Raw genomic sequence first — 57671 nt, forward strand, 5'->3', positions numbered from 1 at the left:
TCTGGTTTGCTGGTTATGGAGTGTGGTTAAATGGTTTCAAAGAAAAATGATTGCTAGACGACTTATCGTACATGTCGGAAAGCAGGGGAAGGGCACTGATGAACATAGCTACCGACCAGAACACACCACAACCTGAGAATACTGTTCCACCAGTACCGGTAGAGCCTGTGTATGGTGCACCACGGTTAGGTGATGTGCCCGAAGAATACCAAGTACCAGAACAATACCGGCGCCCCTACGGTGCGCACCCTGCGGACAAGCGCGGAATCTCATACTTTCCGGCCGTAGTATCGCTCACCAGTGGTGTTTTTGCGCTGGTGCTAACCTTTATGTTTCTTGGTGCAAGCGGTCTATCTTATATTCCGTGCATCGTTGCAACTATCTATGCGACGATTGCGTTTAAACGGTTTAAGCAGCGTCCGCAAACAGCATATTATCGAAGCAAATCAAAACTTTACGCGAACCTTGGGTTAGGGTTCGCTATCCTTTCAGCGATTTGTACGACCATCTTTTTGATTGTCTTCCCAGAGCTAGGAAACCTCGACCCAGACTGCGATAACGTTGAGCCTGGTAGCGTGGACGAAATTATTTGTGAAAGCTATGACGACTCGTCACAAGACTTATAACCTCATATACATAAAAGAACACCTGCTGTTATTCCCTATCAATGAGAGGGTAACAGCAGGTGTTCTTTTTGCCCATGGTGTACATGTGTTAGAACGTATTGTCTAAAGACTATTGTGTACCTAAATATTTCAATGCCTCATCATGTAAGAGAGAGTTCGTCGCCATCGCATTACCGCCAAACGGGCCATCGACACCTTCTAAAGAGGTAAACCGCCCACCAGCTTCTTGCACAATAGGCACAAGTGCCGCCATATCATAGAGGTTGAGTTCTGGTTCGGCAGCAATATCGACAGCGCCCTCGGCAACCATACAATACGACCAAAAATCACCATAGGCGCGGGTACGCCACACCGTATCAGTGAGTTCAAGGAACTTTTCGCGTTTGCCGGCTTCTTTCCACCCCGTCATTGAAGAATACGAGAAGGACGCATCGGCAAGAGTCGATACTCGCGACACTTTAATCGGGGTAGCCTTCGCCAACGAACGCCCCGTATAAGCACCTGTACCGCGTGCAGCCCACCAACGTCGTTGCAATGCAGGCGCAGAAACAACACCAACCACCGGTTCACCCTGATCAATCAGAGCAATCAGTGTCGCCCATACCGGCACCCCACGCACAAAGTTCTTTGTCCCATCAATAGGGTCAATAACCCACTGGCGAGGGGACGAACCGCTCTGACCAAATTCTTCACCCAGAACAGCATCACGAGTGCGCACACGAGAAAGCTGAGAACGAATCAGCTGCTCTGCTTCACGGTCTGCGTCGGTTACCGGTGTAAGGTCAGGTTTTGTCTCAACGGTAAAATCATGAGCCTGAAAACGTGACAGCGTCAACCTATCGACACTATCGGCGAGGATATGCGCTAAACGCAAATCGTCAGTATAAGAAATATTAGCCATAAAAATTCTGTCTTTCTGAGAAGAGACTGTTAGTACACAACGCCAAGTTCTTTATCGGCGTTTGCAGAAGAATCTTCTGCAACACCAAGAAGCTTCCGAAGAGACTCAAGGCGAGCCTCACCCGCTTCACCAGCATGCCCCTGTTGGACGTATTCTGCTATAGCGCACTCTGTAGCATCATAACCGTGGGTGCAACCTTTAGGGCAGTGGGCGCTCGCTGGCGATAAGTCTTCAAAGGCTGACACAATATTTTCGGCGGGAATATGTGCCAACCCGAAAGAGCGAATACCGGGGGTATCAATAATCCACGTACCTTCTGAAGAGTGTGAAGGTCGTAACGCTAAAGCTGAGGATGAGGTATGTCGCCCTCGCCCTGTTACCGCGTTAACATGCCCAGTGTCTCGCTGGGCGCCGGTGAGAGCATTAACAAGTGTAGATTTACCGACACCAGAATGCCCTAAAAGCACGGAGACATGTTCGTCTAAAACCTGTGTGAGAGGTTCAATCAACGTTGTATCGAGCCCTTGGGCGTTTTCTTCGCTAGGTGCTAGACCATCAGAAGAACCTGAAAGCATAATCTTTAATGAGGTGTGAGCGTAGTAGTCAAGAATTTCTTGCGGATGCTTCACATCAGTTTTTGTGATGCACAGGATGGGTGTGATACCTGCATCGAATGCGGCAACAATAGAACGGTCAATAAAGCCTGTGCGAGGTTCGGGGTTTGCTGCTGCAACAACAATAATGAGTTGGGTGGCATTTGCGACCACAACTCGCTCATAGGGGTCTGTGTCGTCTGCGCTACGACGTAGTACGGTGTCGCGTTCTTCAATGCGAACAAGACGTGCAAGCGTCCCTTCACGGCCGGAGGTATCACCGACGAGGGCAACCCTGTCGCCTACAACGATCGCTTGACGGTGTAATTGTTTAGCTCGTACTGCAAGTACTGAACGTTCTTGTGTGGTGCCTTCATCAACTATGGCGGTGTACCGTCCACGGTCTACGGTGATGATACGACCAATCATCGCGTCCTCATATTTGGGGCGTTCTTTGGTGCGTGGGCGGGAACCCTTTTTATTGGGGCGGATACGTACCGCGTGTTCGTCCCAGCTTGTGCGGTATTCTTTAGCCATTGCGTTTCACCTCTTGGGCAAATTCTTCAAGCATGTTGTGCCACATGGACGCAAAGTCGGGGAGTGTTTTTGCTGTGGTTTGGATATTGTGCACTTGTGTACCTTTAACCGCTAACCCAAAGATTGCGCCGGTTGTTGCCATACGGTGGTCGTCATAGCTGTGGATGAGCGCAGGTTCATGGACGGGTGCGTGGATGCGTATTCCGTCGGGTAGTTCTGTTGCAGAACCGCCAGCACGGTTAATTTCGGTGACGAGAGCTGCTAACCGGTCGGTTTCATGACCTCTTAGGTGTGTAATACCGTGTAGTGTGCTTGTTCCTGGGCGAAGTGCACACAGCGCGGCAACTGTGGGTGCTAGTTCACCGGCATGTGATAGGTCAATCGTTAGTTCAGAGTGATCGTTGGCCATAAATTGTGGTGTGCCTTGGGCGATGAGGGTGCCTTCCTGCAGTCTTGTTTTTGCACCAAAGAGGGGAAGAATTTCTTGCCAATGCGCCCCCACTTGGGTGGTTTTGTCAGGCCAATGCGGGATAGAAACCTGTGTTCCGAGAACTGCTGCTGCGGCGAGGAAAGGCCCAGCATTAGAAAGGTCTGGTTCGATGAGAACATCAAAACCTGCAAATGATCCTGCTTTAACAATCCATGTTGCTGGTTCTTGGTATTCGACGTTAACACCAACATTTTTGAGGGTTTCAACGGTCATTTGAATATGAGGTATTGATGGAAGTGAAGCACCGGAGTGTTCAAGACGTAACCCGTGAGCGAAACGGCATGCGACAAGGAGTAATGCGGAGACAAATTGTGAAGAGGAGGAGGCGTCGATACGGAGGTCTTGTTCGTAAATATTTCCGGTAGCGTGCACGGTAAAAGGTAACGCGTTAGTGCCGTTGTCTTCTACTCTGACGCCAAGAGAGCGTAACGCTTCGATAACAGGTGCCATGGGGCGTTTGCGTGCATGCGGGTCACCGTCAAAAGAGAAAGAGCCAGATAGTAGCGCAGCTAATGGTGGAACAAAACGCATGACGGTGCCGGCTAAACCGACATCAATATTTTTGTGGCAGGGTGTAAGGCAAGAAAAGTTGATGGGGGTGACGTGCAAGTCTGGGCCGAAAGGGGATTCTGTTGCAATTTCTTCGAATTTGGCGCCTAATTGTTCGAGTGCCGCAATCATCAGTGCGGAGTCACGAGAATGAAGGGGCGCTCGAAGAGTGCTGGGGGAGTCTGCTATTGCTGCTAGAAGGAGGTAACGGTTGGTGAGAGATTTAGAACCGGGGATGGCAACGGTTGCTTGGGCGTGCGGATGAGAACCACCGTAGGGGGCGTTCCAGATATGAGGAGATTCTGAAGACGTACCGGGGATGTTTTTCTCAGTCACAGACGCACTTTCGTTCACAATTGTTGATAGAAGAATAGCTCATGCTATGGATGGGGCTGGTGATATTCTTCAAACCTGTCTTCACCATTCTACGCAGGTTCATGCTAAATACCACTGCCTGTTGAACGGGGCGGATGTTCGTTTAACGGAATGTACCTCGCCTACGGTGAGGCGAGGTACATTTTATGAAAAAGTTTAGAGTTTAGTTGTTGAGGAATTCTTCGGTGCGTTCACGAACATCAGCAGAAATCTTTTCAGATTTCTTTGCCATTTTTTCGCTGAGCTGGTTGGCGCGCCATGCGAGGGAGGGGTTACCATCGCGGTCTACTGCTGCAATAGCGATAGCGCCAAGAAGAGAACCATTGGTGAGTGCGTGGCGCCGGCGAGAAGCACGTTCTTCTGAAGAGTTTGCTTCTGTTGCTTGGTATTCAACGTATGCGTTAAGGATGCCGGTGCCCAGAAGAGTCACGGAGGATAGGCGAGGGAACTTGCCGAGAGCGAAAAGAGTTCCAGCAACAACCTGTGTTCCTGCAATGACCTGTCCAACTAGTTTTTCTTGACCTTTGAATGACTCTAGCTGAGGGACAGCTTTGGAGCTGAGCTCAAGAGCACGGTTGAGGTGTACGGTTGAGTCTGCATCACGTAAACGCTCAACACCGGAGATGATGAAGCTTGATGCCAAAAGTGGGCGTGCAAGGCGACGTACAAAAGACATTTTTCCTCCTTGGAGCGGAATTATTTCCGAGTTTTGCTAAAAGTCTGTCATAACGATACTAAGCACACGAAGTGATATACCTGCTAAATGACGCGCATAAAAATAATGTTCCGTCATAAAGTGACTCGATATGCTAGAAAAGAGACAAAAGAGCAACACACTCAGAAAGTCATTGATGAACACGCCCATAACACCAGAAGCGACAGCTTCTCCACCTCCTCCTAGCGAGGGGAATCTTCAAGAGCATAAGGTACGCTTTGAACGAGAAGCCATGATGTATGTGGACCAGCTGTATGCTGCCGCTTTACGAATGTCACGAAATCCTGCTGACGCTGAAGACCTCGTACAAGAAACGTATGCTAAAGCTTTCTCTTCTTTCCATCAATACGCTGATGGCACCAATCTAAAAGCCTGGTTATATCGTATTCTGACCAATACGTATATTAACTTGTACCGCAAACGCCAGCGTGAACCGTATCAGACGCATAGTGACACTATTGAAGACTGGCAGCTTGCAAAGGCTAGCTCTCACCAGTCAACGGGTCTGCTCTCTGCAGAAGCACAAGCTCTAGAACACCTGCCAGATAGTGCCGTGATTACCGCATTACAAAACCTGCCAGAAGATTTTCGTATGGCGGTGTACTACTCCGATGTGGAGGGTTTCTCCTACAAAGAGATATCGGAGATTATGAATACTCCCGTGGGAACAGTGATGTCTCGTTTGCACCGTGGACGTAAACTCCTGCGAGACTCTCTCGCCGAATATGCCCATAGCCAAGGTTTAAAGACCCCCACTCAAAAGGAAGCATAAGATGTCTCACTCTTCTTGTTCCGAAAAACTCACTAGAATTTACGAATACCTTGATGGCGCTCTTTCCTGTGAAGATTTGCAAGAACTGCAAAATCATTTAGCAGAATGCCACGATTGTGCACAAGAATACGATCTTGAGTGCGTGATTCGTTCTGTGGTGAAACGTTCTTGCCGGCAGAGCGCACCGTCTGATTTAAAAGCTCGTATTCTAGGGACTATCAATAACCTCAAACAGGGGCATATCCTTGAATGCTCCGAAAAATCTGAATAGAATCCGCGCGAAAGTGGTATCTGCTGTGTCAGCTTAAACGACAGCTCCTCAGCTTGTAATAAGCTGAGGAGCTGAAAAGTATCAAGGTACCTTATGCGTTGGGGCGCTTACCGTGGTTTGCGCCGCCCTTACGACGGTCCTTGCGCTTACGACCGCGCTTGCTCATGAGAGCCTCCTTATAAAAGTTCAACACAAATGATTTAAGAAAATCTTGTGTTTATGTCCTGTCTCAACAAGAGACACCGTTTTCTATTTTGGCATACTCCACCGCTAAATGCACCTCAGACGAAGAATGTTCTTAAGGAAAAGAACATCACATATTCTCTCAAGAGGCAAAAGCGGGGGTATAACGTGGTTTAGATAGGTTCTGGTAGTTGCAACCAGTTATACCAGCCACGATGGAGGACAAGCCACGCAATAAGACCGTAACCAGACTGCCCGGGGCGCCCGTCATTAGCCGCTAAGTCATTACGCCACTGCTCATGGTGCAAAAGTGGGTTAAAAGTATCAACGTAGACGTGATTGCGGCGGGTCACAACATCAGCATACGCAGCGTTGAGGTCGGCGATACGACGGTTACGTTCAGTATCTAAGGATGGAGGAGGGCCTACAACCAAAACCTTCACATTGTTTTGGGAAGCCATATCTACCATATTTGCCAAGTTCAAACGGCTTCGCGCACTTGTAATATCAAGGTCGATATCGTGGGTAGAAGGTGCAATCACCAAACGGTTATCTGCACCTTGAGCAAAACGACGGCTAGCTTCATCAAACCAACGTGCGTTAAGCAGTTCAGAACCTTCCCCAGGGGCAGCAAGGTTATATGCAGAAACCTTTGCAGTGTGCTGAGGTGTGCGGGCAAGAACACGACCAAACCAGCCCAGCGCACGCGGATCGCCTACGCCAGCTAAGAGGTCGTCACCAACGGCAACTAATCGAATATTTCGCTGATCCACAAGAATCTTTCTGTCAAAACTATGGGCGTAAACCTCTTTAGAGGTTCACTCTCTTGTTACTAAGAATAAACTCTATACGCACTTCTGTGTTCTAAATAGAGGTGAGTTGAGAAAAAGAACCTGAAAAAGAACAAAAATGCCACCAGAAAATACTATTCTGATGGCATTTTCGCTACTTATCCGCAGGCTTCAGAACACACCTTGAGGACGTGTCTCATCGACTGACAGATCTGTTTAGCTGTCAAAAACATCTTCGATGAGGCTATCAAGCTCTGCCGTATGGCGTTTACCTGTACCAGCAGCAGGAGCCGCAGCAGCTGGACGAGAAGCCAACCGCATACGATACCCAATCTCTGGCAACAGGTATAACGCTATAAACGGCCATTGACCCTGATTAGCTGGTTCATCTTGAGCCCACACAATATCTTCTGCCTGAGAATACTGAGCTAATTGAGCCTGAATCTCTTCTAACGGCAAAGGATAGAGCTGTTCTACACGAATAATTGCAGTGGTACGGTCTGCCCGTCGGGCACGTTCTGCTTCAAGATCGTAATAGAGACGTCCGCTGACAAACACCACACGCTTAACATCCTGAGGACTCAACCCTGCAGTATCTGCTAAGACCGGATGGAAACTACCCTGCGTGAAATCTTCCACCGAAGAGTTCGCTGCCTTGAGACGCAATAGCTGTTTTGGCGTGAAGACAACAAGCGGTTTATGCGGGCGAGATAGTGCATGACGCCGTAATAGGTGGAAGTACGAAGCAGGTGTTGAAGGAATAGCCACCGTCATATTGTTCTCTGCACAAAGTTGCAAATAACGTTCTTGACGTGCCGAAGAATGATCTGGGCCTTGACCTTCAAAACCATGCGGTAGAAGTAATACGAGTGAAGAACGCTGCGCCCACTTCTGCTCTGCAGAGCTAACAAACTCATCAATAATGGTTTGTGCACCATTAGCAAAGTCACCAAATTGGGCTTCCCAGACTACTAAGGAATCAGGGCGTTCTACCGAATAGCCGTACTCAAAACCAAGAACTCCGTATTCGGAGAGCAGAGAATTATAGATGCTAAAACGTCCTTGTGTACTGGACAGATGCTGTAGTGGGTTCCATTCACTATCGTTGTGCACATCATGTAAGACAGTGTGTCGTTGTACGAAAGTGCCGCGCTGAACATCTTGACCAGACATGCGCACATCAACGCCATCTAACAACAATGAACCAAAAGCTGCCAGCTCACCAAAGCCCCAGTTAATACCACCGTCTGTAGCCATCGCTTGACGCTGTTCCATCAGCTTTTTGAGCTTCTTATGAGGTGTGAAACCTTCAGGGAAAGCGACAAAAGACGCACCAATACGTTCAATGACTTCAGTGCTAACAGCGGTTGAGCCCGGTACACGAACATCATCTTCACTTTGTTGAGCGGCGGGGCGTTCAATATTAGATACTGCTGCCGCATCAGCAGTGACCAAAGGCGTTGTGGACGCTAACGCTGCGTGAGTTTCCGTGAAAATTTGTTCGAGAAGGTCTTGATAATCTTTACGTACTCGTTCGGCTTCGTCATGGGAGATATCTCCACGTCCAACAAGAGCTTCTGTGTAGAGTTTACGGGTCGACTCATGAGAATTAATCTCGTGGTAGAGCTTAGGCTGAGTCATTGACGGGTCATCAGCTTCGTTATGTCCACGACGACGGTAACAGATGAGGTCGATAACAACATCTTTATGGAACATCTGGCGGTATTCAAAAGCCATTTGTCCGGCACGAACTACCGCTTCAGGGTCGTCTGCATTGACGTGGAAAATAGGTGCTTGGACCATGCGGGCAATATCCGTTGAGTAGGTGGCAGTACGTCCATCATCAGGCGAGGTGGTAAAACCAATCTGATTATTAACAACGATATGAACCGTGCCGCCTGTGGTATACCCCTGAAGCTGGGACATCTGTAGTGTCTCCATCACAACACCTTGACCAGCAAATGCAGCGTCACCGTGCACGAGAATAGGTAGCACCGGGAAACCTGTGATGCCGTGTTCTTCAAGAACATCTTGTTTTGCTCGGACGATGCCTTCAAGTACCGTATTTGCGGCTTCAAGGTGTGAAGGGTTGGCTGCTAAATAGACTTGCGTTTGGTTACCGTCGTCAGAGCTGAAAATACCTTCGGTGCCGAGGTGATATTTGACGTCACCGGAGCTGCCGCTGAGACGAGGATCAAGCTCCCCATCAAACTCACGGAAAATTTGTGCGTAGGACTTTCCAGCAATATTTGCGAGAACGTTGAGGCGTCCACGGTGTGCCATGCCGATACCAACACCAGAGAGTCCGGCGTTGGCGGCTTCGGAGATGACAGAATCTAGCAGAGGAATGAGTGACTCTCCACCTTCGAGAGAGAAACGCTTCTGCCCAAGGTATTTGGTTTGAAGGAACGTTTCGAATGCTTCTGCTGCGTTGAGCTTCGCAAGAACACGGAACTGTTCTTCTCGTGATGGTTTGGTGTACCCGTGCTCAAGGTGGTCTTGGAACCAATGACGCTCTTGTGGGTTCTCGATGTGCATATACTCGACCGCCATCGTGGAGCAATACGCTTCGCGGAGGAGGTGGAGAATGGTTCGTAGAGTGAGCGAATCCTTGTCGCCAAAACCGCCTGTTGGCCAGATGCGGTCAAGATCCCAAAGAGTGAGGCCGTAATTTTCGATGCGTAGGTCGGGGTGTGAGAGCATCTCATAGCCGAGGGGGTTAGTTTGGGCGATGAGGTGTCCGCGTACACGGTATGCGTGGATGAGTTGCTGAATACGAGCAACTTTAGATACTTCCGCTGAAGGGTCTACTTGGTTATCTACTGCCCAACGAACTGGTTCAAAGGGGATGCGGAGGTCTTCAAAGATTTGGTCGTAGAATCCGTCTCCGCCGAGCAGATAGTGTTCAATCTGTCGTAGGAATTCACCCGAGCCGGCACCTTGAATAACGCGGTGATCATAGGTGGAGGTAAGGGTCAAAATTTTAGAGACACCGTGTTGGGCGATAGTTTTTTCTGATGAACCGCGGTACTCGGCAGGGTAATCGAGTGCACCAGCTGCAATAATGCATGCTTGGCCCTTGGAAAGACGTGGCACAGAATGGACTGTTCCAATACCGCCGGGGTTCGTCAATGAGATGGTTGTGCCTTGAAAATCTTGGACGCTTAGTTGCCCGTCACGACCTCGTTTGACGATGTCGTCATAGGCTTCCCAAAATTCGCTGAAGCTAAGTTCTTCGGCGCCTTTGACGTTGGGTACGACGAGGTTTCGTGAGCCGTCAGGGCGAGGAATATCGATGGCTAAACCAAAATTAATATGTGCTGGGTGGATAGCAACAGGCTTACCTTTATCGTTCGTTCCGTAGAGGACGTTCATTGAAGGTAACGCAACAGCGGCTCGGATAACGGCATAACCGATGATGTGCGTGAAAGAAATTTTTCCGCCACGAGTTCTTTTAAGGTACTCGTTAATGGCCAGACGGTTATCAATCAGGAGCTTTGCTGGCACTGCTCGAACCGTCGTTGCAGTTGGGACGCTTAGCGATTCTTCCATCGTGGTGACAACTGCTTTTGCTGGTCCTCGCAAAGGAACTTCTTTGTCCTCTTTGGGGGTATTGTTCTTTGGTTCAGTTGTTGTCTTATGGGGGAGTTTTTTAGCTGCTTGAGGTGTGGGACGGGAAGTAGCTGGTGCTGGTGTTGTAGCACGTTGTGTGGGGTGAGATGGTGTAGCGGCAGGAGCTTGTGCTACTGGTTTTTGAGTTGTTTGAGCTGGGGTGGTGTTCGTTTGTTCAGCCTGCATTGCCTGAAAAATAGGCCACCAGCTTTGTGATACTGAGTTTTTATCGTGCTGGTATTGTTCAAACAACTCTTCTACGAGCCATTCGTTGCCAGCAAATTCTTCGGGCACGTGGTGCTCTGGCAGTGTGGGCACAGTCTCTACGCCTCTTCCATAAGTGTCATGTTTCATACAGAGCAGCGAGAGCCTCGCGCTAAAACCTCAAAGGTTTTGAAGTGTCAGTGGTGGTTTCTCACTGTTGTATTGTGGGATGCTTGCACCACCAAAACCTTGGCGGTGTGTGCTTCAACTCAGTTTAGTAATTTTTTACCTGAACTTTCCACCTTGACGCTAATCATTTCGCAATAAAATGTGAACTGGTGCATATTGAACGTGTATGTATGCTCTGTTTCCTCAAGTAGATAGCTACCTCTCACTTTGAAACAGAATGGATGTTCTCAACAATCTTAAGACAACTGCTTTGGTAGAATCTTGTGTCATGGACGAACCTTCTAGTTATCGCCATAGATATATGACCGACGTTTTCACGCTGGAATATAACACTATGAGCGACCAATATTTTAAAGCCCATCATCTGGCCCTACTATCTCAAAGCGCCCGTGCAATGAAGCCGGTGGTGCGTTAGAGATGGAGTGGATATTACTCTTACTAGGGCTTCTACTAATCCTTGGTACAGGTTTCTTTGTTGCCGTAGAATTTTCCCTCGTTGCGCTGGACCAATCCACCGTACAAAAAGAAATCGATAGCGGTGATTCTGGAGGCGAAAAAGTACTCCGTTGCCTCAAATCGCTTTCTACACAGCTTTCAAGCTGTCAGATTGGTATCACCATCACGACACTGCTTACTGGCTACACACTTGACTACGCGATGAAGAGCCTCGTTGTTGGCACCATTTCATCATGGGGATTACCTGATAGCCTGGCAAATATTCTCACACTCATTTTTGCGATGGCCATTGCCACCTTACTTTCGATGATTCTCGGCGAACTCATCCCCAAAAACCTCGCCATCGCCGAAGCCTACAAAGTGGCTCGCGCATTAGCGCCCGCACAACTAGTTTTCACCAAAATCATCTCGCCTTTCGTGCGGTTGATGAACGGCTCTGCCAATAAAATTCTTCACCTCTTTGGGATGGAAGCGAAAGAAGAACTTTCTGGCGCTCGCTCACCTGAAGAACTTTCTTCTATGGTGCGACGTTCAGCTGAACAAGGCGTATTGGATTCTGACACTGCGCGATTTGTTGATAAAACTCTTTCATTTGCTGAACTCACCGCTGCAGACGTGATGACACCACGACGTAAAGTCGTCATGCTAGAAGACGTTGCTAGTGTTGCTGACGTCGTCAAAGCTGCACGCGAAACAGGATACTCGCGTTTTCCTCTCTATCGAGGAGACCAAGATAATGTTGTGGGTGTTGTTCACATTAAACGTGCGGTAAGTGTTCCTCTTGAAATTCGTGAAACTCTGCAAGCGGGAACTTTGATGGAAGATATACTTCAAGTTCCTGAGACTGTTCATCTAGATTCTTTACTGTTACAGCTACGCAATGGTGCACTCCAGTTAGCTATCGTCTTAGACGAATATGGGGGAACCGCTGGCATGGCTACCTTAGAAGACCTCATCGAAGAAATCGTTGGAGAAGTATCTGACGAACATGAGCTTCTTGAAACCGAAGACAGGCCGCTCATGCTCAGTAACGGAGACTGGTTGTTCTCGGGGCTACTTCGACCGGACGAACTCAACGAGTATATTAACATTCTCCATATCGAGGACGACGCCTCCTACGAAACGATGGGTGGATATGTGATGGATCGTCTGGGGCGTATCCCCAAAGTGGGAGATACTCTTGCTGTCGAACAGGGCTCTTTTAAAATTGAGGCGATGGAACAGCGGCGAGTAGACCGGATTCGTTTTATCCCGCAAGATTCCTACCGTGAAACTACTTTGGCAGCTGCTAACGAGGGTAAAAAATAATGAATGATATTACCGCAATGTTGCTTTTAGTACTGCTTCTAGCTGGTAACGCTTTCTTTGTTGCCGGTGAATTTGCGATTATGTCTACCCGTCGTTCTCAGGTAGAGCCCTTAGCGCAAGCTGGTAATAAGCGAGCGCAAACGGTCCTTTATGCGTTAGAAAACGTTTCCTTGATGTTGGCAACCTGTCAGCTGGGTATTACTGTTTGTTCGTTGTTGATTCTTAACGTTTCTGAGCCTGCTTTGCACCATATGGTTGCTGGCCCGTTGGAGCATTGGGGTGTTCCTCTTGCTGTGGCGGATACTTTAGGGTTTTTGCTTGCTTTGGTGTTGGTGACGTTTTTGCATGTGATTCTTGGTGAAATGGTTCCTAAGAATGCTGCGGTGTCGTTGGCGGCTGAGGGGGTAGCTTTGTGGATTGCTCCACCTTTGGTATGGTTTTCAAAGCTTTTTGGGCCTATTGTCTGGTTTTTAAATAGCATTGCAGACCGTGCGCTTAAGGCGATGAAGGTTGAGCCGAAGGACGAGGTATCTTCTACTTTTACGTTGGATGAGTTGCAGAATATTGTTGCAGAGTCGACGGCTGAAGGAACTGTTGCTGACGGTTCGGGTGTGCTTTCTGGGGCGTTAGAGTTTTCTGAGAAGAAGGTTTCGGAGATTATGATTCTGCCTTCTGCTGTTGTGACGTTACCTCGTTCGAGTACTCCTGAAGATATTGAGCGCGCTGTTGCTCATACTGGTTATTCTCGGTTTTTGATTGAATCGTCAGAGGGTGGCCCGTATCTGGGGTATGTGCATGTTAAAGATGCGTTGTCAGTGGTGGGGGAGCGCCGTAAGGAGGCCATACCGTGGGGGTCTATTCGGCCGATGTCGGTTGTTCCTCCGTCGATGGAAATTGATGATGCTCTTGCTGTGATGCAACGTAAGAGCTGTCATGTGGCACATGTTGCGACTCCAGATAGGGAGTCGTGTGGTGTGTTGTTCTTGGAAGATGTTTTAGAACAGCTTGTAGGTGAGATTAGAGATACGACTCAGGAACATGTGCGTAAGCGTGATATGTCTTCGCGTCGTTCGTAAGTTGGTATAAAAGTTTAAGGGGTAGACCAGTAGTGGTTTACCCCTTTTGCTATATGTTGGTGAGGGTGTGGGAGTAAAAGTGATGTAGTACTCGTTGTGATGAGCAATGTTTAGCTGATAATAGAGTATGCTAAATGAGAACCATTTTCAGAGGTTTATAGAGTTTGGAGCTTTCACTATGAAAAAGTTTTTGACAGGAATGGCATTTCTTTCTATTGCGTCACTTAGTTTGAGCGCGTGCTCAAACACCGTCGAAAAGAATGAAGAGTCGGCGAAGAACTCCGAAAAAGGCGTTATTAAAGTTGTGACGAGCACTGATGTGTATGCAAATATTGTTGAGAGTATTGGTGGGGATACTGTCGAGGTAACTCCTCTTATTAACTCAACGAGCGAGGATCCTCATTCTTATGAGGCAACTAGTGCTGACCGTTTGAGTGTTAAAGATGCGCAGTTGGTGGTGCTCAACGGTGGCGGCTACGATCAGTTCCTTGAAAATATGGCTGGTCAAGATGATAAAGATCAGAAAGTGCTGAATGCTGTTGAGATTTCTGGTCTTCATAAAGATGATGAACACGGCGACGACCACGACCATGAACACGGCGACGAGCACGACCATGAACACGGCGACGAGCACGGACACCATCACCACCATCACGGGGACTTTAACGAGCACGTCTGGTATGACTTTGTGGCCATGCAAAAACTTGCGGGAGCTATCGCAGAAGACCTCGCAGAAGAAGCACCCGAGCACGCTGAACAATACCGCCAAGCAGCCGGAAAATTTAAATCAGAGTTGGGAGAACTCATCTCACAAACTCGAGGAATTAACGCTGACGGCAAAAAATATATTGCAACAGAACCTGTCCCCGGATACCTACTCACCATGGCAGGATTCTCTGACGCAACACCTTCAGAACTAACCTCAGCTGTAGAATCCGGTAGCGACATTGCACCATTAATCATGAACCAGGTTAAAGAAGAACTCCAAGAAAAACAGGTTGGATTCTTCGCCTATAATGAACAGACCTCTTCACCACAAACAGAAGAACTGCTCAAAGACGCTCAGGAAGCACAGATTCCTCATGTATCATTCACCGAAACCCTACCTGAGGGGAAAGACTACCTAGGCTGGATGAAAGAAAACATTGAGAACATCAAAGAATCGCTAACTTCCTAAAAACATGCACAACAACATCACAAAGTCCGCCTCTAAGACTGCTATCACCATTCGCGGAGGCGGACTTTCCTACGGGCAAAGAACTCTCTGGAAAGACCTTGACCTCACAGTTGAACAAGGAGAATACTTTGCAGTACTTGGACCCAACGGCTCCGGAAAATCAACATTCCTCAAAGTTGTTTTGGGACTAGAAATCCTCAGCCAAGGAAAAATCAGCATCCTTGGTTCCCCAGCACGCACCGGACACCCCGGCGTCGGATATATTCCACAACAAAAAATGATGCCGGCACACACCCCGTTACGTGCCCGTGACGTTGTTCGTTTAGGTATCGACGGGCACCGTTGGGGAATACTGACCCACGGGCGGCGAAAAGTACAAGCACGAGTCGAAGAACTTTTAGAAGCTGTCGGCGCAGAAGAATACGCAAACGTTCCCGTAGGATTACTCTCTGGCGGTGAGCAACAACGTATCCGCATAGCCCAAGCACTCGCACATAACCCAAAAATTCTTCTCGCCGATGAAGCCCTACTTTCTCTTGACTTAAACCATCAATACGCTGTTGCTGAACTCATCCACCAATATAATCGCCAACAGCAAGGGACTGTCATCTTCGTAACCCACGAAATAAACCCCATTATTGATCATGTTGATAGAGTCCTCTACCTTGCTAACGGGCGTTTTACGATTGGAACAGTCGAAGAAGTCATGCGCAGTGAAGTGCTGACCAACCTCTATCAGACTCCGGTGAGCGTCATCAAAACAAATGGACGATATATCGTCGTTGGTGGAGAAAACCATGCGCCAGGGGCAACCGTTGAAGAACACACCCATTGCACTAACTCGGGAGAACTTTCATGATCACCACTCTTGCATATAGTTCCTCCCTGTTCTCACAAATCTTTGTTTTCGACAGATATGGAGAACTGATTGAACTGCTCATGCCTTCTATTCTGGCAGGTGCAGTACTAGGACTCATTGGAGGGTTTGTTGGCACCTTCGTCATGATGCGTGACCACGCATTCGCCGTTCACGGTATCGCTGAAATGTCATTCGCCGGTGCAGCGCTGTTTCTCCTGCTGGGATATAACGTCGTCACCGGATCTCTTGTTGGCTCAGTGCTCTCTGCCTTATTGATGGGCGTACTCGGTTCGAAAACACATAGTACAAACTCCGTTATTGGTGCATTGATGCCATTTGGGTTAGGAATGGGCATCTTATTTTTGTCCTTATACCCTGGACGTTCTGGTAACAAGTTTTCTCTTCTGACCGGACAAATTGTTTCTGTTGATGAGTCACAACTGAACTACATGATAGTGGGCGCCATCTTTATTATCGGTATTCTTATCGCTATCTGGAGGCCTCTCACCTTTGCTTCTTTAGACCCTGACGTTGCTCGTGCTAAAGGCGTACCACTGCAATTTTTGTCCATGGTTTTTATGCTAGTTTTAGGAGTCGCAGTTGCTCTATCTGTGCAGATTGTAGGGTCTCTACTGGTGCTAGCGCTACTGATTACTCCTGCTGCTGCAGCTTTGCAACTAAGCGCTAACCCGTTAAAAGCGTTAGCATTATCTATTCTTTTTGCCGAGATATCTATTGTTGGTGGCATTATGCTTGCGCTTGCTGGCTCTTTACCGATTAGCCCATACGTTACAAGCATTTCCTTCATCTTGTATCTCGTCAGCCGTGCTATCAGCGCAGTACGCCGCCGTTATAGTGGCTCTGGACGTCGAACCGTGAGCGTACCATCACAGGTATAAATATCGTATAAAACGAGAACTCTGCTAGGGGAGGTCTTTCTTCTGGCATGAGGAACAAACACCGGTTACCTCAATAACATGGTCGATATCTGTATAACCGTATTGTGCACCGACAGCTGTGGCCCAATCCTCAATAGAAGGCGCTTCTAACTCAACTGCAGCACCACAACGGCGGCAGAGTAAATGATGATGGTGATGCTCTACTTCGCATTTACGGTAGATAGATTCTCCATCTTCGGTTTTGAGTACGTCCACCTCACCGTATTCTGCTAAAGATTGCAAAATACGGTACGTTGTTGCTAAAGAAACAGACTCTTGACGTGAGACCATGAGCATATGTAATTCTTGGGCTGAGATAAAATCGTCTAAGCCCTCTAACGTTGCTTTAACAATGCGACGCTGCTTTGTATTACGCACCTCAGGTTTAGCGGTCTGAGATTCAGCCATCATGCTCTAGCCCTTCATATCACCGAAAATATACTTTCAACACCTTACACTAGGGGATATAGATACGCTATATTACGATATTTATTCCCATCTCTAGAATAATCTGAGAGACTATAAAGCACACTCATATTAGGGTGGATACATGAAACTTACGAAATACACTCATTCTTGTGTTCGTCTTGAACACGAAGGAAAAACACTAGTTCTTGACCCCGGAAACTTCTCGGAAGTATCTGAAGCTCTCGAGGGCGCCGACTATTTATTGATTACCCACGGGCATCCTGACCATTATGACCCTGAACGTGTTGACCCTTATCTTCAAGAACATCCTGAGGTGCGTATCTACGCGCCGGCGCCTGTTGCAGAACAGATGTCTCGCACCCTACCTAACTCCCAGATACAGGCCGTAGCTGGTGCAGAAAGCATCACTCTTGACGGTTTTAACATCAAAACATTTGGTGGTCAGCATGCGTTGATTCATCCGCTCATCCCAATGATTCCCAACGTTGGGTACTTTATCAACGATAACTTATACCACCCCGGTGACAATTTTGTTGTTCCTGATGGAGTCAACGTTAAAACGCTCCTTGTTCCAATCCACGCACCGTGGAATAAAATTGGTGAGGTTATTGACTTTGTGGCTTCAGTACGTGCTCCACGTGCCTACCAAATTCATGATTCTTTGTTAGCAGATTCTGGTCGAACGATGATTGGCACACACACGAAGAACTTTGCCGCACGGTATGGAACAGAATTTTCGTTACTTGAACCCAAAGAGAGTGTAGAAATCTCCTAAAGTTTTGACGAACTGCTCAAAGAAAGGCAGAACACCTGATGACCACCATCTTTACAAAAATTATGACCGGCGAACTACCTGGACACATCGTCTATGAAGATGACCAATGCGCAGCATTTTTGACGATTGAACCAGTGAACCCTGGACATACGCTGGTCGTTCCTCGAGAAGAAATAGACCATTGGGTCGACTTGCCCGATGGTCTACGTAACCACCTTTTTGCTGTGGCACAGAAAATTGCACAAGCTCAACGTACAGTATTTGACTCAGAACGTAGCGCCTTGATGATTGCTGGTTTTGAAGTTCCGCATACTCACCTTCACGTATACCCTGCCAATAGCATGGCAGACTTCTCACCCGAAGCTATCCAACGTGACGTTCCGCCAGAAGAACTAGCACAACATGCACAGTCCTTACGTGAGGCCTTAGCAGAATAACTCGCGTCCATATATGCTGTGGGGTGTGGGTAAAACTGACACGAGTTTTACCCACACCCCACAGCATTGAACAGCACGAACCGGTACAACCGTGGATGAGCTAGTTTCGAGAGGATTTTTCTAACGCCTCACGTAAAGCTTTTTTGATACGTTTTTCGGAGACCGTATATGCTGTGCCCAAATTTTGTGCAAAGAAACTGATGCGTAGCTCTTCGGTCATCCAACCAACATCTTTTAACTCTTGGGTAACGTGCGTACCAGCTGGTAAAGATTTAACTGCCTCATCATAGGCATCTTCGAGTTCTTGTACAATGAGCATCTGCTGATGATCTCGATGTAGCTGAGACCCCAACTTTTCAAGACGGCGTGAAATACCTTGAAGATAGCGCGGAATATGCGCTAAATGCTGATACCCCGTTTGAGCGACAAACCCCGGGTAAACAAGATTCTCCTGCTGAGATTTCATATCGCTCACAGCATGGATGACCGATAAAGAGGTAGCCTTCTTTAACATTTTCTGTACAGCAGTAGACTCACGAAGAATATCCGCAACAAGCTTCGTAACCTCAAAGACAGTATCTATTAAATCGGCTCGTACACGATCATAAAGTATCTGATACTCAGCTTTCGTCCATGGCGGGTTTTCTGGGGTGAGATAATCGATAGCAGCTGCTAAACAATCTTGAACCAACTGATCTACCGAACCATGCGGATTCTGGGTAAAAATCAGTTTCTCCTGATGCGAAAGATGATCGCTAACATAACGAACTACCGACGGTAACTCAAGACTTAGAAGCCGTGTGACCGCTTGACGTTGTGAGGAGCAGGCCTCCACCTCCTGTGAAAAAATCTGCAAACCAACGCTCTTGTGCTGATCGGTAAGAGCCGGATACCCCGTAACCTGTTGGGTTGCAATAGTGCGAGTTATTGTTCGCGGAAAATCTTCTTCTGGCCAGTGCAACAGACCTGAACGTTCACGAACTGAACTATCAGAAGCTGTCGAATCTCCTTGGCTCTCAGCGCCAGCTTTCTTCTGTGATGATGGCTTGGGCACTGAAGACTGTGCAACCGTATGAGCCGTTTTGCCTAGAGCAGTAAGTGCCGAAATATCCTCAACACTAGCTCCTAATGACTGGGCTAACGCGTTTCGTACCTGTTCATGAAGAGAGCTTTGCAAAGCAAGAAGGTCTTTTCCTTCTCCTACGATAAGGTTCTGATGATTACGCACCTGGAACGTGAAACGTAGATGTTCAGGTATCTTCTGCTGATCAAAGTCTTCGGGCTGCACAGGCACTGAACGCAACTGTTTAAGACACCGCGCCACGGACTGGTCAAAAACATCTTCTATCGGAGAAAATTCTTCGTCTAAAAGTTTTATGACCTGGCGAGCAACGTCTGGTGCTGGAACAAAATTCTTGCGAATCTGTTTTGGTAATGAACGAATTAATGCTGTGACGAGTTCTTCACGAAGACCGGGAATAAGCCATTGGAAAGGTTCTTGGGTGAGCTGGTTCAAAAAGAGTAACGGTATCTGCACCGCAATACCATCAGTATGCGCAGATGATGCTGTATCGACGGGGTGAGGGGCGTACTCATATCGTAAATCGAGGTGTAGCTCACCACCGCCTGTGGTGACGGTCCACGTTCGGGGGAACTGGCTTTCATCGTAATCGGCTGCTTCGTGGTCGATGAGGTGGTCCGTCGAAAAATCGAGAAGGTGTTCGTTGCGAGTACGTTCTTCTTTCCACCACCGATCAAAATGTCGTGCTGAGACCACATGGGCGGGAATACGCTGGTTGTAGAAGTCAAAGAGAGCTTGGTCATCGACACGTAAATCTCGTCGTCGAAGACGCGTCTCTAATTCTTCAATATCGGCTAAAGCGCGCTGATTACGTTTGAAGAAACGATGTCGTGTCTTCCAGTCGCCTTCAACAAGTGCTGAGCGAATAAATATCTCGCGACATAATTCTGGGTCAATACGAGAGTATTGAACTTTACGGTCAGCAATAATAGGCAACCCCAGTAATGTTACTTTCTCGTGAGCGAGGACGGCACCAGCAGCAGCCGACCAATGAGGGTCATCATATTGTCGTTTAACGAGGTGCGAGCCGACTTCTTCCACCCATTCTGGGGATATTTTGGCGTTGGTTCGAGCCCATAGTTTTGATGTTTCTACAAGTTCTGCACCAACCACCCATTCTGGTTTTTTTGAGAATAGTGACGAAGCAGGGAAAATATGGAAACGTGTTCCTCTGACTCCACGATATTCTCCGCGTGTGCGCTCATCTTTTAACCCGATATGAGAGAGCAAACCCGAAAGAACACTCTTGTGCAAATTCTCTTCATGCGCTGCCGGCTCAATGATGCGCCCAGCGCTGACCTTAATCTTTGCTTCTTGGGCAATATCGCGTAGCTGCGCAAAGAGATCTTGCCATTCTCGAACTCTCAAAAAGTTGATATGTTCGCGGTGACAAAGCTTTCTAAACTGTGATGAGGAAAGTTCTTCTTGCTGCTCATGCAGATACTGCCATAACAGTAAGAAACTGGAAAAATCAGAGTTATCGTCGACAAAACGGCGGTGGAAAGTATCTGCTTGTGCGCGTTGTTCGTAGGGACGTTCTCGAGGGTCTTGAATGGTCAATGCAGCAGCAAGAACCATCATCTCTTTAGCACATCCACGTTTTTGAGCTTCAACTATCATACGGCTCAAACGCGGGTCTAAAGGAAGCTTAGACATGGCACGCCCAATAGCGGTCAGTGGTGAGGAACCGCGACGTCGGCTATGAGAATGTTTCATACTTAACGCGCCGAGCTCTCTCAATAAGGCGACGCCGTCGTTGATGGCTCGATTCTCAGGTTTCTGCACAAATGGGAAACGCTCAATATCCCCAATGGACTGAACTACACCCATAGCGCTCATGTTGAGGATGACGGCGGCGAGGTTAGTGCGTAGAATCTCGGGGTCTGTGAATTCTGGGCGTGAAAGAAAATCCTCTTCAGAGTAGAGCCGTATCGCAATACCGGCACTGGTACGGCCACTACGACCAGAACGCTGCCGTGCACTTGCCTGAGAGATTCTTTCAATCGGTAGACGCTGAACTTTGGTGCGTGCTGAGTATCGTGAGATTCTTGCCGTGCCCGTATCAATCACATAGGTGATACCCGGTACTGTTAGCGATGTCTCTGCTACGTTTGTTGCCAGTACAATACGAGGTTTTGAACCGGTACGGAAAATACGATTTTGCTCTGTTAAAGAGAGCCGAGCATATAACGGTAAAACTTCGTAGCGGGGCAGTTGAGGGGTGTTACGGATAAGCTGTTCAATAGCTTCTTGAGCATCTCGAATCTCTCGTTCTCCGGCGAAAAAGATGAGGATATCCCCGTTCCCTTCACGTGATAGCTCAACGATGCCGTCGAGAATACCGTCGATAGGGTCTCTATCTTCTGTTGCTAGGTCTTCGGAGTCTTCGTCAGGGTGTTCTGCCTCTTCTGATAACGGGCGATACCTGATTTCAACAGGGTAGGTTCTTCCCGAGACTTCGATAATTGGTGGCGCATGAGGGGGTAGCTCGTCGTCGGCGCTGAGTTCTTCTGCACAAAAGTGTCGGCTAAAACGTTCTGGGTCAATAGTTGCCGAGGTGATAATCACCTTCAAATCTGGCCGTTTGGGAAGAATCTGTTTGAGATACCCGAGGATAAAGTCGATGTTAAGGCTACGTTCGTGTGCCTCGTCGATGATGATAACAGAATACTTTGTTAGCAGCTTATCGTGATGTATCTCTGCAAGGAGGATACCGTCAGTCATTAATTTGATGGCAGAAGTATCGCTCACCTGTGAGGTGAAACGTACCTGATAACCGACGGTGTGACCGAGCTCTTCACCTAACTCTTCGGCGATACGCTCTGCTACCGAGCGCGCTGCAATACGTCGTGGTTGGGTATGACCGACCATGCCATATTCTGCTAATCCCATTTCTAAACAAATTTTAGGTAGCTGAGTTGTTTTACCTGAACCAGTTTCACCAGCAACAATCACAACTTGGTGAGAGCGAATGGCATCGATGATTTCTTGTCGTTGCGTACAAACTGGAAGGTCTGCAGGGTAGGTGATACTTTCTGGTGCAATAACTCGCCGCGGCTTTGGCGGCTGCTTTGCCCCCTGCGATGATGAACGGCGGGAACGCCGTGTATTCTTTGGGGCACCAGATTTACTTGTACCGCGAGATGAACGATGAACGTTCTTGTGTGACTCTTGTGTTGATGAGCTGCTCATACGGGTCGGGGCGTGATGAATAGTAGCGGCAAGAGCGCTTAAAGAAGGAGATTGATGTGAAGTTTTTTTCTCAGACATGGGGTACGCAACTTTAGGTGATGTTCAAAGTGGGGGCGGTAGAAGCCGTAATGGCTTTGTTCTTTGTAACCTTGATTCTTTGTAACGATGAATCACGTCGAATAGTTTTTGTGGTGGCGAGGTATCTTTGGGGAAGAAAAAAGTGCCCCCGAAAGGATTCGAACCTTCGACACCCAGCTCCGGAAACTGGTGCTCTATCCACTGAGCTACGGGGGCACGGTGCTACATCGTCTACAGATGATGGATGCAACGACTATCCACGATACCAGAAGCACCCGAGGAAGACGATATTTGCGATGAACAATTTAGGTGCAATATCAACAACACAAAACATCTAAAAGTGGGGAGGAGACGCCGAATCTACGATTTACCCTATAGAGAAACTTGGCTCACCGATACTTTTAGGTAAACTTATCAGCATGACACCTGAAGAACTCTCAACGGCAATTGCACAAATCCTCTCTAACACCGTTAACGCTGGTGAACTAACCCTCAACGGTGAAGAACAACTTCCCACCGTTAAAGTGGAACGACCAAAGAACCGTGAACACGGCGATTGGGCGACCAATATCGCTCTGCAACTTGCTAAAAAAGTGGGTAAAAATCCTCGAGAAGTTGCACAGATTCTTGCTCAACCCATATCAGATATTTCAGGTGTCGCATCGGTAGACATCGCAGGCCCCGGATTCTTAAACATTGTCCTCGAAGCAGGCGCAGCAGGAGAACTTGCACGCACCATCGTCACAGCTGGAGAAGCCTTCGGACACAACGACACCCTCGCCGGAAAAACCATTAACCTCGAATATGTTTCCGCTAACCCCACTGGACCTATCCACCTTGGTGGTACCCGTTGGGCTGCGGTAGGAGATTCTCTCGCACGTATTCTTGAAGCTCAAGGCGCAAACGTTGTACGAGAATACTACTTCAACGATCACGGCAACCAGATTAACCGTTTCGCACGTTCCCTTCTTGCTTCCGCACGAAACGAACCTGCACCCGAAGACGGTTACGGTGGAAACTACATCTCTGAAATTGCTCAGGACATTCTCAAAACTCACCCTCATGCTCTTGAGAGTGAAGACCCCCAAGAAGTGTTCCGCGCTGAAGGCGTCGAACTCATGTTCTCCCAAATCAAACGCTCTCTGAAAGAGTTTGGTGTGGAATTTGATGTGTTCTTCCACGAGAACTCCCTCTTCGAATCTGGAAAAGTCGATGAGCTCCTCGAAAAACTCAAAGAATCGTCAAACCTTTACTTCGCTGATGGTGCATGGTGGCTCAAATCTACCAGTTACGGTGACGATAAAGATCGAGTCGTCATCAAATCTGACGGGAACGCCGCCTATATCGCCGGAGACATCGCCTACTTCCAAGATAAGATTCACCGTGCACAAAACCCCGCAGACATCGCCATTTACATGCTTGGTGCAGACCATCACGGGTACACTGCACGTCTTAAAGCTGCTGCCGCCGCACTTGGCGATGATCCACATCGCGTCGAAGTGATGATTGGCCAGCTCGTCAATCTCGTTAAAGATGGAAAACCTGTACGTATGTCTAAACGTGCCGGAACCATCGTCACCCTTGAAGACCTCGTCGAAGCAGTTGGAGTAGACGCCGCACGCTACACCCTGACACGATACTCTGTAGATTCAAACATTGATATTGACCTTGATCTACTCACCAAGCAGAGCAACGAAAACCCCGTATTCTACGTTCAATACGCACACGCTCGTACCTGCGCTGTTGCTCGCAACGCAGAACTTGCTGGAGTGAATACCGACCTATTCGACCCACAAGCACTCGATTCAGAGCTAGACGCTCAGCTCCTTGGTGTGCTCGGAGAATATGCTAACGCGGTCAAAGAAGCAGCGCTTTTCCGTGAACCTCACCGTGTAGCACGTTACGTTGAAACATTGGCTGGAACATACCATCGCTGGTACGGTGCTTCACGTGTCGCACCACGTGGTGACGAAGAAATTACCGCCGTACATAGCAGTCGCTTGCTCCTTAACAACGCCACCGCACAGGTGCTTCACAATGCGTTATACCTGCTGGGTGTAACCGCACCAGAAAGAATGTAACGTGAGCGACCAAACACCTCTCTACGCGCCGTCGTGGCTACAAGTGCCCGAACACCCAGAAGTTCTTGAACCTACCATTTGGGAGCAAAACTTTTCACGGGCAGAATCTGGCGAACTACTCGTCGACGGAACACCGGTTGAACAGCTGCGTGAGCGTTTTGGCACCCCACAATACGTTTTTTCGGAGTCTGTTTTTCGTCGGCGCGCTCGCACCTTTAGAGTTGCTTTTGAGCAAGCTTTTGAAGCAGTCGGGGCGCCGGTATCTATCTACTATGCTGGTAAGTCTTTTCTGTGTAGCGCTGTTGCTCACTGGGCAGATGACGAAGGGCTTTACCTTGATACTGCTTCGGGTGGGGAACTTGCTTTAGCTATCCGTGCCGGTGTGCCGGCACATAAAGTTGCTTTACACGGTAATAACAAGTCTGACGCTGAGATTCGTCGTGCTTTAGAGTACGGTGTTGGTCGTATCGTCGCTGATTCTGTGCCTGAAGTTCAGCAGATTGCTCGGATTGCTGAGGCGATGGGTGTTGTTGCGCCGGTACTTTTACGTTTGACTCCTGGTGTTCATGCCTCAACTCATGATTTCATTGCAACCGCACACGAAGATCAAAAATTTGGTCAGTCGTTGGTGTCTGGGACAGCTGAACTGAGCGGGTTAGATTCGCAGACGTTAACTGGTTTGGGTATCGGTCAAGAAGATTCTTATGCCACGGTTGCAGCGGTGTTAGCTCATCAAAGCCAACACCTTGATTTTCGTGGTGTGCATTGCCATATTGGGTCGCAAATTTTTGAGGCAGATGGTTTTATCGCTGCTGCCACAAAGGTGCTTGAATATATGCAATATCTGAATCAGCGTCTAGGCATCAACCTTGCTGAGCTTGACTTAGGTGGCGGTTACGGTATTGGGTACACCTGCTCAGATACTCCGCGTGAAGCTGCACATATTGCTCAAGAACTAGCAGATTCTATTGCGCAAACGTGTGAGCGTCTGTCGATGGCTATTCCTCATATGAGTTTTGAACCGGGACGTTCTATTTCTGGTCCTTCTGGAATGACTTTATACACGGTAGGAACGGTCAAAGACGTTGCTGTTGAAGACGAGAATGGTCAGACGCGTGTCCGTCGGTATGTGTCGGTGGACGGCGGTATGAGTGATAACGCTCGTCCAGTCTTGTATGAAGCAGACTATACGGCAGTTTTAGCGAATCGTGCTCCCATGGGGGAGCAGGTGCTTTCTCGTGTGGTCGGTAAGCATTGCGAATCGGGAGATGTTGTGGTGCGTTATGTTTATCTTCCGCAAGATATCCGTGCCGGCGACATGTTGGCTGTTCCGGCAACTGGCGCGTATTGCTATGCGTTGAGCTCAAACTACAACTATTTGACGCGTCCGCCGGTGGTTTCTACAGCGACTGATCGAGAGCCTTCTGTGATTGTTCGCGGTCAAAGCGAAGATGAGATGCTTTCTTATGATGTAGGAATAACACAATAGTTGATGTTGATTCATATAACGACATAAAAGAACGCACTGCCGTAACGCTTGGATATCTCTAAGCTAAGGCGTGCGTTCTTTTGTAGAACCTGCAAGAATAACGATAGTTGATGAGCGCTTCTCTCCTGTGATGGGGAAGGAGACGATACACCCCTTATCCATAGAAAGATTGGTGAGTTGTACCCGATGAAAAAGATTAAGGTAGCCCTTTTAGGAGCGGGTACTGTTGGTTCTCAAGTTGCTCGTATTCTTTTAGAGGACGCTGTTTCCTTAGGACAGCGTATCGGTGCTGATATTGAGCTTATTGGTATTGCTGTACGTGATGTAACGAGTTCTCGTGATTGGAATGCTCCTGCATCGTTGTATACAACTGATGCGGAATCATTGATTGACGCTGCGGATGTTGTGATTGAGCTTACCGGCGGTATTGAGCCGGCGCGTACTCGTATTCTTCGTGCTCTTAACGCTGGTAAGTCTGTGGTCTCTGGCAACAAGGCTTTATTGGCGCAGCATGGTGCTGAGCTTCAAGCAGCAGCGAAGGCTAGCGGTGCTCAGCTTTCGTATGAGGCAGCTGTTGCTGGTGCTATCCCTATTCTGCGTCCGTTACGTGATTCTCTTGCGGGGGATCAGATTCAACGTGTTTTGGGCATTATGAATGGGACGACTAACTATATTCTTGACCAGATGGATACCACTGGGGCGCAATTTTCTGATGCTTTAGCGCAGGCGCAAAAGCTTGGTTATGCAGAGGCTGATCCGACGGCTGATGTTGAAGGTCTTGATGCTGCTGCTAAGGCTGCAATTGTGGCGTCGTTGGCGTTTCATTCTGAGTTTACGCTGGCAGATGTACATTGTGAGGGTATTAGTGCTATCACTGCGGAGGACGTTCAGGCTGCCGCATTAGATGGGTATGTTATTAAACTTTTGGCTATTTGTGAGCGTCAAGGTGAGGGGATTAATATTCGTGTTAGTCCTACGCTTGTTCCGCGTGAGCATCCCTTAGCGTCTGTGCATGATGCGTATAATGCGGTGTTTGTTCAGGCTCGTGACGCCGGTGAGCTGATGTTTTATGGGCCTGGTGCAGGCGGTGCTCCGACTGCCTCTGCCGTGTTAGGTGATTTTGTGTCGTTAGCGCGACGTATGGTTCTTGGAGGAGCAGGCGTCCCAGAGTCTACCTATGCTGGTTTGTGTGCTGTTGGTATGGACGAGGTGGTGACTCGTTTTGCTATTGGTTTGCGGGTTGAAGATAAGCTCGGTGTTCTGGCTAATGTTTCGCGTATTTTTGCTGAGCATGGGGTTTCGTTGCAGGCTGTGCGTCAGGTGAAAGATCGTTCGGGGGATTCTGCGGTGATTCGTTTGGTTACTCACCGTGCAAGTGATATTTCGGTACGCCGGACGATGGCTGTTGTGGATTCTCTTGAGAGTGTTCGCGAGATTATTTCTGTTGTGGCGGTAGAAGGGGAGTAATTTTTCCTTGTGTGCTGTTGTATTTGTGGAGAAAGTGTGACTTCTATGCCTGTTTCTTCTGGTATTTCACGTGGTTTCGTGGCGGATTATATTCCGGTGGGTCGGCGCGTTAGTGTTCGTGTTCCTGCTACGAGTGCTAACTTGGGCCCGGGCTATGACTCGTTGGGTGTGGCATTGTGTCATTACGATGAGTTGGAGGTGACTCGCATTTCTGAGGGCTTAGAATTTGATATTTGTGGTGCTGGTTCTCAGAGTGTGCCTCGTGATAGTTCTCATCTAGTGGTTCGTGCGATGATGAGGCTGTGGGAGGCTGTCGGTTTAGAGGGGTTGCCTGGCCTTCATCTTCGGGCGAAGAATAATATTCCTCATTCTCGGGGTTTGGGCTCTTCTGCTGCTGCCATTGTTTCTGGTGTGTATGCGGCTAATGCGTTGTTGCCTGAGTCTTTGCGTAAGGGTGCTGCCGAACTTTTGACGATTTGTTCGGATATGGAGGGGCACCCCGATAATGTTGCTCCTTGTTTAGAGGGTAATTTTGCGTTGTCGTATGGCGAGTTGGGGCAGTGGCATACGTTGAATGTTGCTGTGCATGAAGAAATTTTTCCGGTGGTTGCGATTCCAGAGTATGAGGTGTCTACTGCTAGTGTTCGGGCGTTGATTCCGGAGGTTGTGAGCCATCGTGATGCTGCGGTAAATTCTGCGCGTACGGGGTTATTGACTCAATCTTTGCATGCTTATCCGGAGCATCTTTTTGCGGCGACCGAGGATTTGTTGCATCAGCAGTATCGTGCTGATGCGATGCGTCCGTCGTATGAACTGGTGTGTTTTTTGCGTGAGCGTGGGTACTGTGCGGTGATTTCTGGTGCTGGACCGACGGTGATGGTTTTGGGCCGTTCGATGTCGGAGCGTAGCGAGGTGATGGATGCTATTGCTGAGGGCCTTGAGCGTTCTGATATTGGCGAATATGGGTCAGAAAAGCTTTTTTGGCGTGTATTACCTGTAGATATTGATCGAGAAGGTGCTATAGTTACTGGAGAAGAAACCGTTATCTGACCTCTTATGGTGAAGAAAAATGGTGTTTCTTTGACACAAGGCGGGATAGCTAAGAAGCAGCTATTTCGTGTTTTATGTTGTAAAGTGCTGATATTTTGTAATGGAAGACTTTACGATTCGTATGCGTTTTCAAGCATGTGCATAGCCGTGCGCTTGGACGTCTAACTTTCACATGACATTCTCTTGAGAAACTCTTTTCCTTGTTTTCTTGGAATATTGTGTCTGCCCTATCACCAACTTTTTCGATGTCGGTGTGTGGTGTGTGCGGATGCATGTGGGTTAACTATTCACTGGGCTATCTGATGTCTGGTGTGGCACTTATTCTGTTGTGCCGATCATTACCGAATCTTATTTCGAATATCGAGGGGGAAGGAACCTTCTTGGCTGAAACTACCGACCGTACCGCTGGTGCGGAGGAAACTAAATCGCCGTCTTTGAGCACTCTCAAACTTACTCAGCTTCAATCTCTAGCAGTACAGCTAGGTATTACGGGTGCACGACGTATGCGTAAATCTAATCTTGTTGAAGCTATTTCTAACCATCAGCGTGGTGGTGCAATGGCTGAGCGCGAAGAGCAAAATGCTGAATCTCAAGAGCAGAAACCTGCTAAAGCTCAAAAAACCACTCGTAAGCGTACCGTCCGTGGTGCAAAGAAGGTTGAGGAATCTTCTGCTGCTGAGGTAGAGACTTCTAGCGAAGCGGGTGAAGCAGATTCTGCTCAGCTGTCAAAGAGCGAGAAGAGCGAAAAGAAAACTACACGTCGTCGTTCTTCCCGTAACGCTCAGGAGAAGAGCCTTTCACCGTCTTCTGAAGAATCTTCAGCTCAGGAGCAAGAGAATGGGGAGGCGGGGGAGTCTGAGAAGACTACTCGCCGTACTCGTACTCGTACTGATCGTCGCCGTAAGGGTTCTGAGCAGAAGCATGATGAGAAGAAGAATGTTTCTTCTGAAGAGGTAGAGAATACTTCTGCTGAGGATGTTTCTGTTGCTGATGAGAGTTCAGAACGTTTTGAGGATGATGAGCGTCCTCAGCGTAAGCGTACTCGTAATCGTCATGACCGTAACGACCGTGACCGCGGAGACCGTAACGACCGTGACCGTGAGCGTGGAGACCGTGACCGTAACGACCGCGGCGAGCGCGAAAATTCACATGGTCCTGATGAAGACCGCCGTGGACGCAACCGAAACAACCGACGCGAACGCCAAAACGAACGTCGCAACCGAAACAACCGACGCCATCACAATGATTACGACGAACCAGAAATCAGCGAAGACGATGTACTCGTTCCTGTCGCCGGTATCTTAGACGTCCTCGAAAACTATGCGTTTGTACGTACCTCCGGATACCTCCCCGGACCTTCCGATGTGTATGTCTCTTTGAACCAAGTCAAACGATACGGGCTACGTAAAGGCGATGCTATCGTCGGTGCTATCCGCGCTCCTCGTGAAAACGATAAGCACAACAACCGTCAAAAGTTTAACGCGCTACTACAGCTGACCTCTATCAACGGTCTTGACCCTGAAACTTCAAAGAACCGTCGTGACTTTAGCAAACTTACCCCGCTATACCCTCAAGAACGTCTACGTCTTGAAACCGATGCGAAGAAACTGGGCACCCGTGTGGTTGACCTCATCGCACCGATTGGTAAAGGCCAGCGTGGATTGATTGTCTCACCTCCTAAAGCAGGTAAGACTCTCATGCTTCAGTCCATCGCTAATGCGATTACGACTAATAACCCTGAAGTTCACTTGATGATGGTACTTGTTGATGAACGTCCTGAAGAAGTCACCGACATGCAGCGCACTGTCAAGGGTGAAGTGATTGCTTCGACCTTTGACCGTCCCGCAGACGACCACACAACCGTTGCTGAACTCGCTATTGAACGCGCAAAGCGCCTTGTTGAACAGGGGCTGGATGTTGTCGTTCTACTTGACTCGATGACTCGTTTGGGACGTGCCTACAACCTTTCAGCGCCGACTTCTGGTCGTATCCTCTCTGGTGGTGTAGATTCTGCGGCACTGTACCCACCTAAGAAATTCTTCGGTGCAGCACGCAACATTGAAGAAGGCGGCTCCTTGACCATTCTTGCCACCGCATTGGTTGAGACTGGTTCTAAGATGGATGAGGTCATCTTCGAAGAGTTCAAAGGCACTGGCAACATGGAATTGCGTCTATCTCGTCAGCTGGCAGATAAGCGAATTTTCCCTGCGGTGGATGTTACCTCTTCGGGTACTCGCCGTGAAGAGAATCTTCTTTCACCAGAAGAAATTAAGATTATGTGGCGTTTGCGTCGTGTTCTTGCTGGTCTGGAACAAGAGCAGGCTCTTGGCGTGCTCACCTCAAAGCTACGCGAAACCCAATCAAATGTTGAGTTCCTTTTGACCGTTCAAAAGTCCGGTTTGGGAACGAATACAGGAGACTAGAGATAGTTGGTGTGTGCCGTCTTTTGATGAGACGGCACACACGTATCATATCGACCACTATTATTTGCACTAAAAGTCGAGGGATGGACGCTCTCGCGGATAGTAAAGAAGGCATATTTTGTACGAAATTCAGTCTCTGCTTGATGAGCATGCTGATCTTCAGAAACAACTAGCAGACCCAGCAGTTCACGCCGATCAGGGTAAAGCCCGTAAGCTGGGGCGACGCTATTCTGAGTTGAACGGTATCGTTGAGGCTTATCATCGTGTCAACACTTTGACTGAAGACTTGCAAGCAGCTCAAGAAATGGCTTCCGAAGACCCAGACTTCGCTGAAGAAGTCCCTGTTCTACAACAACAACTTGACGAGGCCTCCGAAAAATTACACCGTCTTCTCATTCCTCGTGACCCTGACGATGGACGTAACGTCATCCTTGAAGTCAAAGGCGGAGAAGGCGGAGACGAAGCAAGTCTTTTTGCTGCAGACTTGTTACGCATGTATTCTCGTTATGCTGAGTCTAAGGGTTGGAAGACAGAGATTATTTCTTCGACGAGCACCGACGTCGGCGGTTATAAAGATGTTCAGGTTGCTATTAAAGGGCAGTCAACAGACCCTGCAGAGGGCGTTTGGGCACATCTCAAGTACGAAGGCGGTGTGCACCGTGTTCAGCGTGTTCCCGCTACTGAGTCTCAAGGACGTATTCACACTTCAGCTGCCGGTGTTTTGGTATTCCCTGAAGTGGATGAGCCTGAAGAAATTGAGATTAACCAGAATGATTTGAAGATTGACGTGTATCGTTCTTCTGGTCCTGGTGGTCAGTCAGTGAACACAACAGACTCTGCTGTGCGTATTACTCACTTGCCTACTGGCATTGTGGTAGCTATGCAGAATGAGAAGTCTCAGATTCAAAACCGTGAAGCGGCGATGCGTGTGTTGCGTGCTCGTCTTCTGGCATGGCAGCAAGAACAGATTGATGCTGAGAATGCTGAAAAGCGTCATTCTCAGGTGCGTACCATGGATCGTTCTGAACGTATCCGCACCTATAACTTCCCTGAGAACCGTATTGCTGATCACCGTACTGGATATAAGTCCTATAACCTTGATGCGGTACTTAACGGAGACCTCGAAGCTGTAGTTCAGTCTGCTATTGCCATGGACGAAGCGGCTCGTTTGGAGCAGTTAGGCCAGGAAGAGAACTAGATTCTTGAGTTCAGAGTTTATGCTTATGCCCGATGAGGAGCTTGATTCCGCTCTTCGTCGGGCATCGGCGCACTTAGCAGAAGCTGGAATTGATCAGGCTGAGGCTGATGCTCAGCTACTTGTAGCGCATCTTCTGGAACAAGAAACCGGAGAGGTTATTTCTCGCGGGAGAGTTCAAGCCTTAGCGTTAGTGGGTGCGCCTGTTCCTGCCGGATACGAGAAACTGGTGTCTTTACGGGCTGAGCGGATTCCGTTGCAGCATCTTACCGGTGTTGCGTATTTCCGTTCTCTTAAATTGTCTGTTGGGCCTGGTATTTTTATTCCTCGTCCTGAAACAGAACTTCTTGTCGAACACGCTTTAGGGCGTGTGGATAGGTTACGTTCTGTTATAGATTCTCCTATCCGTATTCTTGATTTGTGTACTGGTTCTGGCGCTATTGCGGCGGCTTTGGCAACAGAACGACATCATGTAGATGTGACAGCTGTTGAGCTGAGCGATTTGGCGTATGCTTGGGCGGAGCGTAATCTTCAAGGAACGGGCGTTCGCTTGGTGCAAGCTGATGCCAGAGATGCTCTCGAGGGAGAAGAGGGGAGTTACGATATTGTTGTTAGTAATCCTCCGTATATCCCTGAGAACGCTATTCCGTGTGATGTGGAAGTCCGTGAACACGACCCTCATATGGCGCTTTATGGTGGTAGTGAGGACGGTATGAGAATTCCGCGGGCTATTGCCTCTCGGGCTTTTGAACTTCTGAAGCCTGGTGGGTATTGCATCATGGAGCATGCTCAGACTCAGCGTGAGGTGATGGTTGAGACTTTTGAGTCTTTAGGGTTCAACGCTATTGAATCTATTGACGATTTAGCCTCTCGTGCACGACATACTGCCGGTGAGAAACCGAATTATTCGCAGAATAATTAAGAGAATATCCGTAGAGTTCTTTGAGAACATGAGAGAATAAACCACGTGAAAGCTACCCTGTATTCAACCGATACCGAACAGAACCGTACTGAGGCGCTTGCTGCTGCTCAGAAAGCTATTAAAGAGAAGAAAACGATTGTTCTTCCTACCGATACCGTGTATGGTATCGGCGCTGATGCGTTTTCTCCTGAAGCGGTTACTAAGTTACTCTCTGCTAAGGGGCGTTCACGGCGTATGCCTCCGCCGGTGTTGATTTATAGTTCTTCTGTTTTACCTGGCCTTGCTGATGAGCTCTCTGCTGATGCTTCTGCTTTGGCAGAAGCTTTTTGGCCCGGTGCACTCACCATTATTTGTTACTCTCAGCCGTCTTTGAACTGGGATTTGGGGGATACTCAAGGAACTGTCGCTCTTCGTGTTCCTGACGATGAGGTTGCTATTGATGTGCTTCGTTTAACGGGACCGTTAGCGGTGTCTTCTGCGAATAAGACAGGTCGTCCTGCCGCGGTGGACGCGCAAGAAGCTTTAGACCAGTTAGGTGACGATGTTGAGCTAATTCTTGATGCTGGTTCTCGTGCTCTTGACGGTGAGGGTGCTGAGCATACTGTTCCGGTGGCTTCTACTATTGTGGATTGCACGGGGGAGCAGGCTGTCGTTGTTCGTGAGGGTGCTATTTCTCTTGATGCTTTACGTGAAGTTGTTCCGGAGATTGTCACGAAAGCTGAGTTAGAGTCTCGTAGCCAGTTGAAAGATCCTCAGGAGAATCATGATGAATTCTCTGAACTTGATGATGACTTTTTAGAGCCTGATGAGTCATCGGATACTCCTAGTTATCGTCAAGCACCAGTGCCGGCTTCGGGTAGTTTACATGAACGTCTTGTTTCGGAGTCTTCACCGGTATCTGGTATTGATCAGCGTCGTTCTTTGGCTCAGCCGGTGCGTTCTGTCCGTCAGCCGTTAGATACAACTGTGACGAAGCCGTTGAGTACTGCTCAGGCTCATTCGTTGGTGTTTGACGGTGTCGAAGACGATGATTCAACAGAATAATCTGTTGTACTTATAAAAGTATGGGGGGGGCTTCTCACGTTGGTGAGGAGCCCCCCCCATATTTTGTGGTTTTATGATGTTGAAGAGGAACGGTATTTTCGGTCTTTTTTGCGTCCAAGGGCAAGATGAGCGCTTCTGAGGACTTCTTGGATTCTTGGTTCTGGAAGGAGCCCATGATTTCGTGCCCAAGAGTCATCTATTCTTTGTCCGAACCACATGACTTCTACACGGCGTACAGTGCCTTGAAAACGGTCGTCTAAAAGGCGTGAGAAAGCGTAGCCGCTTCTAATGATGCCTTGGCATAGTTGATGAGGTAGGGTGAATGGGCGTCGTCGACCAGCATCAATGAGAACGGAGGAGCAGGTGCTTCCTTCCCACGGCTGAACAACGATTGCTGGTAGTCGTTGAGGGAATTGACCGACCATGGACACGAATTCTGCTAATGCGTAGGATGATGAAACAGGTGAGGATTGCTGACCTGTTCCGGCAACGGAGCCGAGGAATGAAGACGCAATTTTTGCAAAGGATTCTGTGGTCTTACGTCCTGAGCCTTGCACACTGGTTGCACGGATAATACATATTTCTGGTGTGCGAGCGTGTTGTTGTGATTCTTCTAAGAGCATGAGGAGTACTTTTTCTCCGAGTGCTTTTGAGAAAGAATATGCCGAGAAAGGTGAGGTTTTGATTTCGTTGTTGAGTACAGGGGAGGAGCCTTGTACTGCGGCAGATGACATGTGAAGTATTCTTTTGACACCGGTACGTTGGGCTGCAATAGCGATAACTGCTGGTAGCAGGGCGTTGGCTCCGATGAGAGGTGCTAACTCTTGTTGGTGTGGGGCAGCTAATCCTGATGCGTTAATGACGACGTCTGCTCCAGCAAAAGAATCAGCCAGAGAGTTGATGATTCCTTCGAGCCTATAGGCTTCTTTGATGAGTGCTTGCGGATTTGTCTGTGATGTTGCAAGACGAGGAGCTTCGATAGGGTCGCTGTCGATGCCGTCTGCTTGTAGACGTGCAATAATGGACGACCCGACGAATCCGCTTGCTCCAATAACTTTCCAGCTTGCCTCAGCCACAATGTCCCCTTTCTAGACCCGTCGATAAGGTTAATGACGGGCTGATATACCTAACATAATCATAAGTGGTGCAAAATCACTAACAGACACAGCAACCTTTTAGGTATCTTATGGGTGATAAAAGGGGTATCACCGTCTGATGTTCAGTAAACTAGCTAGAGTTGTTCAATACTGATAAGTAGAGGGCATCGACGATTTGAGCTCTTAGCAGGTGCTTAGAGTTGTATGAATCCTAGAAAGGTTATGGTCTAGAGGTAATGTCGCATCTTCATAGCTCCCAACGAGTACCTAACTCAGCGACGAGTTCTCAGGACCATATTGTAGCGGTCGTTGTGACCTATAACAGGTTGGATCTTCTGCGTATGACCATGGAGGGAATACGACAGGGTGCTTGCCGTCCTGATTGTGTTGTGGTGGTAAATAATGATTCTACTGATGGGACGGCTGCATATTTAGATAACCTTGAATATGACATTCCTTTAGATATTATTCATTTATCTAAAAATACTGGTGGCGCTGGTGGCTTTGCTGTTGGTATTGATCGTGCGTTGTTTACTCATCAGGCAGATTTGGTGTGGGTGATGGACGACGATACTCAGCCTTTAGAAAATACTCTTTTAGCCAGTTATCGCGCGTGGCGTGATTATTCGGTGATTCGTTCGGAACGCCCTGCTTTTGTTGCTTCTCGTGTGGTGTGGAAGAACGGTCTTGACCATCCGATGAATACGATGCGTACCATGTTTGGGGCTACTCGTCGTCAACATCAGTTGGCGCAAAAAGTGGGTGGGCGTCCAATTCGTTCTGGGTCTTTTGTGTCGTTGCTCATGGATGCTGCTGTGATGCGTCGTGTGGGGTTGCCTTGGGCTGATTTTTTCATCTGGAATGATGATTTTGAGTATTCTACGCGTTTGGCTCATCATCGGCATGCTATTGCTGTGGATGATTCTGTGGTGGTTCACCATACTAAGACTTTCGGCACAACAGATGCTGACCCCGGGAAACGTTTTTATAATGATGTGCGTAATAAGATATGGGTGTTTACACGTTGTCGTACGCTCACTCCTTTAGAAAAAGTGCTGTACAGCGGTTCTACGGTAAGACTGTGGTGTAGTACTTTATTGCGTACTTCAAAGAAAAAAAAATATGCCGGCTATTTCTATCATGGTATTAAAAGTTCTTTGAAGCCTTTTCGTTCTAATCAGGACGTGCTTGCTGGGGCGTATGATTTTTCAGATGTTCGTCAGCAGTGTGTGTCGTGTTCTTCGCCTGAGCAGAAGTTTTCGGTGTTGATGAGCACTTATTCTCGTGATGATGCACGTTTCCTTGACCGTGCTATTGCCTCGAATACGGTTGAGCAGAATCGAGCTCCTAATGAGTTTGTTTTGGTCAAAGATGGTGTTCTAACACCTGAGTTAGATGAGGTAATTGAGCGTTGGTGTGCTCGTTCTCGAAAAGGTGAGGTGTGCCCGATTAAGGTGGTTTCGTTACCTCGTAATGCGGGTCTTGCAAATGCTTTGAACGAGGGGCTTAAAGAATGTTCCTATGATGTAGTGGCTCGTGCTGATGCTGACGATATTTCTTTACCGCATCGTTTTGAACGTCAGCTTCCTGAGTTGGTTGGCAAGAATGTTGCGGTGCTTGGTTCGTCGATGTTTGAAGTATCTTTGGATGCTTCTTATATTGAGTCTGAACGGCATGCTGTTCTTGGTTCTGAGCAGATTCGTTCTGCTTTTGCTCATCGAAATCCGATGTTTCATCCTACGGTGATTTTTCGTAAGTCTGCAGTGGAGGCTGTTGGGGGTTATGAGGAAGTCCCCGGAGCTGAGGATTATTGGTTGTGGAGCCGTATGAATGCTGCTGGCTTTGTGTTCCAGAATATTGCTGATTCTTTGGTGAAATATCGTACTGGTGCTGGTGTGTATACCCGTCGTGGTGGTGTGGGTGCTTTTACTAAGGATGTGAAAGTGCAACAGACTCTTTATAACGGCGGTATGATTAACAAGACTGATTTTGTGACGAATTTAGGTGTTCGTCTAGTGTATCGTTTTGTTCCTGTTGGATTACGTAAAAAGGCTTTTCGGTCGTTGATTGGTAGCGGGCAGGCTGATAATAACCTGCGGAAGGAAAAATGTTCATGACGGATATGTCCAGTGATATGGTGCATGATTCTTCTGCACGCCTTGAGCACGCCCATAAACAGCGGTGGATTTATTACCGTATGGCCTTGGACGCTGGTGCTTGGATTGCTGCTTTATTCATTGGGTTCTTCTTGAGGTATGGAAGTTTTGAGCTGATTAACCCATTCGGTTTTTCTGTCGTTGCTGTGATAGCTCTAAGTATTCAGCTTGGATTTGGGTATGCCGTTGGTTTGTACAGTAATCGTTTACCGTATGGTTCTTTTGCAGAGACGAAGCTTCTGGGGTATACCGTTTTATCTGCTGTGGTAGTTATTCAGGCTGTTCTTATTCAGTTTTCGTGGCATATTGGTGTGCCTCGCTCAGCAATATTAATTGTTGCGCCTTTTGCTCTGATTATTATGTCAGTGTTCCGTTATTTTAAGAGGATGCTTCAGGAATATCAGAATCGTTCGCCTGTTGATAAGGCAGTTCCTGTGATTGTGTATGGTGCAGGTTTTCTTGGGCAACAATTAGTGACGAACCTGTTATCGGACCCGAGCTCTCTCTATCATCCTGTTGCACTTGTTGATGATGATCCTTCGTTACGTAATCATCGTATTCAGGGTATTCCTATTCGAGGAACCCGTGAAGATCTTCGTCATTTGGTGACGAGGCTTGGCGCATCTGCCGTTATTTGTGCAAAGAAAGAATTGCCGCTGGGGTATCAGACGGTTGCGGAGGAGATGCGAAGTTTGGGTGTGGATTTTTTGCATTATGCTGGAGTGACGGCTGGAATGAATGGGAATCTCCATTATGAATACCCTTTAATGAGAAATCCTGAGCTTGAAATAGATCGTAGAATTATTGAGTCTGTACGCGGAAAAGTTGATTATAACGTTGATCGCCAGGACATTTTTCAATATTTACAGGGTAAGCGTGTTCTTGTAACTGGTGCTGGCGGGTCTATTGGATCTGAGCTGTGCCGTCAGATTATGGAGTATGAGCCAGAAAAATTAATCATGCTCGATCGTGATGAGACGTTGCTTTTAGAGGCCCTTTATGGAATTAAATATTCTGGTTCTCTAGCTGATGACGGTATCGTGATTGCTGATATTCGTGACGTTGAGGCTGTGAACAAGGCTTTTGAAGAACATCGTCCACATGTGGTTTTTCATGTTGCTGCGTTGAAGCATGTGGCTGCTCTTGAGTCGAATCCGAAAGAGGGCTGGAAGACTAACGTTCAAGGAACACTTAACATTCTTGAAGCTGCATCTAAAGTAGAGGTTGATGTTTTTGTGAATATCTCTACTGATAAAGCTGCTGACCCGAAGAGTGCTTTGGGACAGTCTAAGCGTACAGCTGAAAGACTGTGTAGCTGGTACGGGAAAACTACCGGAAAAAAATATGTTTCCGTTCGTTTTGGAAATGTTTTTGGTTCCAGAGGTTCTGTTAAACCGCTATTTATGAAACAGATTTGTAATAGTAAGCCTTTAACGGTGACAGACCCTAAAGCCACCCGATTTTTCATGTTGGTTGATGACGCATGTGCGTTGGTCCTTCTTGCTGGTGCCTTGGGCAATAGTGGCGAAGTTCTCGTTCTGGATATGGGACAGCCTGTTCCCATCGAGAAAATTGCTCGGCAAATACTTGATGTGTATAAGCGCCCTGATCTTGATATTCAATACACCGGGTTGCGGGACGGCGAAAAGTTAGAGGAAGTTCTTTTTAGTAAAGAAGAGAAAAACGTTTCGAACGAGAAGAACAAACATATTTCTCATGCTCATGTTCCGCCGTTTGCACCAGCAGATTTAGACTATGCGCAATGGTGTCAAAACTATATTGATCACCGTGGGTATGGGCGAAAATAGGATGACCTGTTATCCTCTCGTGCCTTTTCAGAATGGGGTGTTGTCGTGGAAAACATTATGATGTGGGTTCCTGCCTTCGTCGCTTTTATGGTGAGTCTTTTCTTGCCACGGGCAATTATTCCTTTGCTGAAAAAATGGAACATGGTGGATATTCCAACTGAACGTTCTTCGCATCACCGTCAGACATTGAGGGGGATGGGTATTGCCGCTGCTGCTGGCACCTGTATCGCTTATACTCTCGCGATTGTTTTCGGCATGATTTCTATCGACCGTTCTGTTGCACTTTCTGTTTTGGCGGGAATGCTTGGTTCAGTAATTCTTGGTTGGCTCGAAGATTATCGAGGCGTTCCTATTCTTTGGCGTTTTGGTATTCAACTTGCTATCGGCGTGGTAGTGACATCTTTGCTGACCTATTCTTTGCATACATCGTGGGTGTGGGTTCCTCTAGCGGTTTTGGCCATTGCCGCTTATATCAACGTTGCAAACTTTATGGACGGCCTGAACGGTATTTCTGGGTTGCACGGTTTTATTGTTGGCGGATTTTATGCTTATGCCGGTTGGGTGAATGATCTCAATTGGTTGTTTATTGGTGGGTCTGCTTTATCACTGGCGTATTTAGCATTTTTACCGTGGAATCTTAGAAGTGTAAATAATGTTTTCTTGGGGGATTCTGGTTCTTACTTTTTAGGTGGCTCTATTGCGTCAATGGCTGTTGGCGCTTTTCTCTCTGGAGTGTATTTAGAGTATTTGTTATCTCCTGTTTTGGTGTATTTGGTAGATACGGGTGTGACTCTTTGGTTGCGTATCTATCGTAGAGAGAAGTGGTATTGCCCTCACCGTCAGCATGCTTATCAGCGTTTAACGGATGTTGGGTTGTCTCATGTTCAGAGTGCTTTAGTCGTTTCGTTGTTGACTATTTTTATTTCAGTGCTTGCTATTGTGACGTTGCCGTATGAAACTCAGGAAGCTATCTGGGCTGGTTTGTTGACTTTTGTGTTGCTTGGTGTGTATTTGTTTTCTCCGCAGTTGATTAGGAAGTTTAAAAAAGAATCTCGTGAGGAGATTCAAGAGCAGGGTTCTGTTCATGAACAAAAGTAGCTCCGTCTGGAAAAACATTTTCTTTTCGGTGAGTAAAATTGTTATTCCAGTAACGATCACAGGTATTATGGTGGGAGCACTTATTCAAGGGCGCTGGGGTTTTCTAGCTTTTTTGGTAGGTAGTCTCATCGTTCATATATGGTTTAGCGTAGATGTTCTTGTGGCTCATCGTGCTGAACGTGTTTCGATGGCAAACGTGGCACGCCAAATGGTGGTGTGTTACGTCATTAAAGTAATGATTGGTGCAATGTTGCTACTGGTTGTTCCTTTGCCGCAAACGATGACGAATGGTTGGATGTTATCTGGCGCTTTGATGGTTACGTTGGTGTGGTTAGTGATGACAATGAAGAGCATTATGGCAATGCGCATTTTGTATTTTGCTGATCATGATTGAGGTAAATGTCGGAATAAGTGTGAAGGAAATGAAGAGTGAGTAAGGCACAGAATCCTTGGTGGCGTGGCGATAAAAAGCTTCGTACTACGGGAGAGCTTGTTGCAGGTGGCGGAATTGCTGGGGCAATCATGACTTTGCTCTATGTCATATTGGGTATTGCTATCTGGAGTTTGGTAGGCTTTGTGCTGGATCACTTTTTAGGAACTCGATGGTTAGTTTTTGCTGGTGCCTTGGTAGGTGCTTCCGGAGGGTTCTACCTCGTTTGGTATCACATGACGAACCGTGGCTAGCTACCTCATTGAGTCACACATTATTTTTCAATAACATAATTTATATGTACACGGTCATTTTGACTAAATACTTTGATGCAAGAAAGGACTTGCCTTGATCGTAAACGGGCTTGTTACCGCCGCGGGATATGTTCCTCCCACGGTTGAAGATACTCATCTTCCCGATATTTTCACGATTGGTTCGTTTGGTTTCGGCAAGCAGATGCTGCTGGTGATACTTTCCGTTGTCATCGTTGCAGCATTTTTTATGCATGCAGGTCGCAAGCGTGCGATGGTTCCTGGACGTGAACAATTCATTGCAGAGAGTGGTTATCTTTTTATTCGGAACTCTCTAGCAAAAGAACTCATCGGTGCTCAGGCATATAAGCCCTTTGTTCCTTTGCTTTTTACTGCTTTTTTCTTCATCTTAGTTAATAACCTGTTTGGTTCTATTCCTGGTATTCAGCTACCTCCGATGTCTCACGCCGGTGCAGCCTATGTGATGGCAGGCTTCGCATGGTTTACATGGGTTGGTGTAGGTATTAAGCGCAAGGGCTTTGGGGCTTTCTTTAAAGATCTCACCATGCCTTCTGGTGTTCCTCCCATTCTTTATATCATTCTTGTGCCGATTGAGTTCCTCTCAAATCTTCTGATTCGTCCTGTTACACACGCGCTTCGTCTTTTTGCGACGATGTTCGGTGGGCATATGGCAATTTTGGTTGCTGCTTCTTTGACTCAGTACCTCATTGTTGAGGTGGGGGGATTTGGTTCTCTTGCAGCTATCGGTTCTGGTGCTCTCGGTTTGTTCTTCTACTTCCTTGAATTGATGATTCAGTGCATTCAGGCGTACATCTTCACGTTGCTTCTAGCTGTCTATCTTCAGGGTTCAGTTTCAGAAGGACACTAAAAAAGTTTTCTCAAGTTCATCAAGAGCTTGAAGGATATAGCATCCCGTAACATGCGGGTAATCACCACATAATCAAAACTCTGCTCGTTGAAACAAGAACACAAACGAGCACTGTTGAAAGGAAACAACATGGCAATCGCAGGCTCCCTGAGTGTTATCGGCTACGGTCTTGCATCTATCGGTGGCGGTATTGGCGTTGGTCTAATCTTCGCTGCTTACATGACTAGCGTTGCTCGTCAGCCTGAGTCACAGCGCACTCTTCAGCCAATGCTCTTCATGGGCTTCGCTTTGGTTGAAGCACTTGCAGTTTTGGGTCTCATTCTCGCGTTCATTATGTAATAAAGGCTCACGCCTTATTCTCTAATCTATAGAACAGGAATTTTCCCTATGTCATATTTGATGGCTGCTGGAGAGGAGCACAGCGTTAGCCCTCTCTTCCCGAGCGTTTGGGAAATGGTCATTGTCTTCATCGGGTTCCTGATCCTCCTCCTCATCGTTACCAAATACGTTATCCCGATGTTCGAAGAGATCTATCAGGAACGTAAAGAGGCTATTGAGGGCGGTCTTGCTAAAGCTGAAAAAGCTCAGGCAGAAGCGGCCGCAGCACGCGAAGAGTACAACCAACAGCTTGAAAGCGCTCGTTTGGAAGCACAGAAGATTCGCGAAGAAGCTCGTACTGAGGGTGAAGCAATTCTTGCTGAGTTCAAAGAACGTGCAACTGTTGAGGCTCAGCGCATTACCGATAATGCACAGAAGACTATCGAAGCCGAACGTGTAGCTGCTCTAGTTTCTCTTCGCTCTGAGGTAGGAACTTTGGCAACATCTTTGGCTGGCAAAATTGTTGGCGAATCCCTTAACGATGATGAGCGATCAGCTCGTGTAGTAGATCGTTTTCTTGCTGACCTTGAAACCGAGCAGCAGAACGCAGGTGTAGCTCGGTAATGGCAGGAGTATCTACTGAATCACTGAAGAAGGTGGAAGCGGTTCTTACTGCACAGCGTGCAGTAAGTCCTGACTATCTTGCTAAAGAGCTGTTTGCTGTTGTTGACGTCTTAGACGCTGATGGCGGTCTGCGACGCGCTCTGACCGACCCTTCTCGTAGTGAACAAGCACGCGAAGGAATTGTTCAGAAAGTATTTCGCGGTAAGGTCTCAGAGTCAGCACTGAACGTTTTTGTAGCGGCTGCAACTGCACGTTGGTCTGCTGAACGTGATTTAGCTGATGCTCTCGAGCATGTGGCTGTTGATGCAACAGCTCAAGCTGCAGAGGTACGCGCAGGCACCAACACTTTGGAGACGGTTCTTGATGAACTACTCACTTTCATCAACACTTTGAATTCTTCTGCACAAGCACAGATTGCTCTTACCGACGACCGTGCACTACCAGAAGCAAAGAAAAAACTTGCCCTCACTCTTGCTGGTTCTCCAGCAACAGCTGAAGGCCAGTTGTTGATTGAACGTGTGAGCGTCGCACCTCGCGGAATGACACCTGCACGTTTGGCAGAAAAATTCGTTGAAATTATCGTCAAACGTCAAAAACGCTCGGTTGCACGTGTTGTATCAGCCCGACCTCTAACCGACGCACACATCGAAAAGTTACGCCGTGGGCTTTCACAAGCCTATGGACAAGAACTGAAGCTAGACATCACCGTTGATCCTCAGGTAATAGGTGGACTCAAGGTTCAAGTTGGAGACGAGATTCTTGACGGCACCGTCCAGTCACGTCTGAACGAGCTCAACCGCTCTATCGTTGCCTAAGACTACGGATTGCACACGCAATAGTGATTTAGCAGATACAGATGGAAGGTGCGTTTCTTCTCACCATGGTGGTTAGAAGAACGTGCCAACCGTAAAGCAAGTTTCGGTTTTCACCCACGACCTGTGGGGGAGAACCACACATTAGGAGAGCAGGGACAAAAGATGGCCGATTTGACCATCAACGCCGACGACGTCCGTAACGCGCTAAACGAGTTTGCAGCGTCTTACGAACCCGGCAAAGTAGAACGAGTAGAGGTGGGTCGAGTATCGTCAGCATCTGACGGTATCGCCCGCATTGAGGGTCTTCCCTCCGTCATGGCTAATGAGTTGCTTCGTTTTGAAGACGGCACTCTTGGCTTGGCGCAGAACCTAGACACCCGCGATATTGGTGCTATTATCCTTGGCGATTTCACCGGTATCGAAGAAGGACAAGAAGTACACCGCACCGGTGAAGTTCTTTCCGTACCCGTAGGCGACGCATACCTTGGTCGTGTTGTTGATCCTCTGGGTAACCCCATCGACGACATGGGACCTATCGAAGCTGAAGGTCGCCGTGCGCTAGAACTCCAGGCGCCTGGTGTTACCCAGCGTAAGTCTGTGCACGAACCATTGCAGACCGGCCTTAAGGCTATTGACGCAATGATTCCTATCGGTCGCGGACAGCGTCAGCTCATCATTGGTGACCGCCAGACTGGTAAGACCGCTATTGCTGTCGATACCATTTTGAACCAGAAAGCTAATTGGGAATCTGGCGATCCTCAAAAGCAGGTTCGTTGTATCTATGTGGCTGTCGGTCAGAAAGCATCGACTATCGCTGCAGTACGTAGCACCCTTGAAGCACGTGGCGCTTTGGAATACACCACCATCGTTGCTTCTCCTGCATCTGATGCAGCAGGCTTCAAGTATCTAGCACCTTACACCGGTTCTGCTATTGGCCAGCACTGGATGTACGGTGGTAAGCACGTTTTGATTATCTTTGACGACTTGTCAAAGCAGGCAGAAGCATATCGTTCTGTTTCCTTGCTTCTACGCCGCCCACCAGGACGTGAAGCATACCCCGGTGACGTTTTCTACTTACACTCTCGTCTACTTGAGCGTTGCGCAAAGCTCTCTGACGAGCTAGGCGCTGGTTCGATGACTGGTTTCCCCATCATCGAAACCAAAGCAAATGACGTCTCCGCGTTCATTCCTACGAACGTTATTTCCATTACCGACGGACAGATCTTCTTGCAGTCTGACCTTTTCAACGCAAACCAGCGTCCTGCAGTTGACGTAGGTATCTCGGTTTCTCGTGTGGGTGGTGCCGCACAGACCAAGGCCATGAAGAAAGTCTCCGGTACTCTCAAACTCGACCTTGCACAGTTCCGCGCAATGGAAGCTTTCGCAATGTTCGCTTCTGACTTGGACGATGCGTCCAAACAGCAGCTCACCCGCGGTGCTCGTTTGACGGAGCTTTTGCGTCAGCCTCAGTACACCCCGTACGCGGTTGAAGAGCAGGTTGTTTCTATCTGGGCAGGTACGAACGGATACCTTGATGACGTTGAGGTCTCTGACGTACTCCGTTTTGAGAAAGAGTTCATCGACTACCTCCGTCGTTCCACTGGCGTCTTGACCGCTATTAGCGAGTCCGGAAAGCTTGAAGACGACACTGTAGCTGCATTGAAGAATGCGGTTGCTGAGGTCAAGCGTAACTTTTCCTCTGAAGGTACTAGCCACCTCGTAGACGCTGGTCATGAGGAGCATAAGCCAGTATCTGATGCGGACGTATCTCAGGAAACCATCGGTTAGCGATAATCCTGATGTGGTTGTGCTGTTCTGAGCCTAACAGCGTAGAACAGCACAACTGCTAGGACTGAAAGGAAGCTCTATGGGAGCCCAAATTAGGGTTTACCGCCAGAAGATTAATTCGACGTCGTCGATGAAAAAAATCTTCAAGGCGATGGAGATGATCGCGACCTCTCGTATCAATAAGGCACGTAAGAGCGCAGATGCTGCAAGCCCTTATGCTGCTGCTTTGACAAAGGCTGTTACTGCTATTGCTACTCAGCACCCCATTCAACACCCGTTGTTGACTGATACGTCTGTTAAGCATCGTCGTTCAGCTATTTTGGTGATGACGAGTGACCGTGGCTTAGCTGGATCATACTCTTCATCCGTTTTGAAAAAAGCGGAGGGTCTGATTGAGAAGTTGCGTAGCGAAGGTCGCGAGGTTCAGCTTTACCTTGTTGGCCGTAAAGCAAAATCATATTTTGAATTCCGTGAACGCCCGTATGAGCGTGCATGGGAGGGTAACACCGATAACCCTAACGTCGAAACGGCTGTTGAAATGCGTGAAGCTTTGCTTGATGCATATTCACGTCCTTACGAACAGGGTGGTGTCGATGAATTGCATATCGTGTACACCGAATTTTTGTCGATGGTAACTCAGGAAACAAAGATTCTTCGTCTACTACCGATTGCTGTTAAAGAAGCACGTCGTATGGGTGAAGAAATTGTTCCAGGTGTTCGCCTTGATGAAGAGCAATTTGAACAGGATGCTATGTTCGAGTTTGAACCTAGCCCTCAGGAAGTGCTGGACGCGTTGATGCCTCGTTATGTGGCGTCTCGTCTGTACGCCTGCTTATTGCAAGCTGCTGCTAGCGAACTTGCTTCTCGCCAGCGTGCGATGAAGTCTGCTGGTGATAACGCAGATGAACTTGTCAAGAAGTACACTCGTTTGATGAACAACGCTCGTCAGGCTGAGATTACTAACGAGATTTCTGAGATTGTCGGTGGCGCTGACGCCCTCGCCGCATCTTAGCAGAAGACCAACCAATAACTTTCTCTTATTAGGTAAGTGAGAACTATGACCTCCACTGTAAATGAATCGGCAGCTACGCCGACTCAGGGCGCTACTGGCCGCATCGTGCGCGTCATCGGCCCTGTTGTCGACGTTGAGTTTCCTGCCGGTCAGGTACCGGATATTTACAATGCGCTCACCGCTGATTTAACTCTCGGTGGCACTACTACTACGATTACTTTCGAGACCGCTCAGCACTTGGGCGACTCTATCATCCGCGCAATTTCTTTGAAGCAGACCGACGGTTTGGTGCGTGGACAGGCTGTTGTTGACACTGGAGCACCTATTTCTGTTCCTGTGGGTGACGGCGTGAAAGGACACATCTTCAACGTTCTCGGTGACGCTCTTGACGTCGATAACTCCGAGATTAAAGCTGACACTTACTGGCCTATTCACCGTACTGCTCCTGGCTTCGCAGAACTTGAAGGTTCTACCGAAATGCTCGAGACCGGTATTAAGTCCATTGACTTGCTGACCCCTTACATTAAGGGCGGTAAGATTGGTCTGTTCGGTGGTGCGGGCGTTGGTAAGACCGTTTTGATTCAGGAAATGATTACCCGTGTGGCTCGTAACTTCGGTGGTACTTCTGTATTCACCGGTGTGGGTGAGCGTACTCGTGAAGGTAACGACCTCTGGGTTGAAATGGAAGAAGCCGGCGTTCTTAAAGACACCGCGCTTGTGTTCGGTCAGATGGATGAGCCTCCAGGAACTCGTCTTCGTGTGGCTTTGACTGGTTTGACCATGGCGGAATACTTCCGCGATGTGAAGAATCAGGACGTTCTGCTCTTCATCGACAACATCTTCCGTTTCACTCAGGCAGGTTCTGAGGTATCCACCCTTCTCGGTCGTATGCCTTCTGCCGTGGGTTACCAGCCTAACCTTGCTGATGAGATGGGCTTGTTGCAGGAGCGTATTACCTCAACTCGTGGTCACTCTATTACCTCTATGCAGGCTATTTATGTTCCTGCGGATGACTACACTGACCCTGCTCCAGCGACAACCTTCGCTCACTTGGATGCAACAACTGAGCTTTCTCGTGAGATTGCTTCTCGTGGTCTGTACCCTGCTATTGACCCGCTTTCTTCAACCTCACGTATTTTGGATCCGCAGTACATCGGTAACGAACACTACGATACTGCTATCCGTGTGAAGGCTATTCTTCAGGAGAACAAGGAACTTCAGGACATCATCGCGATTCTTGGTGTGGACGAACTTTCTGAAGAGCAGAAGGTTGTTGTTTCTCGTGCACGTCGCATTGAGCAGTTCCTCTCTCAGAACACTTACACTGCGAAGCAGTTTACTGGTGTTGAGGGTTCAACTGTTCCGTTGAAGGACACCATTGAGTCCTTCCAGATGATTTGCAACGGCGATGTAGACCACATCCCTGAGCAGGCGTTCTACAACATTGGTGGTATGGACGATGTCTTCCGCCGCTACGAGGAAATCAAGGCACAGACTGGAGCCAAGTAATGACGGCACTAAAAGTCGAGGTTGTATCTCGTGAACACCGTGTGTGGGAGGGCGAGGCGAAATATGTTCGTGCTCGCACTGTCACCGGTGATTTGGGTATCCTTCCGGGGCATATCCCGACGTGTGTTCTTCTTGCTGAAGATGGTGAGCTGTACATTGAGCCGGTTTCTGGTGAGCCGATGACGACCACTCTTCAAGAGGGGTTTTTGACGGTTTCTAATGACCGCGTCACTATTGCTGCTAAGCACGCGAAGGTCTAAATAAACCTCATATGAGAAGAGGTGTTTGTTTCTTCTCCTTCTGTTCAGAAGGGTGAAGAAGCAAACACCTCTTGTTTTTAATGGTGGTGCTCTAACACTGTGAGTCTAAGAGCATGATGAATTTTTATATGGTGTTATATTTTGGGGTTTAGAAGAGTCGGTTTTCTGATTGGTCTACTCCGCGCATGGCGTCGTAGTCGAGGCTGATACAGCGGATACCGCGGTCTTCTGCGAGGGTTCTCGCTTGCGGTTTGATGCGTTGAGCTGCGAATACGCCCTTGACGGGGGCAAGTAGCGGGTCACGATTGAGTAGTTCGAGGTATCGGGTGAGCTGTTCAACACCGTCGATGTCGCCTACACGTTTGAGCTCTACCGCAATGGATGCGCCGTTGGCGTCTCGTGCCATGATGTCAACAGGGCCGATAGCGGTGGGGTATTCTCTGCGGACGAGAGTGTATCCGGCACCGAGGGTTTCGATTTGTTCGGCAAGGAGGCGTTGTAGATCGGATTCTACGCCGTCTTTGACGAGTCCGGGGTCGATGCCGAGGTCGTGGGAGAGTTCTCCGATGACCTCGTAGATTCTGATGAGAAGACGGTCGTCGCTTTTGGCTGCTTGTACCGTCCATAATTGTTGTATTTCGGGGTCTGCCAGTTCGGTGAATTGGCTGCTTTGGGTGAGTTTTTCTCCCTCTAGGACGTGCATATTGACCGGTGGGTTCATCCAGTTCAGGGGCTTATAGGAGCCTCCGTCGGAGTGGATGAGTACCGAGCCGTCATTTTTGAGCATGAGTAGGCGTGTGGCACGGGGGAGGTGGGCACGTAATCTGCCCTCATAATCTACGGAACATTCTGCTATAACAAGTCGCACGCACATAACTCTAACAGTTTGTGCAGGCGCTGGGTGTCGATTCTGTGGGCGTGTATTTGAGTGTGAGCCGGATATGTACGATAGTAGTATTTATGTCCCGCAATTCTTCTCGTCGCCGTAATGGCAATTCTGGCCGTGCCCCTAGTAAGTGGCAGCGTGCAGCTGTTTCTTCTGGCCGTGATATTTCGAGGATTCTTGATCCGTCTCCGACGGTTGAGGTTGCTTCAGATGGTCACTGGTATGTGCAGTATATGCCAGCGGTGAATGCTCGCAAGAATTATATTTGTCCTGAATGTGGGCGAACTATTAGCCCCGGTGTTGCACATTTGGTGGTGTGGCAAGAAAATCATCTTTTTGGTAAGGCTCAGGCTATTGCTGAGCGTCGGCATTGGCATCAGCGGTGTTGGCAGACTCGTCGCCGTTGATATTTTAGGTGTAATCCTGCAATAGAACGGGGTGTGGGGTATGAAGAACGATTCTTCATACCCCACACCCCGTTGTATTGGTGTTATACGGTTTTAGTTTTTGTCTTGTCTCGGTACGAGTATTTCTTGAACGAGGATGAGACAAGACGCCGCAACAGGGATGCCGATGAGTGCACCGAGTACGCTCCAGAGGCTTCCGCCTGCAGCCACTGCAATGATGGCGATACCGCCGGGGACTGCAACAGCTTTAGACATGATGCGCGGTGAGATGAAGTACGCTTCAACTTGTAGGTAGATGAAGTAGCAGATAGCGAATGCTAGAGAGACTTGCCATCCAGCGGTGAGCGAGAATACGGAGACGATAATTCCTGCGGAGACTCCACCAATAAGGGGGATAAAGGCAAGGATGACGACGATGAGTGAGAAGAGCTCGGGGAAAGGAACCCCTACGATGAGCATGACGGTTAGTGCAAAAGTGCCGTTGAGTAAGGCTACGGCTGCTTGCCCGAGAACATAGTTACCAACGGATTCGGTGATTTTGTCGGTGAGTTTGCTGACGGTTTCACGTTTTGAGGCGGGGGTGAGTCGAACAAACCATGCTTTCATCAGGGGTAGTGATGAGAGGAAGTAGAGGCTCAAGAAGAGTACAATAATTGTTCCGGTAAGAATGTTGGCAACGGTTGAGCCAGCGTTGACGAGGGTGTTGAAGAAGGAACTGACAACGTTGGAGTCTGAGGTGAGTCCTTGGAATGTTTTTGATACTTCGTGTGTGACCCAGTTACGTATACCAAATTTTTCGTCGATGGAGGTGAAAAGTGGTGAGTTGAGGAAGTCTGCGAAGTCGTTGGGGAAAGAATTGACGAATTGGATGGTTTGTCGCGCAATTTTTGGGACGACCCATGAGATGAGTCCGACAACGATGAGGGCGAAGGTGACGACGACGGCGGGTACGGCGGCTGCACGTGGAAGGCCGAGACTTTCTAGCTTGCGTACGGCGGGGTCGAGTCCGAGGGCGATAAAGAGCGCCCCAACAATCCAGCCGGCGAGTGGGCCGATATTGGTGAGGAAGTAGAGTGCTAGTAGTGCTGCACCGACACCGACGGTTAGGAGGAAGCCGACACGGACTGGATTAGCGATAGCGATAGCGGGCGCTTCGAAGGTGTTGGGTGAAGAGTCGGTTTCTTCTGCCGTGTTTTCGATGGTGTCGATGCTGGTTTCTTCTGTTAACGTTTCGGGTTCTTCTGGTGGTTCAAAGCGTGGGCGAGGTTGTGGGCTGGGTAAGCCTACGCGTTTATTTTTGCATTGGTTGAGTTTTTCTTTGAGATGTTTGAAAGTTTTCTCGACTGCAGATTCTTTGGGCATAATTTTTTATTTTCGTCTTGATGTACGGTGTATCTGAGACAACTTTATACCTTATTCCTGAGAGTAGGATTCAGCCGACGGCTAGAAACACTGCTTTATGACGAGAAAAAACGGTAGATTTTAGATAACGCAACATTCTTTTATTTGTAGGAGGTAAGCTGTGGCTTCTTCTCATGAACCTTTTATTCCGTCGTCGGTTCGTCGTGCACCTGACTTATCTCAGTTGGCTCAACAGCCGGCTTCTGCTGAGTCTTCTGCACCTGCTGGTGATACTGCGGTGAGTTACCGGTATGAGGTTACCAGTGGCGAGGATTTTCAGAAGTATGTTCAGATGTCTTCGCAAGGTGCTGTTATTTTTGTGCTGTGGTCTGCACAGTCTGCCGCTTCGGAGCAGACGTTGCGTGCCGTTGAGGAGGTTGTAAATTCTGCTGGCGGTAATTTGTTGTTGGCGTCGGTGGATGTGGGTGCTCACCCTGAGATTGCTCAGGCGTTTCAGGTGCAGAGTGTTCCGGCAGGTGTAGCAGTTCTTGCGGGGCGTCCGGCACCTTTGTTTAATACTCCGATTGATACTGCGCAGGCGACAGATGTGTTGCAGCAGGTTCTCCAGATTGCTGCAGAGCACCAGTTACCGGGTGGTTTCGCTCCTTCGGCGGGTGAGGTTGCGGAGAAGCCTTTACCTCCGTTACATCAAGAGGCATTAGACGCTATTGACCGTGGTGATTATGCTTCTGCTCAGCAAGCGTATCAGCGTGCTTTAGCCGAGAACCCAGGGGATAAGGACGCTAAGCTGGGGTTGTCTCAGGTGAATCTGCTATCGCGGGTGTCTGCTTATGATACGGTGCAGGTGCGTGCTCAGGCGGCGCAAGAGCCGTTGAATGTTGATGCGGCGTTGGCTGTTGCTGACCTTGATATTTCGGGTGGGCATGTTGAGGATGCGTTTAATCGTCTTATTAACGTGTTTAAACAGGTGGATGCCTCTGCTCAGAATACGGTGCGTGAACGTCTGGTAGAGCTTTTTGATGTGGTTGGTTCTGCTGATCCTCGCGTGGTTAAAGCGCGCACTGCTTTAATGACCGCCCTCTTCTAAAAGAGAGCGCCACACACCGCCTAACCCCTTGCACCGGTATGGTGGTTGGGGGCGTAGTATGAGTGATGAATATTTGCTGTGGTTGACAAGAACACATAGACTGTGAACCACAGCATTTATTATTTAACTGTTAGATGATGTGCCGAAATAGTATGCGCTCGCAACGAGAGGAACGCTTCATGACAGATCAGATTCCGTGGAATACACCTTCTCAACCAGACACCGAAGAACGCGACCTTACCCAAGTGAGCGAGCAGATTCCAACACCAGAGCATTCTGCTCCGTCACAGTCCATGGCGTTGAGCCTACGCTATTTGGTCAAAGAATACCGAGACAAGGTGGCTGTAGACGGTATTAATCTGGACGTTCCTCGTGGCTCCTTCTTTGGGCTGGTGGGACGTAACGGTGCTGGTAAAACGACCACTCTGAACATGGCAACAGGGTTGTTGCGTCCTACCGCTGGAACAGCGCATATTGGCGCAATAAACATTTGGGAAGACCCTATTGCCGCTAAAAAGCAGGTGGGTGTTCTTCCTGATGGTGTGCGTCTTTTTGATAAGCTCACCGGCGAACAACTTTTATATTATGCGGGCATGTTACATGGGTTAGACCGTCAGACGGTTAAAGAACGTAGCGCCGACCTGTTGAACGTCCTTGAAATGGGTGATGCTGGTGGGCGTCGCGTATGCGATTATTCTGCTGGTATGACAAAGAAAATTGGGTTAGGGTGCGCGCTGATTCACGCCCCTTCACTTCTGATTCTTGATGAGCCGTTTGAGGCGGTAGACCCTGTTTCGGCGTCGAATATTCAGGATATTTTGCGCGGGTATATCCAATCGGGTGGAACGATTGTGCTCTCGTCACATGTGATGGATTTGGTGGGGCGCCTATGCGACCACGTGGCAGTGATGAACGAGGGACGTATTGTTGCTTCTGGCACGTTAGATGATGTGTGTGCCGGCAAGACTTTAGAAGAACGGTTCATTGAACTGGTTGGCGGACGTGTTGTTTCGGAGGGAATCTCATGGTTAAAGTCCTCCTCAAACTAAAATGGGCAGATTTTGTTGCCTCTTTTAAACGTAATACGTGGGCTATCGTTGGCACCGTTATTGCCTTGCTCTATGGGGTTGGTCTTCTTGCCGTGTGGGCTTTTGCGTCACTGACAGCCGGCACAGAATCACCCCAACAGCAGATATGGGCGCTGTGCTTTGGTGTGGTGGCTAGTCTTATCTGGCTGGTGGTGCCCTTATTCTTTGCATGGGTTGATAATGCCCTTGACCTCGATAAGCTTGCCCCGTACCCGTTGTCGGCACGAGATATTCAATGGGCGCAACTTTGGGGCAACCTCATAGGTGTTCCCGGCTTTTTAACGGCTCTTACCACACTTGTGACTGCTGGTGCTTTCATTCATCAGCCGTTAGTGTTGGTCAGCTATATTTTGTGTGCTCCGGTGGGGCTACTGTTAATGATGATGATTTCTCGCCTCATTAATATGGTGGGACAGCGTATTTACCAGAATCGTATGCTGCGTAACGTGATGTCGGTAGTCACGGTTATTCTGATGATTTGTTTAGTCCCGTTTCTCATGCTGATTGCTGGTGCTGTGGCGTCTATCTGGGATTATCTTCCAACCATTTTTAACATTTTGGCGTGGAGCCCGCTGGGTGTTATATGGGCTGTTCCTGGTGATGTTTTTGACGGCGCATGGGGGATAGCTGCCGGTCGTTGTGCTCTGACTGCTGTGTATGTTGTGGCTGGTTGGACGCTAAGGAATAAGTTGCTCACCCATGAGATGGAATATTTGGGTGCTTCAACAGCGCAAACCGGTACACGCACTAAAGAAGCAGGGAATATCGGTATTTTTGCGCATTTTCCAGCTCATGCACGTTGGGTTGTTGCCGCTCGCACCATACATTCTTTCTTCACCGATTCTCGCATGAGCGCATTTTTGGTGATTCCGCCTGCATTCTATGTGCTGATGACTTTCGGTGAAGCGTTCTCAGCTTCTGCAGGCAGGGATAGCGGCGCTTTTTCTGATATTGGGCCATTGTTTATTGCGTTGATGATAGGCTCTACGTTCTATTATTTGGTGGCGTATGATGATTCTGCGTTGGCCACGCATCTTATTTCTCCACTGAGCGGAAAAGATGACCGCTGGGGCCGTTTCTATGGTTTGGGCATTCTCTTCTTACCGATTCTGCTCTTCTGTTTAACGTTTTTCTTATGGTATCGTGGCGCTAGTTTTGTGGAGTTCTTCGCTCTTGCTGGTGGTTCGGTTGGTGCTTTTTGTACGGCTGCTGCTATTAGCTCATTATTTGATGTGACGTTGCCGCCGCCGACTCCGCCACCTGGTTCTGGCCCGTTCAAAACACCGCAGAATACGGGCGGTGCTGGTTTGGTTCTGGCACGTTTAGGTGTCTCGTTATTGACTTTTGCGGCGCTGATACCAACCTTTGTGCTGTACGGTATCTACTTGTTGACGGGGCAGGACGTGTGGGCATGGTGCACGGGCGCAGTGTCGCTGGTGTATGGTGTGCTGTGCGTGTGGTGTGTGATGCGTGTGAGTGCTCGCCGGTATGAGCGTCATGCTCCTGAGTGTTTTGCTCAGTTGAAGCGGTAACATACTTTTCTTTTGTGTAGTATGTGGTTATTGATGTATTGCTGTTTGTGAGGAGGAGAGATGTCTTCTATTCCTGGAGTTGAAGATCCTTTTGCGCCGGATACGCGTGGTGGCACTGCGTTGTTGGAGCGTGAGCTGACGGAGACTGTTGAGCCGGGTGACCATGAGCGTTTTAGCCATTATGTGCGTAAAGAGAAGATTATGGAGTCTGCTCTGACGGGTAATCCTGTGCGTGCGTTGTGCGGTAAGGTGTGGACTCCGGGGCGTGACCCTGAGAAGTTTCCGGTGTGCCCGCAGTGTCAGGAAATTTATGATGGTTTGCGTCCGGGTAAGGATGATGGCGACGGCGAGAATTAGCTGAAGCTGTGAGGTGACCCTATCTAGCTATGTGGCTGGGTAGGGTCATTTTTTGTGTGCGCTTTTGTGACGAAGTGTAGGTGCTGAAAATTTTAGTTCAGCTTATAATAAGGCTGGTTAGGTGGAGGCGGTGCGTTCTCTGCAGGTTTAAATATATTTCTGGTAAGGAGTTCTTATGGCAGATTCTGCACATAAAGACTGGAAAGAAAAACTCAGAGAAGAGTTTAATGCGAAAACCGATTTTGATATTATTTCTGGGCGCAATAAAGAAAAAATAGATAAAGCTAAAGAGAATGAATACATAAAAGAAGGCCAGATTGCTAATGCTGAGTTCTTAGGTCTTACTGCTATGCGGGAGTACATCAAGAATAAAGCAGACGAACATAGTGTTAGCCAATATGAAGTATGGGAATTTCTTGAAGGGAAAGTTCATTCCCGTGTCGCGTATTATTCTTATGAGAAGTATTTTGAAGTAAAGTTCTGGAAAAGTCTAGGTCGTTTCCTTCTGATGTTTTTAAAATTCCCATTTTTTTCGGAGTCCATATTTTCCGAGTCGGAAAATGAGGGGAAAAAAATTCCGGACTTCTTGGAGTTCGTATATATTTTTACTCAATTTTTTTTCCCAGTTGGGTTAGCGGTACCTCTATTTTTTATGTTTGGGTTCGGTCCATTGCCAGTGGCAGTGCTGTTCTGTTGTCTTCTTTTCGTGAGCCTTTCTGTTGAGTCCCTTAAGAGTTTTTTGCCGAGCTTTTCTAATAAGATCTCTCCAAATCCATCTTTTCTAGGAAAATTATGGATTCTTTGTAAATTTTTTTTGGTGTTTCTTTTCATAAATAGTGTCCAAATTTTTATTTTAGTATCACTTGTAGTCTTACCTTTAGTGTGGTGTTTTATCCCTGAATCTAATATTATTGTTTATTGCATAATTCTTTTGTCTTTGACGATTTTATATATGCTATTTTGGTTTATTGTGTTGTTTTTTGTTAAACTTGGTGGGCGTTATGCTATGGGTGTCGATTTTTTACTTATGACAGCATCATCGTTTGCCTTGGGTTCACTATTTTCGAATTATAACAAAAATGCAGAATTTTTGCTTATTCTGGTTTGTGTTATTTATTTTATTATTTTTATTAATAAAATTAATTCATATTTTGGAAAAAGTAATAGTGTTTTATTTGAACAATACCAGCAGATAATTATTGCTGCAGAACCTCCACGAGAAGAAAAACCAATCCGCCCATGGGAAACGAATCATCACCTCGAGAACCAAGCTGAGAACCAAGCCGCTGAGGTGGAGCCAGAAACTACCGAAAAGAATTTCAGAAAATCATCCGAAAAATAAAGAAATAGCTGAACCGGAGCACAACACAACACACCAACTAAACTCCAGCTTACCCCTGTAAACGCACAGAATCTCACCGCCTATGAAGAGTTCACGTACACCACAAAAACACCCCACCTGCCTTCCCTTGTGATGTACGTGAACTCGTGCGCAAGTAGAGAAAACAAGCCAAGCGCACTAAACTCAACAGAGCACCCACGCACACAAAGCACACGGGCGCCACCACAAACACAGGGGGAGAGAACACCATGAGCGAAAACAACGAACAAGAATCACTATTCGACGCACATAACACACCCAACACCGAACTCTCACCCGCATACCCCAACCGTGCAGCATGGGGCACCGCCACCAAACTACGCGCATGGCAGGCAGAAGCCATGAACAAATACTTCAGCGAAAACCCGCGCGACTTCATGGCAGTAGCAACCCCCGGCGCAGGTAAAACCACCTTCGCACTCACCGTCGCCAAAGAACTCTTCAACCGCGGAGTCATCAACCGGCTCACCGTCGTCGCCCCCACAGACCACCTCAAAAAACAATGGGCAGACGCCGCCGCAAAAGTACACATCGCCATCGACCCCAACTACAAAAACTCCGACGGCTCACACGGGGCAGAATACCAAGGTGTAGCACTGACCTACTCACAAGTAGCACACAAACCCCTACTACACCGCGCCCGCACCGAAAACGGGCGCACCCTCGTCATCATGGACGAAATTCACCACGCCGGCGACGCCCTCTCATGGGGAGACGGGCTACGCGAAGCATTCGAACCCGCCACACGCCGACTCGCCCTCACCGGCACACCCTTCCGCTCCGACGATTCACCCATCCCATTTGTCCGCTACGAAGAAGATCAAGACGGCATACGACGCTCCGCCTCCGACTACTCCTACGGGTACGGCCCAGCCCTCAAAGACCACGTCGTGCGCCCCGTCATCTTCATGGCATACTCCGGCAAAATGCAATGGCGCACCTCCGCTGGCGAAGAAATGGCGGCACAACTCGGTGAAGGCTTCACCAAAGACGTCACCGCACAAGCATGGCGCACCGCACTCGACCCGCAAGGGCAATGGATACCCACCGTGCTCACCGCCGCCGACAAACGCCTCACCGAAGTACGCCGAACCGTACCCGACGCCGGCGGACTCGTCATCGCCACAGACCACCAAGATGCACGCGCCTACGCCGAAAAACTCCACGCCATCACCGGTGAAAAACCCACCGTCGTACTCTCCGACGACAAAACCGCATCCGAAAAAATTGA

The 57671-nt window shown here is 48.3% G+C and carries 50 protein-coding genes and 1 tRNA gene (1 of these 51 running past the window's edge); 38 read left to right on the forward strand and 13 right to left on the reverse strand.

What is annotated here, in order from left to right; all coding sequences use genetic code 11:
• The first annotated feature begins 98 nt into the window (after positions 1-98).
• Positions 99-626, forward strand: a complete 528-nt coding sequence (locus tag ACN08X_RS06550) for a hypothetical protein (RefSeq protein WP_419108271.1) — start codon at positions 99-101, stop codon at positions 624-626.
• A 109-nt stretch (positions 627-735) separates the two neighbouring features.
• Here ACN08X_RS06550 and hisN read toward each other — a convergent pair whose 3' ends face one another.
• From hisN to ACN08X_RS06570, 4 genes are all read right to left on the reverse strand, one after another.
• Entirely contained in the window at positions 736-1527 is a 792-nt protein-coding gene (gene hisN / locus ACN08X_RS06555) for a histidinol-phosphatase (protein WP_419108272.1), read from the reverse strand.
• A gap of 29 nt (positions 1528-1556) precedes the next feature.
• A complete protein-coding gene (gene rsgA / locus ACN08X_RS06560; protein WP_419103638.1) occupies positions 1557-2657 on the reverse strand; it encodes a ribosome small subunit-dependent GTPase A in 1101 nt (366 codons plus the stop codon).
• The gene (aroA, locus tag ACN08X_RS06565; RefSeq protein ID WP_419108273.1) at positions 2650-4032 is read right to left on the reverse strand and encodes a 3-phosphoshikimate 1-carboxyvinyltransferase; all 1383 of its coding nucleotides are present in this window, start codon (positions 4030-4032) and stop codon (positions 2650-2652) included. The genes rsgA and aroA overlap by 8 nt, the downstream gene beginning before the upstream one ends.
• Positions 4033-4234: 202 nt before the next feature.
• Positions 4235-4747, reverse strand: a complete 513-nt coding sequence (locus ACN08X_RS06570) for a DoxX family protein (protein ID WP_419101503.1) — start codon at positions 4745-4747, stop codon at positions 4235-4237.
• Between the two features lie 130 nt (positions 4748-4877).
• Between ACN08X_RS06570 and ACN08X_RS06575 the strand changes: the two genes are divergently transcribed.
• Positions 4878-5558 carry a sigma-70 family RNA polymerase sigma factor gene (locus tag ACN08X_RS06575; protein ID WP_419106002.1) on the forward strand — a complete coding sequence of 227 codons (681 nt, stop codon included), beginning with the start codon at positions 4878-4880 and terminating at the stop codon, positions 5556-5558.
• Position 5559: 1 nt separating this feature from the next.
• Complete coding sequence (gene rsrA / locus ACN08X_RS06580) at positions 5560-5829, forward strand: mycothiol system anti-sigma-R factor (protein WP_419101501.1); 270 nt, start codon at positions 5560-5562, stop codon at positions 5827-5829.
• A gap of 91 nt (positions 5830-5920) precedes the next feature.
• Here rsrA and ACN08X_RS06585 read toward each other — a convergent pair whose 3' ends face one another.
• From ACN08X_RS06585 to ACN08X_RS06595, 3 genes are all read right to left on the reverse strand, one after another.
• Positions 5921-5995: a 50S ribosomal protein bL37 gene (locus ACN08X_RS06585; RefSeq protein ID WP_095343185.1), complete on the reverse strand. Its 75-nt coding sequence runs from the start codon at positions 5993-5995 to the stop codon at positions 5921-5923.
• Positions 5996-6185: 190 nt separating this feature from the next.
• Positions 6186-6785, reverse strand: coding sequence for a GDSL-type esterase/lipase family protein (locus ACN08X_RS06590; protein ID WP_419108274.1), 600 nt, complete (start codon positions 6783-6785; stop codon positions 6186-6188).
• Positions 6786-7019: 234 nt separating this feature from the next.
• The gene (locus tag ACN08X_RS06595) at positions 7020-10733 is read right to left on the reverse strand and encodes a multifunctional oxoglutarate decarboxylase/oxoglutarate dehydrogenase thiamine pyrophosphate-binding subunit/dihydrolipoyllysine-residue succinyltransferase subunit (RefSeq protein WP_419108275.1); all 3714 of its coding nucleotides are present in this window, start codon (positions 10731-10733) and stop codon (positions 7020-7022) included.
• A gap of 492 nt (positions 10734-11225) precedes the next feature.
• Here ACN08X_RS06595 and ACN08X_RS06600 point away from each other — a divergent pair, with 492 nt between their 5' ends.
• From ACN08X_RS06600 to ACN08X_RS06620, 5 genes are all read left to right on the forward strand, one after another.
• A complete protein-coding gene (locus ACN08X_RS06600) occupies positions 11226-12572 on the forward strand; it encodes a hemolysin family protein (protein WP_419108276.1) in 1347 nt (448 codons plus the stop codon).
• On the forward strand, positions 12572-13648 hold the full coding sequence (locus tag ACN08X_RS06605; protein ID WP_419101496.1) for a hemolysin family protein: 1077 nt from the start codon (positions 12572-12574) through the stop codon (positions 13646-13648). Before ACN08X_RS06600 ends, ACN08X_RS06605 begins: the two co-directional genes overlap by 1 nt.
• A 178-nt stretch (positions 13649-13826) precedes the next feature.
• The gene (locus ACN08X_RS06610; protein WP_419108277.1) at positions 13827-14825 is read left to right on the forward strand and encodes a metal ABC transporter solute-binding protein, Zn/Mn family; all 999 of its coding nucleotides are present in this window, start codon (positions 13827-13829) and stop codon (positions 14823-14825) included.
• Between the two features lie 4 nt (positions 14826-14829).
• On the forward strand, positions 14830-15684 hold the full coding sequence (locus tag ACN08X_RS06615) for a metal ABC transporter ATP-binding protein (protein ID WP_419101494.1): 855 nt from the start codon (positions 14830-14832) through the stop codon (positions 15682-15684).
• Positions 15681-16583, forward strand: a complete 903-nt coding sequence (locus tag ACN08X_RS06620; protein ID WP_419108278.1) for a metal ABC transporter permease — start codon at positions 15681-15683, stop codon at positions 16581-16583. The genes ACN08X_RS06615 and ACN08X_RS06620 overlap by 4 nt, the downstream gene beginning before the upstream one ends.
• Positions 16584-16607: 24 nt before the next feature.
• Here the strand turns inward: ACN08X_RS06620 and ACN08X_RS06625 are convergent, their stop codons facing one another.
• Positions 16608-17033, reverse strand: coding sequence for a Fur family transcriptional regulator (locus tag ACN08X_RS06625; RefSeq protein WP_419101492.1), 426 nt, complete (start codon positions 17031-17033; stop codon positions 16608-16610).
• A gap of 139 nt (positions 17034-17172) precedes the next feature.
• Here ACN08X_RS06625 and ACN08X_RS06630 point away from each other — a divergent pair, with 139 nt between their 5' ends.
• The gene (locus ACN08X_RS06630) at positions 17173-17826 is read left to right on the forward strand and encodes an MBL fold metallo-hydrolase (protein ID WP_419101491.1); all 654 of its coding nucleotides are present in this window, start codon (positions 17173-17175) and stop codon (positions 17824-17826) included.
• Between the two features lie 38 nt (positions 17827-17864).
• Positions 17865-18263: an HIT family protein gene (locus tag ACN08X_RS06635; RefSeq protein ID WP_419103625.1), complete on the forward strand. Its 399-nt coding sequence runs from the start codon at positions 17865-17867 to the stop codon at positions 18261-18263.
• A 100-nt stretch (positions 18264-18363) separates the two neighbouring features.
• On the opposite strand, the gene hrpA is transcribed toward ACN08X_RS06635, so the two are convergent.
• The gene (hrpA, locus tag ACN08X_RS06640) at positions 18364-22614 is read right to left on the reverse strand and encodes an ATP-dependent RNA helicase HrpA (protein WP_419108279.1); all 4251 of its coding nucleotides are present in this window, start codon (positions 22612-22614) and stop codon (positions 18364-18366) included.
• Positions 22615-22757: 143 nt separating this feature from the next.
• A tRNA-Arg gene (locus ACN08X_RS06645) sits at positions 22758-22830 on the reverse strand.
• A gap of 203 nt (positions 22831-23033) precedes the next feature.
• On the opposite strand from ACN08X_RS06645, the gene argS reads away from it, so the two are divergent.
• The 8 genes from argS (at position 23034) to ACN08X_RS06685 (ending at position 34285) form a co-directional block, all read left to right on the forward strand.
• Complete coding sequence (argS, locus tag ACN08X_RS06650) at positions 23034-24695, forward strand: arginine--tRNA ligase (RefSeq protein WP_419108280.1); 1662 nt, start codon at positions 23034-23036, stop codon at positions 24693-24695.
• Position 24696: 1 nt separating this feature from the next.
• Positions 24697-26184: a diaminopimelate decarboxylase gene (gene lysA, locus ACN08X_RS06655; RefSeq protein WP_419108281.1), complete on the forward strand. Its 1488-nt coding sequence runs from the start codon at positions 24697-24699 to the stop codon at positions 26182-26184.
• Between the two features lie 186 nt (positions 26185-26370).
• Positions 26371-27651, forward strand: a complete 1281-nt coding sequence (locus ACN08X_RS06660) for a homoserine dehydrogenase (RefSeq protein ID WP_419106040.1) — start codon at positions 26371-26373, stop codon at positions 27649-27651.
• Between the two features lie 45 nt (positions 27652-27696).
• Positions 27697-28701: a homoserine kinase gene (gene thrB / locus ACN08X_RS06665; protein WP_419103658.1), complete on the forward strand. Its 1005-nt coding sequence runs from the start codon at positions 27697-27699 to the stop codon at positions 28699-28701.
• Between the two features lie 380 nt (positions 28702-29081).
• Entirely contained in the window at positions 29082-31124 is a 2043-nt protein-coding gene (gene rho / locus ACN08X_RS06670; protein ID WP_419108282.1) for a transcription termination factor Rho, read from the forward strand.
• Positions 31125-31242: 118 nt separating this feature from the next.
• On the forward strand, positions 31243-32322 hold the full coding sequence (gene prfA, locus ACN08X_RS06675; protein ID WP_419101483.1) for a peptide chain release factor 1: 1080 nt from the start codon (positions 31243-31245) through the stop codon (positions 32320-32322).
• 4 nt (positions 32323-32326) lie between these two features.
• The gene (gene prmC / locus ACN08X_RS06680; RefSeq protein ID WP_419108283.1) at positions 32327-33241 is read left to right on the forward strand and encodes a peptide chain release factor N(5)-glutamine methyltransferase; all 915 of its coding nucleotides are present in this window, start codon (positions 32327-32329) and stop codon (positions 33239-33241) included.
• Between the two features lie 45 nt (positions 33242-33286).
• Positions 33287-34285: an L-threonylcarbamoyladenylate synthase gene (locus tag ACN08X_RS06685; RefSeq protein WP_419108284.1), complete on the forward strand. Its 999-nt coding sequence runs from the start codon at positions 33287-33289 to the stop codon at positions 34283-34285.
• 71 nt (positions 34286-34356) lie between these two features.
• Here the strand turns inward: ACN08X_RS06685 and ACN08X_RS06690 are convergent, their stop codons facing one another.
• Positions 34357-35361 carry an NAD-dependent epimerase/dehydratase family protein gene (locus ACN08X_RS06690; protein ID WP_419108285.1) on the reverse strand — a complete coding sequence of 335 codons (1005 nt, stop codon included), beginning with the start codon at positions 35359-35361 and terminating at the stop codon, positions 34357-34359.
• 257 nt (positions 35362-35618) lie between these two features.
• Between ACN08X_RS06690 and ACN08X_RS06695 the strand changes: the two genes are divergently transcribed.
• The 13 genes from ACN08X_RS06695 to ACN08X_RS06755 all read left to right on the forward strand — a co-directional run bounded on the left by ACN08X_RS06695 (position 35619) and on the right by ACN08X_RS06755 (position 48340).
• Entirely contained in the window at positions 35619-37499 is a 1881-nt protein-coding gene (locus tag ACN08X_RS06695; RefSeq protein ID WP_419108286.1) for a glycosyltransferase, read from the forward strand.
• On the forward strand, positions 37496-39346 hold the full coding sequence (locus ACN08X_RS06700; RefSeq protein ID WP_419108287.1) for a polysaccharide biosynthesis protein: 1851 nt from the start codon (positions 37496-37498) through the stop codon (positions 39344-39346). Before ACN08X_RS06695 ends, ACN08X_RS06700 begins: the two co-directional genes overlap by 4 nt.
• 45 nt (positions 39347-39391) lie before the next feature.
• The gene (locus ACN08X_RS06705; protein WP_419105987.1) at positions 39392-40444 is read left to right on the forward strand and encodes an MraY family glycosyltransferase; all 1053 of its coding nucleotides are present in this window, start codon (positions 39392-39394) and stop codon (positions 40442-40444) included.
• Complete coding sequence (locus ACN08X_RS06710; protein ID WP_419108288.1) at positions 40431-40838, forward strand: hypothetical protein; 408 nt, start codon at positions 40431-40433, stop codon at positions 40836-40838. Before ACN08X_RS06705 ends, ACN08X_RS06710 begins: the two co-directional genes overlap by 14 nt.
• Positions 40839-40873: 35 nt before the next feature.
• On the forward strand, positions 40874-41128 hold the full coding sequence (locus ACN08X_RS06715; RefSeq protein WP_419101475.1) for a hypothetical protein: 255 nt from the start codon (positions 40874-40876) through the stop codon (positions 41126-41128).
• Positions 41129-41222: 94 nt separating this feature from the next.
• Positions 41223-42014 carry a F0F1 ATP synthase subunit A gene (gene atpB, locus ACN08X_RS06720; protein ID WP_419101474.1) on the forward strand — a complete coding sequence of 264 codons (792 nt, stop codon included), beginning with the start codon at positions 41223-41225 and terminating at the stop codon, positions 42012-42014.
• Positions 42015-42143: 129 nt separating this feature from the next.
• Entirely contained in the window at positions 42144-42353 is a 210-nt protein-coding gene (gene atpE / locus ACN08X_RS06725; protein ID WP_419101473.1) for an ATP synthase F0 subunit C, read from the forward strand.
• Between the two features lie 48 nt (positions 42354-42401).
• The gene (locus ACN08X_RS06730; protein ID WP_419101472.1) at positions 42402-42956 is read left to right on the forward strand and encodes a F0F1 ATP synthase subunit B; all 555 of its coding nucleotides are present in this window, start codon (positions 42402-42404) and stop codon (positions 42954-42956) included.
• Positions 42956-43771 (forward strand): F0F1 ATP synthase subunit delta, encoded by an 816-nt coding sequence (locus ACN08X_RS06735; protein WP_419101471.1) that lies wholly within the window; start codon positions 42956-42958, stop codon positions 43769-43771. Before ACN08X_RS06730 ends, ACN08X_RS06735 begins: the two co-directional genes overlap by 1 nt.
• A 162-nt stretch (positions 43772-43933) precedes the next feature.
• Complete coding sequence (gene atpA / locus ACN08X_RS06740) at positions 43934-45559, forward strand: F0F1 ATP synthase subunit alpha (RefSeq protein WP_419103657.1); 1626 nt, start codon at positions 43934-43936, stop codon at positions 45557-45559.
• 79 nt (positions 45560-45638) lie between these two features.
• A complete protein-coding gene (locus ACN08X_RS06745) occupies positions 45639-46571 on the forward strand; it encodes a F0F1 ATP synthase subunit gamma (RefSeq protein WP_419101470.1) in 933 nt (310 codons plus the stop codon).
• Between the two features lie 45 nt (positions 46572-46616).
• Positions 46617-48080 (forward strand): F0F1 ATP synthase subunit beta, encoded by a 1464-nt coding sequence (atpD, locus tag ACN08X_RS06750; protein WP_419101469.1) that lies wholly within the window; start codon positions 46617-46619, stop codon positions 48078-48080.
• Positions 48080-48340 carry a F0F1 ATP synthase subunit epsilon gene (locus ACN08X_RS06755; RefSeq protein WP_419101468.1) on the forward strand — a complete coding sequence of 87 codons (261 nt, stop codon included), beginning with the start codon at positions 48080-48082 and terminating at the stop codon, positions 48338-48340. Before atpD ends, ACN08X_RS06755 begins: the two co-directional genes overlap by 1 nt.
• Positions 48341-48488: 148 nt before the next feature.
• Here the strand turns inward: ACN08X_RS06755 and nucS are convergent, their stop codons facing one another.
• Positions 48489-49208, reverse strand: coding sequence for an endonuclease NucS (gene nucS, locus ACN08X_RS06760; protein WP_419106936.1), 720 nt, complete (start codon positions 49206-49208; stop codon positions 48489-48491).
• Positions 49209-49300: 92 nt separating this feature from the next.
• On the opposite strand from nucS, the gene ACN08X_RS06765 reads away from it, so the two are divergent.
• The gene (locus ACN08X_RS06765; RefSeq protein ID WP_419101466.1) at positions 49301-49633 is read left to right on the forward strand and encodes an ATP/GTP-binding protein; all 333 of its coding nucleotides are present in this window, start codon (positions 49301-49303) and stop codon (positions 49631-49633) included.
• 93 nt (positions 49634-49726) lie between these two features.
• On the opposite strand, the gene ACN08X_RS06770 is transcribed toward ACN08X_RS06765, so the two are convergent.
• Positions 49727-50995 carry an AI-2E family transporter gene (locus ACN08X_RS06770; protein WP_419108289.1) on the reverse strand — a complete coding sequence of 423 codons (1269 nt, stop codon included), beginning with the start codon at positions 50993-50995 and terminating at the stop codon, positions 49727-49729.
• A gap of 160 nt (positions 50996-51155) precedes the next feature.
• Between ACN08X_RS06770 and ACN08X_RS06775 the strand changes: the two genes are divergently transcribed.
• The 6 genes from ACN08X_RS06775 to ACN08X_RS06800 all read left to right on the forward strand — a co-directional run.
• Positions 51156-52082: a tetratricopeptide repeat protein gene (locus ACN08X_RS06775; protein ID WP_419108290.1), complete on the forward strand. Its 927-nt coding sequence runs from the start codon at positions 51156-51158 to the stop codon at positions 52080-52082.
• Positions 52083-52261: 179 nt separating this feature from the next.
• Positions 52262-53131: an ABC transporter ATP-binding protein gene (locus tag ACN08X_RS06780; RefSeq protein ID WP_419101463.1), complete on the forward strand. Its 870-nt coding sequence runs from the start codon at positions 52262-52264 to the stop codon at positions 53129-53131.
• A complete protein-coding gene (locus ACN08X_RS06785) occupies positions 53107-54702 on the forward strand; it encodes a hypothetical protein (RefSeq protein WP_419108291.1) in 1596 nt (531 codons plus the stop codon). The genes ACN08X_RS06780 and ACN08X_RS06785 overlap by 25 nt, the downstream gene beginning before the upstream one ends.
• A gap of 60 nt (positions 54703-54762) precedes the next feature.
• The gene (locus tag ACN08X_RS06790) at positions 54763-55059 is read left to right on the forward strand and encodes a DUF3039 domain-containing protein (protein WP_419101461.1); all 297 of its coding nucleotides are present in this window, start codon (positions 54763-54765) and stop codon (positions 55057-55059) included.
• Positions 55060-55234: 175 nt separating this feature from the next.
• Positions 55235-56401, forward strand: coding sequence for a hypothetical protein (locus tag ACN08X_RS06795; protein ID WP_419108292.1), 1167 nt, complete (start codon positions 55235-55237; stop codon positions 56399-56401).
• A 248-nt stretch (positions 56402-56649) separates the two neighbouring features.
• A protein-coding gene (locus tag ACN08X_RS06800; RefSeq protein WP_419108293.1) for a DEAD/DEAH box helicase crosses the window boundary here: on the forward strand, positions 56650-57671 show its 5' portion. The gene runs 775 nt beyond the window's last position; the window shows 1022 of its 1797 coding nt (coding positions 1-1022); it begins with the start codon at positions 56650-56652; the stop codon falls past the right edge of the window.

Source organism: Rothia sp. P6271 (assembly GCF_048512995.1).
Taxonomy (GTDB): Bacteria; Actinomycetota; Actinomycetes; order Actinomycetales; family Micrococcaceae; genus Rothia.

Coding starts and splice junctions, on each gene's coding strand:
- ACN08X_RS06550 (WP_419108271.1), top strand. CDS start 99: ATGAACATAGCTACCGACCAGAACACACCACAACCTGAGAATACTGTT.
- hisN (WP_419108272.1), bottom strand. CDS start 1,527: ATGGCTAATATTTCTTATACTGACGATTTGCGTTTAGCGCATATCCTC.
- rsgA (WP_419103638.1), bottom strand. CDS start 2,657: ATGGCTAAAGAATACCGCACAAGCTGGGACGAACACGCGGTACGTATC.
- ACN08X_RS06570 (WP_419101503.1), bottom strand. CDS start 4,747: ATGTCTTTTGTACGTCGCCTTGCACGCCCACTTTTGGCATCAAGCTTC.
- ACN08X_RS06575 (WP_419106002.1), top strand. CDS start 4,878: ATGCTAGAAAAGAGACAAAAGAGCAACACACTCAGAAAGTCATTGATG.
- rsrA (WP_419101501.1), top strand. CDS start 5,560: ATGTCTCACTCTTCTTGTTCCGAAAAACTCACTAGAATTTACGAATAC.
- ACN08X_RS06600 (WP_419108276.1), top strand. CDS start 11,226: ATGGAGTGGATATTACTCTTACTAGGGCTTCTACTAATCCTTGGTACA.
- ACN08X_RS06605 (WP_419101496.1), top strand. CDS start 12,572: ATGAATGATATTACCGCAATGTTGCTTTTAGTACTGCTTCTAGCTGGT.
- ACN08X_RS06610 (WP_419108277.1), top strand. CDS start 13,827: ATGAAAAAGTTTTTGACAGGAATGGCATTTCTTTCTATTGCGTCACTT.
- ACN08X_RS06615 (WP_419101494.1), top strand. CDS start 14,830: ATGCACAACAACATCACAAAGTCCGCCTCTAAGACTGCTATCACCATT.
- ACN08X_RS06620 (WP_419108278.1), top strand. CDS start 15,681: ATGATCACCACTCTTGCATATAGTTCCTCCCTGTTCTCACAAATCTTT.
- ACN08X_RS06625 (WP_419101492.1), bottom strand. CDS start 17,033: ATGATGGCTGAATCTCAGACCGCTAAACCTGAGGTGCGTAATACAAAG.
- ACN08X_RS06630 (WP_419101491.1), top strand. CDS start 17,173: ATGAAACTTACGAAATACACTCATTCTTGTGTTCGTCTTGAACACGAA.
- ACN08X_RS06635 (WP_419103625.1), top strand. CDS start 17,865: ATGACCACCATCTTTACAAAAATTATGACCGGCGAACTACCTGGACAC.
- hrpA (WP_419108279.1), bottom strand. CDS start 22,614: ATGTCTGAGAAAAAAACTTCACATCAATCTCCTTCTTTAAGCGCTCTT.
- argS (WP_419108280.1), top strand. CDS start 23,034: ATGACACCTGAAGAACTCTCAACGGCAATTGCACAAATCCTCTCTAAC.
- ACN08X_RS06660 (WP_419106040.1), top strand. CDS start 26,371: ATGAAAAAGATTAAGGTAGCCCTTTTAGGAGCGGGTACTGTTGGTTCT.
- thrB (WP_419103658.1), top strand. CDS start 27,697: ATGCCTGTTTCTTCTGGTATTTCACGTGGTTTCGTGGCGGATTATATT.
- ACN08X_RS06695 (WP_419108286.1), top strand. CDS start 35,619: ATGTCGCATCTTCATAGCTCCCAACGAGTACCTAACTCAGCGACGAGT.
- ACN08X_RS06700 (WP_419108287.1), top strand. CDS start 37,496: ATGACGGATATGTCCAGTGATATGGTGCATGATTCTTCTGCACGCCTT.
- ACN08X_RS06710 (WP_419108288.1), top strand. CDS start 40,431: ATGAACAAAAGTAGCTCCGTCTGGAAAAACATTTTCTTTTCGGTGAGT.
- atpE (WP_419101473.1), top strand. CDS start 42,144: ATGGCAATCGCAGGCTCCCTGAGTGTTATCGGCTACGGTCTTGCATCT.
- ACN08X_RS06730 (WP_419101472.1), top strand. CDS start 42,402: ATGTCATATTTGATGGCTGCTGGAGAGGAGCACAGCGTTAGCCCTCTC.
- ACN08X_RS06735 (WP_419101471.1), top strand. CDS start 42,956: ATGGCAGGAGTATCTACTGAATCACTGAAGAAGGTGGAAGCGGTTCTT.
- atpA (WP_419103657.1), top strand. CDS start 43,934: ATGGCCGATTTGACCATCAACGCCGACGACGTCCGTAACGCGCTAAAC.
- ACN08X_RS06745 (WP_419101470.1), top strand. CDS start 45,639: ATGGGAGCCCAAATTAGGGTTTACCGCCAGAAGATTAATTCGACGTCG.
- atpD (WP_419101469.1), top strand. CDS start 46,617: ATGACCTCCACTGTAAATGAATCGGCAGCTACGCCGACTCAGGGCGCT.
- ACN08X_RS06755 (WP_419101468.1), top strand. CDS start 48,080: ATGACGGCACTAAAAGTCGAGGTTGTATCTCGTGAACACCGTGTGTGG.
- ACN08X_RS06765 (WP_419101466.1), top strand. CDS start 49,301: ATGTCCCGCAATTCTTCTCGTCGCCGTAATGGCAATTCTGGCCGTGCC.
- ACN08X_RS06770 (WP_419108289.1), bottom strand. CDS start 50,995: ATGCCCAAAGAATCTGCAGTCGAGAAAACTTTCAAACATCTCAAAGAA.
- ACN08X_RS06780 (WP_419101463.1), top strand. CDS start 52,262: ATGACAGATCAGATTCCGTGGAATACACCTTCTCAACCAGACACCGAA.
- ACN08X_RS06785 (WP_419108291.1), top strand. CDS start 53,107: ATGGTTAAAGTCCTCCTCAAACTAAAATGGGCAGATTTTGTTGCCTCT.
- ACN08X_RS06790 (WP_419101461.1), top strand. CDS start 54,763: ATGTCTTCTATTCCTGGAGTTGAAGATCCTTTTGCGCCGGATACGCGT.
- ACN08X_RS06795 (WP_419108292.1), top strand. CDS start 55,235: ATGGCAGATTCTGCACATAAAGACTGGAAAGAAAAACTCAGAGAAGAG.